The sequence below is a fragment of the Comamonas sp. E6 genome (genome assembly GCF_001010305.1).
GTDB classification, from domain to species: domain Bacteria; phylum Pseudomonadota; class Gammaproteobacteria; order Burkholderiales; family Burkholderiaceae_C; genus Comamonas; species Comamonas thiooxydans.
Window position 1 is genome coordinate 56065 of the sequence record NZ_BBXH01000008.1, and the last position, 57671, is coordinate 113735.

General features: G+C 62.1%; 42 protein-coding genes and 1 tRNA gene (1 of these 43 running past the window's edge). 13 read left to right on the forward strand and 30 right to left on the reverse strand.

The window, feature by feature from the left end:
• On the forward strand, positions 1-707 hold the 3' portion of the coding sequence (locus CSE6_RS07015) for a helix-turn-helix transcriptional regulator (RefSeq protein ID WP_034352107.1). It extends 109 nt beyond the left edge of the window; only the last 707 of its 816 coding nucleotides appear in the window; its start codon lies off the left edge, out of view; its stop codon occupies positions 705-707.
• A gap of 102 nt (positions 708-809) precedes the next feature.
• Here the strand turns inward: CSE6_RS07015 and argA are convergent, their stop codons facing one another.
• The 14 genes from argA to CSE6_RS07085 all read right to left on the reverse strand — a co-directional run bounded on the left by argA (position 810) and on the right by CSE6_RS07085 (position 15300).
• Positions 810-2156, reverse strand: coding sequence for an amino-acid N-acetyltransferase (argA, locus tag CSE6_RS07020; protein ID WP_003079639.1), 1347 nt, complete (start codon positions 2154-2156; stop codon positions 810-812).
• Between the two features lie 473 nt (positions 2157-2629).
• A complete protein-coding gene (locus CSE6_RS07025) occupies positions 2630-3541 on the reverse strand; it encodes a type II secretion system F family protein (protein ID WP_034352111.1) in 912 nt (303 codons plus the stop codon).
• Between the two features lie 27 nt (positions 3542-3568).
• The gene (locus CSE6_RS07030; RefSeq protein WP_034352115.1) at positions 3569-4558 is read right to left on the reverse strand and encodes a type II secretion system F family protein; all 990 of its coding nucleotides are present in this window, start codon (positions 4556-4558) and stop codon (positions 3569-3571) included.
• Positions 4559-4579: 21 nt separating this feature from the next.
• Positions 4580-5995 (reverse strand): CpaF family protein, encoded by a 1416-nt coding sequence (locus CSE6_RS07035; RefSeq protein WP_034352226.1) that lies wholly within the window; start codon positions 5993-5995, stop codon positions 4580-4582.
• A 27-nt stretch (positions 5996-6022) separates the two neighbouring features.
• Positions 6023-7183 carry an AAA family ATPase gene (locus CSE6_RS07040; protein WP_059440193.1) on the reverse strand — a complete coding sequence of 387 codons (1161 nt, stop codon included), beginning with the start codon at positions 7181-7183 and terminating at the stop codon, positions 6023-6025.
• Between the two features lie 15 nt (positions 7184-7198).
• Entirely contained in the window at positions 7199-7675 is a 477-nt protein-coding gene (locus CSE6_RS07045; protein ID WP_034352122.1) for a TadE/TadG family type IV pilus assembly protein, read from the reverse strand.
• A complete protein-coding gene (locus tag CSE6_RS07050; RefSeq protein ID WP_034352229.1) occupies positions 7672-8112 on the reverse strand; it encodes a TadE/TadG family type IV pilus assembly protein in 441 nt (146 codons plus the stop codon). The genes CSE6_RS07045 and CSE6_RS07050 overlap by 4 nt, the downstream gene beginning before the upstream one ends.
• A 5-nt stretch (positions 8113-8117) precedes the next feature.
• Positions 8118-9389, reverse strand: coding sequence for a pilus assembly protein TadG-related protein (locus CSE6_RS07055; protein WP_238585650.1), 1272 nt, complete (start codon positions 9387-9389; stop codon positions 8118-8120).
• Positions 9390-9424: 35 nt separating this feature from the next.
• On the reverse strand, positions 9425-9640 hold the full coding sequence (locus tag CSE6_RS07060; protein WP_034352125.1) for a Flp family type IVb pilin: 216 nt from the start codon (positions 9638-9640) through the stop codon (positions 9425-9427).
• A gap of 158 nt (positions 9641-9798) precedes the next feature.
• Complete coding sequence (locus tag CSE6_RS07065; protein ID WP_034352128.1) at positions 9799-10119, reverse strand: lipoprotein; 321 nt, start codon at positions 10117-10119, stop codon at positions 9799-9801.
• A gap of 14 nt (positions 10120-10133) precedes the next feature.
• The gene (locus CSE6_RS07070) at positions 10134-11699 is read right to left on the reverse strand and encodes a type II and III secretion system protein family protein (protein ID WP_034352132.1); all 1566 of its coding nucleotides are present in this window, start codon (positions 11697-11699) and stop codon (positions 10134-10136) included.
• 66 nt (positions 11700-11765) lie between these two features.
• Complete coding sequence (gene cpaB, locus CSE6_RS07075; protein ID WP_034352135.1) at positions 11766-12611, reverse strand: Flp pilus assembly protein CpaB; 846 nt, start codon at positions 12609-12611, stop codon at positions 11766-11768.
• A 32-nt stretch (positions 12612-12643) separates the two neighbouring features.
• Complete coding sequence (locus CSE6_RS07080; RefSeq protein WP_034352138.1) at positions 12644-13234, reverse strand: prepilin peptidase; 591 nt, start codon at positions 13232-13234, stop codon at positions 12644-12646.
• 872 nt (positions 13235-14106) lie between these two features.
• The gene (locus CSE6_RS07085; RefSeq protein WP_059440195.1) at positions 14107-15300 is read right to left on the reverse strand and encodes an MFS transporter; all 1194 of its coding nucleotides are present in this window, start codon (positions 15298-15300) and stop codon (positions 14107-14109) included.
• 133 nt (positions 15301-15433) lie between these two features.
• On the opposite strand from CSE6_RS07085, the gene CSE6_RS07090 reads away from it, so the two are divergent.
• From CSE6_RS07090 to CSE6_RS07100, 3 genes are all read left to right on the forward strand, one after another.
• Entirely contained in the window at positions 15434-16714 is a 1281-nt protein-coding gene (locus CSE6_RS07090; RefSeq protein ID WP_059440196.1) for a hypothetical protein, read from the forward strand.
• 154 nt (positions 16715-16868) lie between these two features.
• Positions 16869-19094 carry a TonB-dependent siderophore receptor gene (locus CSE6_RS07095; protein ID WP_059440197.1) on the forward strand — a complete coding sequence of 742 codons (2226 nt, stop codon included), beginning with the start codon at positions 16869-16871 and terminating at the stop codon, positions 19092-19094.
• 79 nt (positions 19095-19173) lie between these two features.
• The gene (locus CSE6_RS07100; protein ID WP_238585652.1) at positions 19174-20961 is read left to right on the forward strand and encodes an enterochelin esterase domain-containing protein; all 1788 of its coding nucleotides are present in this window, start codon (positions 19174-19176) and stop codon (positions 20959-20961) included.
• A gap of 96 nt (positions 20962-21057) precedes the next feature.
• On the opposite strand, the gene CSE6_RS07105 is transcribed toward CSE6_RS07100, so the two are convergent.
• The 4 genes from CSE6_RS07105 to CSE6_RS07120 all read right to left on the reverse strand — a co-directional run bounded on the left by CSE6_RS07105 (position 21058) and on the right by CSE6_RS07120 (position 25992).
• Complete coding sequence (locus CSE6_RS07105; RefSeq protein ID WP_059440199.1) at positions 21058-22788, reverse strand: zinc ribbon domain-containing protein; 1731 nt, start codon at positions 22786-22788, stop codon at positions 21058-21060.
• Positions 22789-22853: 65 nt separating this feature from the next.
• The gene (locus CSE6_RS07110) at positions 22854-23516 is read right to left on the reverse strand and encodes a hypothetical protein (protein WP_059440200.1); all 663 of its coding nucleotides are present in this window, start codon (positions 23514-23516) and stop codon (positions 22854-22856) included.
• 5 nt (positions 23517-23521) lie between these two features.
• Positions 23522-24346 carry a zinc ribbon domain-containing protein gene (locus tag CSE6_RS07115; RefSeq protein ID WP_059440201.1) on the reverse strand — a complete coding sequence of 275 codons (825 nt, stop codon included), beginning with the start codon at positions 24344-24346 and terminating at the stop codon, positions 23522-23524.
• Positions 24347-24813: 467 nt separating this feature from the next.
• The gene (locus tag CSE6_RS07120) at positions 24814-25992 is read right to left on the reverse strand and encodes a metallophosphoesterase (RefSeq protein ID WP_059440202.1); all 1179 of its coding nucleotides are present in this window, start codon (positions 25990-25992) and stop codon (positions 24814-24816) included.
• A gap of 175 nt (positions 25993-26167) precedes the next feature.
• On the opposite strand from CSE6_RS07120, the gene hrpA reads away from it, so the two are divergent.
• A complete protein-coding gene (gene hrpA, locus CSE6_RS07125) occupies positions 26168-30223 on the forward strand; it encodes an ATP-dependent RNA helicase HrpA (protein WP_059440203.1) in 4056 nt (1351 codons plus the stop codon).
• 38 nt (positions 30224-30261) lie between these two features.
• Here hrpA and CSE6_RS07130 read toward each other — a convergent pair whose 3' ends face one another.
• Positions 30262-31188: a LysR family transcriptional regulator gene (locus CSE6_RS07130; RefSeq protein WP_034352167.1), complete on the reverse strand. Its 927-nt coding sequence runs from the start codon at positions 31186-31188 to the stop codon at positions 30262-30264.
• A gap of 176 nt (positions 31189-31364) precedes the next feature.
• On the opposite strand from CSE6_RS07130, the gene CSE6_RS07135 reads away from it, so the two are divergent.
• From CSE6_RS07135 to CSE6_RS07150, 4 genes are all read left to right on the forward strand, one after another.
• Entirely contained in the window at positions 31365-32201 is an 837-nt protein-coding gene (locus tag CSE6_RS07135) for an alpha/beta hydrolase (RefSeq protein WP_059440204.1), read from the forward strand.
• A gap of 179 nt (positions 32202-32380) precedes the next feature.
• Positions 32381-33622, forward strand: coding sequence for an efflux RND transporter periplasmic adaptor subunit (locus CSE6_RS07140; protein WP_059440287.1), 1242 nt, complete (start codon positions 32381-32383; stop codon positions 33620-33622).
• A gap of 22 nt (positions 33623-33644) precedes the next feature.
• Entirely contained in the window at positions 33645-36875 is a 3231-nt protein-coding gene (locus tag CSE6_RS07145; RefSeq protein ID WP_059440205.1) for an efflux RND transporter permease subunit, read from the forward strand.
• Between the two features lie 13 nt (positions 36876-36888).
• Complete coding sequence (locus CSE6_RS07150) at positions 36889-38352, forward strand: efflux transporter outer membrane subunit (RefSeq protein WP_059440206.1); 1464 nt, start codon at positions 36889-36891, stop codon at positions 38350-38352.
• Positions 38353-38482: 130 nt separating this feature from the next.
• Here CSE6_RS07150 and CSE6_RS07155 read toward each other — a convergent pair whose 3' ends face one another.
• Together CSE6_RS07155 and zigA are read right to left on the reverse strand one after the other, a co-directional pair.
• Entirely contained in the window at positions 38483-38755 is a 273-nt protein-coding gene (locus CSE6_RS07155; RefSeq protein WP_034408091.1) for a hypothetical protein, read from the reverse strand.
• Between the two features lie 18 nt (positions 38756-38773).
• Complete coding sequence (gene zigA / locus CSE6_RS07160; RefSeq protein WP_059440207.1) at positions 38774-39964, reverse strand: zinc metallochaperone GTPase ZigA; 1191 nt, start codon at positions 39962-39964, stop codon at positions 38774-38776.
• Between the two features lie 446 nt (positions 39965-40410).
• Here zigA and CSE6_RS07165 point away from each other — a divergent pair, with 446 nt between their 5' ends.
• The 3 genes from CSE6_RS07165 to CSE6_RS07175 all read left to right on the forward strand — a co-directional run bounded on the left by CSE6_RS07165 (position 40411) and on the right by CSE6_RS07175 (position 44337).
• Complete coding sequence (locus tag CSE6_RS07165) at positions 40411-42087, forward strand: thiamine pyrophosphate-binding protein (RefSeq protein ID WP_059440208.1); 1677 nt, start codon at positions 40411-40413, stop codon at positions 42085-42087.
• Positions 42088-42340: 253 nt separating this feature from the next.
• On the forward strand, positions 42341-43741 hold the full coding sequence (locus CSE6_RS07170; RefSeq protein ID WP_059440209.1) for an MBL fold metallo-hydrolase RNA specificity domain-containing protein: 1401 nt from the start codon (positions 42341-42343) through the stop codon (positions 43739-43741).
• Between the two features lie 77 nt (positions 43742-43818).
• Entirely contained in the window at positions 43819-44337 is a 519-nt protein-coding gene (locus CSE6_RS07175; protein ID WP_193751106.1) for a hypothetical protein, read from the forward strand.
• On the opposite strand, the gene CSE6_RS07180 is transcribed toward CSE6_RS07175, so the two are convergent.
• On the reverse strand, positions 44334-44846 hold the full coding sequence (locus CSE6_RS07180) for a hypothetical protein (protein WP_059440211.1): 513 nt from the start codon (positions 44844-44846) through the stop codon (positions 44334-44336). The two genes, CSE6_RS07175 and CSE6_RS07180, sit on opposite strands and share 4 nt — an antisense overlap.
• A gap of 182 nt (positions 44847-45028) precedes the next feature.
• Between CSE6_RS07180 and CSE6_RS07185 the strand changes: the two genes are divergently transcribed.
• The gene (locus CSE6_RS07185; RefSeq protein ID WP_059440212.1) at positions 45029-46717 is read left to right on the forward strand and encodes a long-chain fatty acid--CoA ligase; all 1689 of its coding nucleotides are present in this window, start codon (positions 45029-45031) and stop codon (positions 46715-46717) included.
• 17 nt (positions 46718-46734) lie between these two features.
• Here the strand turns inward: CSE6_RS07185 and CSE6_RS07190 are convergent.
• The 8 genes from CSE6_RS07190 to CSE6_RS07225 all read right to left on the reverse strand — a co-directional run bounded on the left by CSE6_RS07190 (position 46735) and on the right by CSE6_RS07225 (position 57652).
• Positions 46735-46830 (reverse strand) — tRNA-Sec (locus tag CSE6_RS07190).
• Positions 46831-47014: 184 nt separating this feature from the next.
• A complete protein-coding gene (gene selB / locus CSE6_RS07195) occupies positions 47015-48940 on the reverse strand; it encodes a selenocysteine-specific translation elongation factor (protein ID WP_059440213.1) in 1926 nt (641 codons plus the stop codon).
• A 95-nt stretch (positions 48941-49035) separates the two neighbouring features.
• Entirely contained in the window at positions 49036-50475 is a 1440-nt protein-coding gene (gene selA, locus CSE6_RS07200) for an L-seryl-tRNA(Sec) selenium transferase (protein WP_059440288.1), read from the reverse strand.
• Between the two features lie 89 nt (positions 50476-50564).
• Positions 50565-51530, reverse strand: a complete 966-nt coding sequence (gene fdhE, locus CSE6_RS07205; protein WP_059440214.1) for a formate dehydrogenase accessory protein FdhE — start codon at positions 51528-51530, stop codon at positions 50565-50567.
• Positions 51531-51612: 82 nt separating this feature from the next.
• On the reverse strand, positions 51613-52239 hold the full coding sequence (locus tag CSE6_RS07210; protein ID WP_003066500.1) for a formate dehydrogenase subunit gamma: 627 nt from the start codon (positions 52237-52239) through the stop codon (positions 51613-51615).
• Entirely contained in the window at positions 52236-53165 is a 930-nt protein-coding gene (fdxH, locus tag CSE6_RS07215; RefSeq protein WP_003079546.1) for a formate dehydrogenase subunit beta, read from the reverse strand. The genes CSE6_RS07210 and fdxH overlap by 4 nt, the downstream gene beginning before the upstream one ends.
• Positions 53166-53177: 12 nt before the next feature.
• Positions 53178-56243 (reverse strand): formate dehydrogenase-N subunit alpha, encoded by a 3066-nt coding sequence (gene fdnG, locus CSE6_RS07220; RefSeq protein ID WP_139032061.1) that lies wholly within the window; start codon positions 56241-56243, stop codon positions 53178-53180.
• 233 nt (positions 56244-56476) lie between these two features.
• A complete protein-coding gene (locus CSE6_RS07225; protein WP_034379630.1) occupies positions 56477-57652 on the reverse strand; it encodes an AI-2E family transporter in 1176 nt (391 codons plus the stop codon).
• Positions 57653-57671: the final 19 nt, after the last annotated feature.

Genomic DNA, 57671 nt, shown 5'->3' on the forward strand with positions numbered 1-57671 from the left:
TGGTGCCCCAGCACAGCCACGCGCGCGGCCATCTCATCTATGCGTCTGAAGGTGTGTTGCTGGTCGAGTCCCCCAGCGGCCAATGGCTGGTTCCGCCGACCACGGCAGTGTGGCTACGCCCGGGCATGCTGCACCAGATCACGGCGACCACGGCGGTGCGGGCCTATGGCCTGTTCGTCGACGAGGCCTGGTCCGCACAGCTGCCGGCCCGGGACGGCGTGCTGCATGTCGCGCCGCTGGTGCGCGAGCTGATGACAGCTCTGGTGGCATTGCCCCACGAGGGGCCGCATAGGCCGCGCGATGCCTTGCTGGGCAGTTTGCTGCTGGAGGAACTCAGCGCCCTGGCCCCGCTGCCGTATTACCTGCCCTGGCCCCAGGATGCGCTGATGCGACGTATCTGCGAGAGCATGCTGAGTGCACCGGCGCAGCGCACCACGGTGGAAGCCCTGGCGCGGCAGCACGCGCTCACGCCCAAGACGCTGCATCGCCGCTTTCTGAAAAGCACCGGAATGAACTGGGGTAGGTGGTATCAGCAGATGCGCCTGATGGCTTCCATCCCCCAGTTGCTGCAGGGCATGGCCATCACGACCGTGGCACTGGAAAGCGGCTATGAAAGCCATAGCGCATACACGGCTGCGTTTCGCCGCCAGTTCGGCCGCTCGCCATCGGAGTTTGTTGCGTCGGCAGGCCGGGCTACGCGGCCTTAGCCGTTCTTGCAACGCCTGCCGCATCAAGATCTTTTGCTCCGAAAATAGCTTCCAACGCTTGTTTATCAAGCGCCGGAAGCTATTTTTAATAGTGAAGGTGGATTAGAGCTTCTTCACCAGCACCTGGCTCTTGCGGCCCCAGTTGTACTTGGCCTTGCGGGCCTCGGGCAGCCATTCGGGCTCGACAGGCTGAAAGCCGCGCTTGATGAACCAGTGCATGGTGCGCGTGGTCAGCACAAACATGGTTTCGCAACCCAGGGCGCGTGCGCGCTGTTCGATGCGCTTGAGCAGCTTCTCGCCATCGCCCGTACCCTGGCTCTTGGGAGAGACCGTGACGGCGGCCATCTCGGCGGTTTTGGCTTCCAGATAGGGATGCAGGGCGGCACAGCCGAAGATCACGCCGTCGTGTTCGATGACGGTGTAACTGGCGATATCGCGTTCGATCTCGGTGCGGTCGCGCTTGACCAGCGTGCCGTCGCGCTCGAAGGGTTCGATCAGCTGGATGATGCCGCCCACGTCGTCGATCGTGGCCTCGCGCAGTTCTTCGAGCTTTTCGTCGATAACCATGGTGCCGATGCCGTCGTGCACATAGATCTCCAGCAGCAGGGCTCCGTCGGTGGAGAAGGGCAGGATGTGGCTCCGTTCAACGCCATGCTCGCAGGCGCGCACGCAGTGCTGCAGATAAAAGCCCACATCGGTAGGCTGCTGCGCAGGCGGGAGCTGGGCCAGCAGGCGGCGCGCGGCGTCCAGCGGCAGCTCGGTATCGATGGGGTTGTTCTCGTCGGCCGGGCCGCTGGGGTCCATGCGCACTCCGGGCACCTCGGTGAGGAACAGCAGCTTGTCGGCCTTGAGCTCGATCGCCACGCGGGTGGCCACTTCTTCCATGCTGAGATTGAAGGCCTCGCCCGTGGGCGAGAAGCCGAAGGGCGAGACCAGCACCATGGCTTCTGAGTCTAGTGCGCTGCGAATGCCTTCCACGTCGACCTTGCGCACCAGGCCGGAGTGCATGAAGTCCACGCCGTCGACAATGCCCACAGGACGGGCCGTGAGGAAGTTGCCCGAAATCACGCGTACGCGCGCACCGGCCATGGGCGTGTTGGGCAGTCCCTGGCTGAAGGCGGCTTCGATCTCGTAACGCAGTTGGCCGGCCGCTTCCTGGGCACAGTCCAGCGCAATGGAGTCGGTGACTCGCATGCCGTTGTAATAACGCGGCTCCTGGCCCTTGAGGCGCAATTGCTCGTTGACCTGGGGGCGGAAGCCGTGCACCAGCACGATCTTCACGCCCATGGCCTGGATCATTGCCAGATCCTGGACGATGGAGCTGAGCTTGCCCGCATCAATGGCTTCACCGGTCAGGCCCACCACAAAGGTCTGGTGTCGGAACTTGTGGATATAAGGGGCCACAGACCTGAACCAGGGAACAAAGGTGAAATTGAAGACGGTGGACATGGCAGTGCGCGAAAACCTCGAAAGCGGGAAAAAAGGCCTGCGTCGGGTATTACGCAGGCCTGAGGCGCAAAGTGTAGCGGTTACTCGCTTGCCTTCGCTGGTTGCAGCAGGGTTTTGTGCGCGCTGATCGCACAGTTTGTGGTTTTTGTGGCGCGATGTTTTCAAAAAATGACGACTTGTATTTGAGCAGAGCTCCTGGTGGCAGTCAGCGTCGAAACCATGCGAGGCAAAGATAGACACTCGGTCAATCGTCCGGTTGCCGTTTGCGCAGGTCTATCCGTACGTTTCATTTCACGGCGCATTTCTCGACCACGTCGAGAGAGGGCCCCAGCTCAAGTTGTCAATCCAAGCGTTATAGAGTGAGCACGTGCCCTCTGCAGACCATTGCCGTCCCTGTGCATTAGATCAAAGTAGTTGGGATTGCTTTCAGGATATCTAGTCCGAGAGGCGAATCCGAACCACTGTTGAAGCCCTCACATGCTGCCGCCCAGCATGGGCAAGATCATGCGCGCGACTCGAATGATGGCCGGGCCCAGAACCACCATGATGATGGCCGGGAAGATGCAGGTCACCAGCGGAAACAGCATCTTGGTGGGAATCTTGGCAGCCAGCTCTTCGGCGCGCATTTGCCGTTTGTGGCGTAGGTCATCCGAGAAAACCCGGAGCGATTCGCCGATGCTGGTACCAAATCGGTCTGCCTGCGTCAGCATGGCCGTAAAAGTGTGAATCTCATCTACACCGGTGCGGGCGGCCAGATTTCGCAAGGCTTTTTCGCGAGTGCTGCCGGCACGCATTTCCAGGTTGGTCCAGTGGAGCTCCTCTGACAGAGCTTCACTTTTGATGCGAATCTCCTCAGTTACCTTGCCCAGCGCGGCATCCAGGCCCATGCCTGCTTCTACGCAGACCAGCATCAAATCGGCGGCATCGGGAAAATTTTCAAAGATCTCGCGCTTGCGGCGCGAGGCCATCCAGTGCAAAGCCAGATTGGGTAGGTAGCATGCCACAAGCGCTGCAACCGAGGGGTAGAACAATAACTGGGTGCTGTCTGCCTTGCTGGCTGCCCGCATGAGCGAGTACACCGCCAGTCCCAAAGCAAGAGGCAGCAGCGTTTTGACTCCAAAGTACAGCAGTGGTGCACTCTCGTGGCGGATGCCGGCATTCAGAAAGCGCAGCCGCAACGGCGTTGCATCAATGTCTTTGGTGGGTGACGACAGGTGTGCAAATGGGCCGACCAGTTTGACGACTGTTTCTGTCCAGCCCTTGTCCCGAGAGGTGGGTGTCAGTGACTGTAAACGCCGCGCGGCGACTGTTGGCGTTGCCCAGAAGAACAAGGCTCCAACAGCCAGCATGACGGCGGTGAAAGTGAGCAGGGCGACGATCAACATGGCGTACTCCTTGCGTTTCAGTTGGGCTCATACCCGGATACGGGCGATGCGGCGCAGCAGCAGCAGACCTATGACCATCAATGCGGCCAACCATTTCAGAATGGTGAGGCCAATAGGGTCAGTCCATAGCGGACGCATGAATTCCGGGTTCATTAGATTGAGCAGAGCGGCCAGTCCAAATGGCATCAAACCCAGGATCCAGGCCGACATTCGCCCGTCAGCGGACAGTACGCGGACCTTGGCGTGGAGCTTGAGCCGCTCGCGGATCAGGCGACTCAGGTTGCTGAGCATCTCGGTGAGGTTGCCGCCAGATTCGCGCTGTATGAGTACGGCGACAATGAAGTAGCGCAGATCTGTGATCGGCACCCGCTCACCCAAATTGGTCAAGGCCTGCTGTAACGATGTGCCATAGTTGATCTCGTCATGCACCAGGCGGAACTCGCCGGCGATAGGTTCGGTCAGTTCCTCTCCTGCCATTTGCAGGCTTGCGGAAAATGCATGGCCCGCGCGCAATGCTCGCGCTATAAGGTCCAGCGCTTCTGGAAGTTGGCGCTCCATAAGCTTCAGGCGCTGCAGTCGTTTGCGTTGCAGAAACAGCCATGGAAGGGAACCCAGCACCAAACCTAAAAGCACGCCCAAATCCATGGGCTGGCGAAGCATGATGGCCGTCAGCATACCTAGCGCAAACAGCATCGCACTGCCGAGCAGCAAGCCCGAAACCGTCCAGTCCAAGCCTGATTGAACAATGAAACGGTCTAGTTGGTGCGCGCGCGGCATGGTTTGCAGCACCCGCTGCATTCTGGGCATATCGCTAAGTGTGCGCTCCTTGACAAGCTTGGTCGGATTGCTGCGATCATCGGCTGCTGACAAGGCTCTGAGCCGGCGTTCAAGCCGCTTTGCCTCAGGACTCTTGTACTGCTTCCAGATCGTGTGCAGTGCTTCCAGTAGCAGGAGCACGGCTACAAACACCAGACCTATGATTACCAGGACCGAGTGGGAAGAGAAAAAGGACAGCATGGCAGCTCCTTTTTGCCGAGTTCATTGATAGTGACGCTCTGGAGCGAAGATGCTGTCGGGCAGCGCAATGCCGAAGCCTTTGAGCCGATCGGCGAACTTGGGTCTGACACCTGTGGCGTGGAAGTACCCCTGGACTTCGCCACTTGCGCCGACTCCGGTCTGGGTGAAGGCAAAGATCTCCTGCATGGTCACTACATCACCCTCCATGCCCGTGATCTCCTGGATGCTGGTGATCTTGCGTTTGCCATCCGTGAGCCGGAGTGCCTGCACGATTACCGTAATGGCAGAGGCAATCTGTTGGCGCGCGGCCTGGTGCGGCAGATTGAGGCCTGCCATGCCGACCATGTTCTCGAGTCGAGCCAAAGAGTCGCGTGGCGTATTGGCATGGATGGTCGTCAATGAGCCTTCGTGGCCGGTGTTCATGGCCTGCAGCATGTCTACCGCTTCGGCGCCCCGGACTTCGCCAATGATGATGCGATCAGGCCGCATGCGCAGTGCGTTGCGTACCAGCGAGCGCTGCGTGATTTCTCCACGTCCCTCTATATTGGGCGGTCGTGTTTCCATGCGAACCACATGCGGCTGCTGCAGTTGTAGCTCGGCTGCATCCTCGATGGTGACCACGCGTTCCGCTGCTGGAATATAGCTAGAAAGGATGTTGAGCAGCGTTGTCTTGCCGGCTCCGGTGCCGCCAGAGATGATCATGTTCACCTTGGCCTTGGCCAGAGCCTCAAGAACCAGGGCCATGCCAGGTGTCAGGCTTTTGAGATCGTTGATCAGATTCTCCATGCGCAGCGGGATATGGGCGAAGCGCCGGATCGACATCATTGGGCCATCAAGGGCCACGGGCGGGATGACCGCATTCACGCGCGAGCCATCTGGCAGGCGGGCATCGACCATGGGGCTGGATTCGTCGATGCGTCGGCCTATGCGTGAGACGATTTTGTCAATGATGCGCAGCAAATGCTTTTCATCGGTAAAGACAACGGGCGTCAATTCCAAGCGGCCCTGGCGTTCCACATAGATCCGGTCGTAGCGATTGACGAGGATGTCCGATACCGCAGGGTCGGCCATCAACAGCTCGAGTGGACCGAACCCCAGCATCTCGTGCTGGATATCTCGGATCAGCATTTTTCTTTCGAGATCGTTGATGGCTGCGGAGTCCTCGGACAGTAGTCGCTCGGTCATGGTCGCAATTTCTTGCTGCAGTGTCTGCACGGATACTGCATCCAGGGCAGCGAGATCAAACCGCTCCAGCAGCTTGGCATGAATGCGGCTTCTGAGCGCCAGATAGGCCGCAGAGTGACCATAGATGGGGGTGGACGGCGGAGGAGTCTCTGCTGCGGGCATGGCCGACATATCTGCGGACTCAGACACGACCTGCAGCAGAGGCTTGGGCGTGCGTGTCGATGGCGCGGTCAAGAAATCTCGTAGTGACATGACAGTCTCCTTCTGCAATACGGATGCCTACGCCCGGCGAAAGAGCCGGTTCAAGAAATTACCGTTTTCTTCATGAGCCCGAGGTGACAGTGCATCGGCCCAGGCCGTCAGCTCGCGCACCACGCTGCTGCTGCGAGCGGATTCGGCCAGCGGTGCTCCAGCATTGATGGCTGCTTGCACTTCCTGGGCAGAGTCGGGAATGCTGCGCCATTGCTCTTCCAGGCCCAGGGTCTTGCGCACTTCAGACAGCCCGATTTCGCTGCGCCTGTCCACCCTGTTCAGCACCGGATGCAGGCGGCTTTCCGGGTAGCCCAGATCATGGAACATGCGCAGCAGCTTTTGCGCATTGCGCACGGCGGGTACGTTGGGCAGCAGCACAGGAACAATGCACTGCGCTTTGTCGAGCACGCGTAGAGCCAATGGGTCCAGCACGCGCCCCATGTCCAGCAGCACAAAGTCGTAGTGCGTGGCAGCCAGTTGCACGATGGCCTCAATATGCCCGGGCTCCACCTCCATGGCATGCATGGCATCTTCGGGGGCCGCCAGCACATGCAGGCGCGGTGTGACCTTTACCGTACTGGCCGTGAGAAAAGAGGCGTCAAGGCGGTGAAGGTCGCGTGCCACATCCGCCAATGTCGAGCTTGGTTTGCCTTCATGCAGGTAGGGCAGCGCATCGCCAAACTGCAGATTCAGGTCGATCAACAGCACGGAGTGCTTTTGCGCCAACGCCCAGCCCAGATTGGTGGCCAGGAAGGTGGCGCCGGCACCGCCCTTGCAGGGCAGAAAGGCCATGACTTGCCCTTGTGCACGGTTGGGGGTGCTGTCCTGCAATTTGCTGGCAAGGCGCTGAACGGCATCGGCCAGTGCCTGCGGCGGCGGCGGCGATGGCAGAACCTCGCGTACGCCCGCCCGCATGGATTGCAGCAGAAACTCAGGTGTCTGCTGGGCGCACAGCAGGACCACGGCCATGCGCGGGTGATGGGTGGTCACCTGCTCCACCGGGGCCAGGTCTGCAGGGTCGCAGCACATACCGTCGACGATCATCAGATCCGGCAGCTCCTGCTCGGCAATCGTGGGCATGCGGGTCTTGCCACCCTCGAAGGTCTGCACCTGATGGGATTGCTCTTGCAGCACATGGGCCATCTCGCGGAGATGGGCGGTGTTGGGGGAGATGATGGCGATTTTCATGTTGGCTCTCCCTAGTTAGGATGCGCAGGCCGTACTGCTGTTGGGATCCTGGCGCAGGATTTCACGCGGCAGATAGGTGGAAAATTCCGGCATGGGAATTTGCTGTATCGCAGATCCCACGATGGGTGCAATCCATTGGAACTTCAGAGGGTTTTGGGGGTCAATGCGTACCCTCACGCCACCACAACTGGTTGAGTCGCACGTGGTGCTTTTGTTGCCTGCTGGGTCATACCAATCGATGGCGATATTGGAGGCAGTGAGTTGCGGCAGCCATGGCGTCATTTGACCCAGTACGAGATTTTTGGAGTTCGCGTATTGCGGGTCGGCGCACACCACCGCATAGCGTGCTCCGGCACGCGTGGCCTCGTTGGCTGCGGCCCAGCTATAGAGCAGGCGGCTGAAGTCCACCACGCCCAGCAGGAACATTAGAAAGATCAGCAGCCCCAGTGCAAATTCAATGAGGGTGGCGCCGCGCTGTGCAAGGTGTTTCATGTCGGCATCCTCATCGTGGCGGCGATATTGCCGAAGTTGATGCCGCCGTTTGCATCGGATAGCTGCAGGCCGAACACATTGGACACCATCGACTGGAAACGGTAGCTGCTCACGGTGACGGTCACGGTGCCGCTGGCCTGCCAGGTGCAACTGATCGCCGCATTGGCCAGGCCGGGCACCAGGGGCTTGTCGGCTGGCAGTGGATTGATGCTGCCGTACCGAACCAGCTTAGTGGCTGCCGACGGGCAGCTTGTGGGCGCAGGCGGCAATTGCACCGTCAGATAGCGCACGGCGTCGCGCACCGATTTGGTCACCGTGTTGTATTCATATAACGCGCGGCCAAACTCGATGACGATCATGCTTAGCATGATCATGAGGGGGATGCTTAGCGCCAGTTCAATTAGCGCTACTCCATATTGCAGGCGATGTTTGCGCATGATGTTCACCTCACCAGAACCGGTACTAGCGGGCCGGCCGTACCGCCTACCAGACCGCTGCCTTTGCAGGGGCTGCCGGGAGCTGTTGCCAGGCCCAGATATTCGAACGTCGATGTCATGGTGGATGGCTGCAGCGGCGTCAGCATCAGCATGCAGGCAAATTGATTATTGAAATAATTGCTCGAACCCGTAGTAATGGGTAGGGTCACGACGCGGCGGTCGGCACCATGGGCCATCAGGTCACCCTTCTGCGCTACGGTTTTGTAGCCACCGGTACTCACGCCGCAGGCGCCGGGATTGACACCGCAAGGCGTGAAGGCTAGGCGCTTGGCCAGAAAATCTTGATAGGCGTCATGTCCTGACGTCCAATTGGATGTGGTGTATATAAAGCTGGAGTAGTCAGGTGAGCCTGTGAGGGCAAAGTTGACTGCTGCCATGTTCTTGTCGGTGTAGATGCCAAAGCGGTAGTTCCAAACTTCGGCGATCTTGTTGGCTTGCGTACCTGGTGTGAAGATGGTTCCGGCTTTTGGGGAAACGCAATAGCCATTGAGCATATCGGCCTCGGTGCCCGAGGCGGATGTAGTGCCATTCAGATTGCCCCAGGTCATATTTCCAGATTTCGCTTGGCCGGGGTTAAAGGGAATCCATTGGCCGACGGTTGGCAAGCCGCTATCCCAGCGTAGCGCCACCGGAATGATGCAGGCCGATTGCGAAGGTGCGCGCGTGGCAACGGCGCGAGCCGCGACGGCGAGGTTATTTGCATAGGCGCTATTGCTGCTGAAGGCCGCCATGATCTGGAGCAACCAGGGTTTTAGCCCCGTCAGTGCATAGCTGCATTCGGCGTATTTGGCAGTGTTATCGGGAAAAACCGTGCTGTAGCTGCCGGTGAGCGTATCGCTGAAGTCGATATGAACCTGATTGGCTGAGCCGCTCTGAAATTGCACGCTGTTGCGGCCGCCCACCGCACTGCCGGCGCTGGTGGCGCGGGCCACGGCGCCGGGCTGCAGGTCCAACTCGCGTGCCGCTGCCAGCGCGCAGCTGTCGGCCGCGGTCTGTAGTTCGGTCTTAACGACAAAGAGCCGGCCAAAATCCAGCGCAATGCCCATAAAGCCCAGCAGGAACAGCATGAACAGCGCGAAGGTAATCAAAAAGGCACCACGCTGCCGTCGTAAAGCGGCGGCAGAACCACGCCGGGGTCGGGCTATGGGCCAGAAATATGGGTGGTTTTTCATGATGCATCGTAGAAATAGGGAGTTGACGGTTTGAGCAAAGGCCAAGACAACGCCATGGCTGTCGTGGCCTTTGCAGTGAGTTAAGGAGCAGCAGGAGCAGCGCAGTTGCCACCCAAGCAAGCATTAACCCTTTCAATCCATCCTGCAAAATCTAATCCACCGGTGCCCATCATCAAAAGAATCAGGCCCAAAGAAACCACTGCAACGATCAATGCGTATTCAATGATCTGCGCGCCTTCTTCGTCGCGGACAAAGGATTGCAGGGAATGGCCAAATTGCTGAGCGATCTTGTTCATGGTGATACCTCTAAAGTGAATAAAGAATGGAAACACATGAGATGCATGCCGACTTTTTGGAGCGGCGGTAAGTGGCGTGCAAGGCCGCGATGCGATCTGCTCTCCTTTCAAATTCAATGGTGTGGAACTGGTTAATCGGCTTCGGGAAATTCCGAGGATTAGGGGGTTCCGCCACCCCCTCCACCACTGGAGTTGCTGGTCAGCGAGCCGCCAATATTGATTACATTGACTGCTCGTGGCGGGGTTTTATAGCTTTGCTCGTAGCGGTCCATGGTGTGCGCCGTGGCACGGCCATCCATGCCGGTGGCGCTATCCACACCGACGCCAGGAGTCTTGCCGGCTTCAGGGTTGAGGGTCATCTGAATGCGCGCGGTGCGCACAGCCTCGCCAAAACGAGCATCGTAGTGAGGGGTCGTGCTGCTGCAGCCCGCCAGCAATGTAGCGGCGGCTAGGGGAAACAGGATTGAGCGTTTGAACATGGCTGGCCTCCGGTTCAGGTGGGCGGGTTCAGGGGGGCGGGACGGTCAACCGAGGGTTCGACCGGTGCTTGTGGTTGCAGCTCTTGTGGCGTTGCAGTCGGAACAGGTGCTTGCACAGGTGTCGCGGTGGTGGCTGGCATGGTCGCAGCGGGTGCAGTTTTCGCGGCAGGTGCGGGCTCGGAACTCTCCAGTGCACCGTTCAAGTAGCGCTCGGCGCGTGAGGGCGGCACATGGTTGTCGGTGGGCACTCTGGGTGCTTCTGCGAGTGCCTGCACCAGGCGCGGAGTGATGATGAACATCAACTCGGTCTGATCGGTCTGGAACTCGGTGCTGCGGGCCAGCGCGCCGAGTACAGGTATTTCACCCAGTCCCGGAAAGCGTTTGACGGCCTCGGTGATGTTGTTTTTGATAAGACCGGCAATGACCAGGCTTTGCCCGTCATTGAGCTGCACCGTGGTGTCTGCGCGCCGCACCGAAAGCGAGGGAATGACCGAGGTGGCGCCATTGATGGCGGTGAAGGGTGAGCCTGTCTGAGACAGATCGGACACCTCGGAAACCAGCTTGAGATTGACGCGCGAGCTACCCAGTACAGTGGGCGTGAACTTGACGCCAATGCCGAACTCTTTTTCCTCCAGTGTCATCACTGGCACGCCGTTGGCATTGCTCTGCGACACGGGAATAAAGATCTTGCCGCCCGAGAGAAAGCTGGCCTGTTGGCCGCTGATGGCCATGATGTTGGGCTCGGCCAGGATGCGGACCAGGCCATCGTCCTTCTGGCCGTCGATGTTGAGCGAGGCCTTGCCGATGCGCAGGGCACTCAACAGCGCGCTGCCGCCACTGAGGAAGTTGGAGGCGATGGTGTAGGTGTTCTGACCATTGATGGCCTGTTTGGCGAAGCTGGCGCCGAGCTTGTCGAGCAATGTCTTGCTGACTTCGGCAATCTTGACTTCCAGCATCACCTGATGCGGTGAGGTGGTGCGCAGCAGGTTGACGATTTTCTTGCTGTCGCTGTAGGCGCCGGCGAGCGTCACCACATCGTCCAGGCGTAGCGGATTGCTGATCTCTCCGCTGAGCACCAGGGCATTGTCGGCACCCTGGACGCGAATGCCGCGCTCCTCGGGCATGAGCTCGCTGAGCTTGGTTTGCAGCGGTCCCGGGTCCATGGTGACGATCACGTCCTTGATAAAGCAGGTGCCCTGGGCGTTTTGCAGGATGACGTTCATGGAGCCGGACTTGCGGCCGCGAAAGAACAGGTCTCGCGGGCTGAGCAATTGCACCTCGATATCACCCATGCCGTTCTGCATTTGCGGCTGGCTATTCGCGGCCATGGGTGCTGCTGCCTGGCCCGCTCCGGGCGTCTGGCCGCTGACCAGGATGCGCGCCATGGGCGAGCTCAGCGGAATGACCACGGATTTTCCCAGAGTGACCGTGGTCGGATCCTCCGTGCGGATGGCCGTGCAATTCCTGGCGGGCAGGGTGTTGCGGGGCGCTGCGGGAGCAGCCGTAGCTACAGGGCCGGGGGGCTGGGCAGGTGTGCCCGCAGATTGGGCCAGCACAGGCGTGGAGCTGGCGAGCAGCATGCTGGCTGCTATGTATAGGTGATGGTGTTGCACGGCCGACCTCTCTTAGTTGTTGCGAGTAGAAGATCAGAAGCAGTTGAGAGTGCGAGCACCGCCCTGGATGACCTCGACACAGGTGGCCGTCGAGGGCTGAGGTGCGGGCTTGGCTCGCTGCATCACGGGTTTGGCAGTCGCTGCGACCTTGACGGGTGCAGGGGTTGGCTCGGGTGTTCCAAACAGCTGGTGCTTGGTGATGCCAGCAGTGCTGGTGGGATCTTTGTCAATCTGGTTGCGCAGCACCAGTGAAAGAGTGCCCACGCTGCGTGCAAGATCGAGTTTCTCGGCATCTTCCGGGCTCAGCTCGAGGGTGACGGCGCTCACCACCTTGGGTTTGGTTTCGTCACGATCGGCTTCCTGGGCCACAGCCAGGACCAGCACGTTCTCCAGCACGGTTTTGCTGATCTGGCGCGACTCTTCTGTCTTGCCGTTCTGTTCCTGCTGGGCATTGACCACCACGTCTACGTAGTTGCCGGGCAGGGCGAAGCCCGCAACACCGACTACATCGTTGACGCGTACCGTCATGGCCCGCTTGCCCGGAGCGATGACGGCAGCCAGTCCGCCTTTGGTGCCTACGGGGGCCAGCTTGCCTTCGAGCACGGCTTCACCGCGCAGCACTCCGACCTTGACGACGCGATCCTGTAGCTGTTGCATATCATGGAAAGCGCCATCGGGTATGGAGCCCCGCGGCCAGTCCACCGTGTTCAGCATGTTCGGCAAAATCTTGCCGCCCAGTGGAATGTCGGTGGCAGCGACAACCACCTTGTCGGCGTCTATGCTGCCGCGCTGGGCCACCCAGTTGGCGGCGTAGACCGCTGCTGCCAGGCTGGCCAGTGCTGCGAGGATAAACAGAACCAAAGCTTTGAGGTTTTTCATGGAATGCTCCCGCTATGCCGTTGTGTAAGTGGCTATACCCAGGTGAACTGCCGAGCGACCAGGAACGCCAGGGTTCCCAGGGCGATGCTGACGCCGTAAGGCAGCTTGCCTATCGAGTGCGCCGAGCTGGAGCGGGCATCGGGACGGATCCCCGCAGCGACATTGACGTAGAGCAGCTGCACTGCCTCGGCCGAGTTGCGCATCAGCTTGCCGGCCATGCGATGCCAGAGTACGTAGGTGATAGCTACCAGGCCCCCGGTGATGAAGACAAAGAGCACGGTCTGCCAGGCGGCTGCTGGGCCGAGAAAGCTGCCGACCATGGCCATCAGCTTGACGTCGCCAGCTCCCAGGGCATGCATCAGATAGAGAGGCAGCATCAAGGCCAGACCTACTGCCATGCCGCCCAGTGCCCAGAAAAAGCCGCCGGTGTTGGGATGAGGGGCTAGCAGGCCGTAGAGCAGGGCCAGAGCGGCGCCGCCGAAGGTCAGGCGATTGGGAATGCGACGTGTGCGTAGGTCACAGATGCTGGCTGCTAGCAAAAGCAGCAACAGGATCAGCGAACGCGGCTCGGTGAAAACGGCGGCCACGAGTTCGGATGCTGCGCTGAGTTCGGAAGATGTCATGGTCAACCTCCAGTCCTGTGTTCAGCGAATCCTGTTCGGGCCTCAGAGTTGACGCTGGCTGTCTGCTGCGTTCAGCTCATCTGACTGGTGTTCACAGGATTCGGGCTATACGTGACTAAATACAATTTTTCTATCAACTTCATTCTTTTGTTTAATTTTGTGGAAATACTATTCCTATAGAAATCGCTTATCAATATGAGAGTTCGTAAGGATTTTTCTAATCCGCATGAGATGCAAATGTGACGCCGTTGTAGGTTGCGTAAGCATTGGTCTCATGCGCTGGCTGACGCAGATCGGTTCACGCCGCATGGTGGGTCTTGGGTTGTGAGCGAGAGACCTGTAAGGCGTGGGCTCGGGGCTCGGAGCCTGAGTGTCTGGGCTCTTTGATAGCTTCTGAGCAAGTCGCGCAGGCCTGCGAAGGCCTGCTTCCTGCCTGGCCGCTGCTCTCGGCGCAGGCTTGGGGGCGCGCTGAACTGTGCCCCGAGCGTTACCCATTTTTAGAAGCTTGCAGTGCCTATCGGTGTCTGGCCTGGCTGCTTCGGTATGTTGGGTCCGTGACTTTGGACAGGGTCGGAGCCAGGGTTGAGTAGCCGCTTTGAGGGATGGGGCTGAGGTAATCCTCGACAGCCCGCAGTCATGTGCCGAGGCAGTTTGTTCGCCAGGCGCCAAGGCGGCAGTCTGGCTGCCTGTCTGCTGTGGGGGCAGGCTCAATCCAGCCGATGCAGGATGAGCGCATTCGCATCGGATACGGGTTTATCAAAAAAATAGCTCCTTGCGACTGATATGCAATGACTTCGATGCGGAAAGACCCGGATGCGCTCATCCAGCAATCGCCAGTAGCTCTGATGTTGATAGCAATCGTCTTGCCGGCTTCAGGCGTTTGCCCTGCGCTGGCTGTGCAGGCCCAGCAGCACCAGCACGACGGCTACCAGGGGCAGCATGCCGATATTGATGCCGTTCCAGCCAGCGCTGTGCAGCAACTGCCCTGATCCGAACGAGGCCACGGCCACCGTGCCGAAGACCAGGAAATCGTTGAGTGCCTGCACCTTGGCGCGTTCCGAGGGGCGGTAGCACTCGGTCAGCAGCGCCGTGGCACCGATGAAGCCGAAGTTCCAGCCCACGCCCAGCAAAATCAGCGAGCCCCAGAAGTGGAAGATGTCCAGCCCCATCAAGGCCAGCACTCCGGCCGCGCCTATCATCAGCAGGCCCAGAGCGGTCACGGGCCGCTTGCCATAACGTGCAATCAGCTTGCCGGTAAAGAAGCTGGGCACGAACATGGCCAGCACATGCCATTGAATGCCCATGGCGGCTTCGCCCACGCTATGGCCACAGCCCACCATGGCCATGGGGGCGGCGGTCATCAGGAACGCCATCAGTCCGTAGCTGACCACACCGGCAGCGCAGGCCACGACGAACTGGGGCGTGCGGGCAATTTCGCCCAGAGGCCTGGCGTCGTCGACGACAGCCTTCTTGCTCTGAGGCGGCGGCAGACGCAGGCCCATGAGCAGAGGCAGGGCCAGCAGGGCCAGCACCGCCTGGCTGTAGAAGCTGCCGGCAAACGGTGTGGCGGGCAGGGCGTCGCGCGTCCAGATCACCACCTGCGGCCCGATGATGGCGGCAATCAGCCCCCCGATCATCACGCGCGAAATGGCCTTGGCCTGTTGCGCTGGCTCGCTCACCATATCGGTGGCGGCGAAGCGGTAGCTCTGCACGCAGGCCGCATAAAAGCCGGCCAGCGCCGTGCCGATGCAGAATGTGACGAAGTCGCTGTAGGCAATGCCTTGCGCGGCGACCACGCCGGAGATCACGCCCAGAACGGCGCCCAGCACATAGGCCGCGCGGCGGCCCATGCGGTTCATGATCCAGGCGGCCGGCAGTGTGGACAGCGCCAGCCCGAGCTGGTAGATGCTGACCGGCAAGGTGGACGCAGCGGGGTTGGACGACAGTTGCTGCCCGACCAGACCGCCCAGTGAGATGATGATGGGCGGAGAGGCACCTCCCAGGGACTGGGCTGCGACCAGCAGGCCCATATTGCGGCTTTGTTGTGTGTTGTTGTCTGATTGCATAAATCGCTTCGGCTGTCCATGCTTGTACGCAGATTTGTCACATCTTGCAGCATTCATATTGGCCGCACATTAAAAGGTTTGCTGTGGGCATGGTGCAGTCGCGAGCCTGGTGATCAAAGTGAATGGGAGTGATATGACGCTGAAATGCCTTATTGGCCGGGCTGCAGGCCTGAACATTGCTCTGGCGCTCATGAGCTGGGCGCGGATGGCGCATGCCGAGACGGCAGACGCCCCGCATGAAGCGGTGGTCTGGTCGGCGAGCTATCGCGGCGAGATCGCCGGCAAGGCGGTCAAGCTGGAGCTGTGGCGGCTCGACGGCGCCGTCGGAGGTAGCTATTGCTACGAGCCCTGCAATCGGCCCGGCGCAACACTTGATCTGGAAGGCTCGGCAAGCGGACAGCTGACCGAGACACCGATGGCGGGTGCAAGCGATCCCAAGCCTTCGGGCCGCTGGTCGCTAGCGGCCTTGCCGGGTATGGCGCCACCGCGTCTGCAGGGCCAGTGGCAGTCCGCGGATGGCAAAAAGCGCTGGCCGGTCAATCTGCTGCGCCAGTCCCCGGATTTCTCCCATGCAGTGCATTACGAGTTGCGTCTGCTGATGGATCAGAAGCTGCGCTCTCTGGCTGACTGCGGCGAACATACGGATCTCCTGGTTTCCGCCATTCAGGTCTATGAGCAGGGGCGTCTTAAGCAAAGCCTGCCGACCGCCGCCGTGGGCAGTTGCTGGCTGGTGCAGCCGCGCTGGGTGGATGCGAATTTTGATGGCTGGCCTGACCTGACCCAGCCGCTGGATCTGCCTGCGGGGCCGAATATTCAGCACCGCACCTGGCTTTACGACCCGGGCACGCAGAAGCAGGTGCTGGGGCCGCAGTCCCTGCAGGACATCAGCTCGCCCGCCTTCGATGGCAAGGCCAGGCGCATCTACAGCGAATGGCGTGCCAGCTGTTGCAGCCATGGTGTAAACATCTATGCCTGGAAGCCCGCAGGGCTGGAACTGGTCGAGCAGGCTGAAAGCTATATGCTGCCAGTGCGCAAGGGCGGCAAGCTCATGGCCTGCTATCAGGTGCCGGACTATGCGCAAGGCCATGTGCGCTGGCCTGCCGGCCTCTACCAGCGGGGCGGTGAGCTGAGTCTGGGACAGGAGCCCGCTGCCGACTGGTGCGATGCCGATCCTGCTGCGAGCATGGGCCAGAACCAGGTGCAGGTGCTGGCCGAGCCCAGACCTGGACAACCACCCCAGATCCTCAAGGCCTATGGCGCAAGCTACCGCAAGGTCGATACGCCCAAAGGTGCCCGTTACTGCCCCGATATCGCAGTCTTCGATGCCGATGCCCACAAGGTGGTGCGTGTGCTGATGAGTGAGAACGCCGAGCAGAACTGCGAAACGGAAAATCCCGCAGGGGGGCAGCCCTGAAAGCGGTTTATCGCTATGCATGGAAATCGCTTGCTGCTATCGTTTTGAGAAGGTTTGCTTGTTATACAATTTAAATAATTGAGATTCATTCTCAACAAGCCTTAGCCACGCACTTCGTTTTAGCCATAGGAGATCGATCAAAAACGAGGTCTACATGGCAACCCCAGTTCGTGGCGGCGCAGGCAAGGCGCCGTCGGCTTCAGCGCTCGCATCCACGCAGTTCGCTCCATTCGCGCATTGGCTATCTTCTGCTGTGTGCTGCAGCCCCCGTTCAGCCGTAGGGCTGGCTGTGTTGGTGGTTTTGAGTGCCGGCGCCCAGGCACAGACCCAGATACCGGACCAGCAGGAAAAACGCCTGAGCGAAGTCACGGTTTCCGGCAAGCAGGACGGCAACGCTCTGCCTGCGCTGGCCTCTGGTGCTCAGGTCGCCAAGGGCGCAGGCCTGGGGCTGCTAGGCAATGTGGATTTGATGGATGCCGCCTTCAACATCACGGCCTATTCCGAAGAGCTGATCCGCGACCAGAATGCGGCCACGGTGGCTGCCGTGCTGGAAAACGACTCTTCGGTGCGCTTCACCACCAATACCGGCCATGTCAACGAGAACTATGTGATTCGGGGCTTCGACGTCAACGCCAGCGAAGTGGCGTTCAATGGCCTGTATGGCCTGGCGCCTGACAGCCATGTACCGACCGAGATGACAGAGCGCGTGGAACTGCTCAAGGGCCCGGGTGCGCTGCTCGGCGGCATGGCTCCCAATGGAGCGGTGGGCGGCGTGGTGAATGTGGTCAGCAAGAAGCCGCTGGCCGATGATCTGACGCGGCTGACCACTACCTTCACCTCGGGTTCGCAGCTGCAGGAGCATGTGGATGTATCGCGGCGCTTCGGCCCCGAGCGCCGTCTGGGCATACGCTTTAACGGCGCGCTGTCCAGCGGGGAGACCGAGGTCGACGACCAGAAGCGCCGCCGCCGTCTGGGCGCCGTGGCGCTGGACTATCAGGGCGATCGCTTCACGCTGGGGCTGGATGCCTATCACTACAAGGTGAACCTGGACAACGGCAGCCCGGTGATGGTGAGCTTTGGCAAGATGAAGAATCTGATCGGCGCGCCGGATGCCAGCAACAATCTGTTCCGCGGCGTCAACACCGAAGTGGAGAACAAATCGGTGGCGCTGCGCGGCAGCTTCGAGCTCAGCGACAACTGGCAGCTCTACGGCAGCCTGGGCAAGGCCTGGCATGACTATGCAGGTCAGCCCACGGGCACGCGCGTGGTGCTCAATGCCGTGGGAGACGGCTCCGCCGTGGGCCAGACCTATAACCTGCAGGGCTATACCAATAGCACGGCGCTGGATGCGGGTTTGCGAGGCCGCTTCAAGATCGGCGATGTGGGCCATCAGCTGGTGTTCTCGTTCAACGAGCTGCAGCAGCAAAGCGGGCGCGCGCTGCCCATCGTGGTCAGCAGCAGCTACACCACCAATATCTACGACCCGATGCTGCCGGTTCTGGCAGGCCCGCGCAATGCCGTGCGCCAGGAAAACGACAATGTGATCCGCAGTTTCGCCGTGGCCGATACCCTGAGCCTGCTGCAGGACAGGCTGCAGCTGACGCTGGGAGTGCGCCACCAGCGCGTGAATCAGAAGATGAAGGGCTACGACGAGAGCGCCGTCACTCCCATGCTGGGCCTGGTGGCCAAGCCCTGGGGCGAGGATCTGTCCTTCTACGCCAACTACATCGAGGGGCTGAGCCCCGGTCTCGAGGTCGGCTCCACCTATGCCAATGCCGGCGAGACATTCGCTCCCTACAAATCCAAGCAGATGGAGGCGGGCGTGAAGTGGCGCCGCGCAGGCTGGACGAATACGCTGTCGCTGTTCCAGATCGAGAAGCCTTCGACCACCATCGATACGGCGGCCAATACCCTCAAGCTCAATGGCGAGCAGCGCAATCGCGGCGTGGAGTGGAATACCTTTGGTGCCGTGAGCCCCCGCTTGCGCGTATTGGGCGGCATCACCTATCTGCAGCCCAAGCTGACCAGCACCCAGGGCGGCAACAACGACGGCCATGATGCTTTCGGCGCGGCGCGCTGGGCGGCCAATCTGGCGGCAGACTGGGATGTGCCGGGCGTGGCCGGTCTGGCGCTGAACGCACGCCTGGTGCATACGGGCAAGCAGTGGGTCAACTCTGCCAACACCTTGCGTGCACCGAGCTGGACGCGCTTTGATGTCGGCGCCCGCTACACCACGCGCATTGCCGACAAGAAGGTGGTGTTGCGCGGTACGGTGGACAACGTCTTTGGTCGCACTTACTGGGCTGGAGCCTTTGCCGACAACTTCCTGACCGTGGGTGCACCGCGCACCGTGCGCATCAGCGCCGCCGTGGACTTCTGAGGCGAGGTACGCATCAATGCATGAAAATCTTCAAGGTTTGTGCTTGCCGGTGACGGGACACAGGCCATCCGGAAAAGGGGTGCGCTCCTTGCTTGTTCCTGGTCTGCTTGCGGCCAGCGTCGGCATCGGCGGCCAGGCCGGTGCGGCCCGGCCCTTGCCTGCCGACACCGTTCAGAGCGCGGGCAAGGCAGCCTCATTGCTTTCGGTGCGGGAGCTGCTCTCCGGCAGGCTGGCGTCGGGACAGAAGCTGAGCCTGCAGTTGGAGGCTCCGGCCGGCGCAGTGGTTCGCGGCAATCTGCAGGCGCTGGGCGTTGTGCTGGATGTGGAAACGCCTGACGGGCGCCATCTGCGGCGGCTGAGCCAGGGCGCAGGCGTCGATCACGCATTCACCTGGCAAAGCCGGGGCATGGCGAAGGAGCGTCTGGTGCTGCGCGCCGAGAAGGTCCAGTCCTATGCGTCGGCGGCAAACGGCGTGTCGGCGGCGCAGGGCGGGCACAGCGACGCTTCGACCTATGCTGCGCCCATTCCTGGTGCCTACGAGCTGACGATCACCCAGGTGCTGGCGCCGTTGGCGGCCGGCCATGTGCCTGCGGCAGAGATCGAACCAGAGCCGCTGCGCAGCCCCAGGCTAAAGGCCTTGCAGGCGCGGCTGGCGCAGGGCGGTGACAGCCGCAGCTTCTGGCAGGAAATGGAACGCCAGGGCACGCCGCTGATCGAGCCCTGGGATGCCGAGCACCAGCTGGTGAGCTTTGTCTGGCGCGGCGCCGGGCAGTCCGTGCGGCTGTTCGGAAGTCCATCGGGCAACCATGAGCCTCTGCAGCGCCTCGGAAGCAGCGATGTCTGGTGGGCCAGTTTCGTCATGCCCAGGGATGCGCGGCTCAGCTATGGCTTTGCTCCCGATGTGCCTCCGGTCTCGGCCGACGCCATGATTCAGCGTCGAGCCATTCTGTCCACTTTGCAGCGCGACCCTCTCAATCGCAAGAGCTGGGGGCGGTCTGCGGATTTGCAGGCAGCGCAGGATCGCTACGACGGACGCTCCGTGCTGACGCTGGCCAAGGCGCCGCCCCAGCCCTGGAGCCAGCCCCGTGCCGGCGTGGCTGCCGGCCAGTTGCAGCGTCACTGGCTGGACAGCCAGGCGCTGGGCAACGGGCGCGACATCTGGATCTACAAGCCGCAGAGCTGGCAGCAATCCGATGCGGCTCAGCGTTCCCTGCTGGTGCTGTTCGACGCCCAGGCCTATCTGCGCCAGGTTCCCACGCCCGCCATCATCGACAACCTCATGGCCGACGGCCTGCTGCCTGCAACAGCCGTCGTGCTGGTGGCCAACGGCGCAGGCGACGCGCGCAGCCGCGAGCTGCCGCCCAACCCGGTGTTTGCCGACTTCATGGGCAAGCAGCTCATGCCCTGGCTCAAGGCTCAGGGCATAGCGGCCGGGCCCGAGCGCACGGTGATTGCAGGATCGAGCTATGGCGGCCTGGCCTCAAGCTATGTGGCGCTGCGCTATCCGCAGTGGTTTGGCAATGTGCTCAGTCTTTCGGGCTCCTATTGGTGGGCCCCCAAGGGCGAGTCGCCCAATTGGCTGGCTCGCCAGTATGAGCAAGCACCGCAACTGCCCATTCGCTTTTACTTTGATGCCGGCCTATACGAAGGGGCTCGCGGTGGTCAGGCAGGCATACGCGAAACCAGCCAAGAGCTGGGTAATGTGCTGCGTGTCAAGGGCAACAAGGTCGTGCAACGTGTGCACAGCACCGGTCATGACTATGTGCATTGGCAGGGTTCGCTGGCCTGCGGGCTGCTGGCGCTGACGGGGCGCGAGCCATCGACCGAGGGGCTCAAGGAGCAGGTCGCACAGGCTTGCGGGCTCTGAGTCCGGGGAGCACAAAAAAAGGGGCTGCAAGCCCCTTTTTTGCTTTTGGCCTGCAGCGCTCGTTCGCAAGCGCTGCAGGCTTTTCCATGCCAGCTTCTACTTGAGCTTGTTGCCGCATTCGCCGCAGAACAGGTCATTGGCGGCTACCGGGGCGCTGCAGGCGGGGCAGCTCGGCGCAGTCTGAGCCTGGCGGGCTTTCTCGGCGGCCTCTGCTTCGGCGCGGGCGCGGGCTGCTTCACGCTCGGCAGCCTGCTGCCTGGCCAGTTGCTCGGCCTGGGCTTTCAAGCGCTCTGCTTCTGCTTGCTGACGTGCTTCTTCGGCAGCCTGGGCTGCGGCGTGCTCCTCAGCGGCCTTTTGTTGTGCAGCGCGCTCTGCGGCCTGGGCTTCGGCCCGCTGGCGTGCGGCCAGTTCCTGAGCTTCGGCAGCCGCACGTTCGCGTGTCGCACGTTCCCGTGCAGCTTGCTCGGCGGCCTCGGCTTCAGCCTTCAGACGGGCTGCTTCGGCCTCGGCACGCAGGCGTGCCGCCTCGGCTTCGCTACGTTGGCGGGCGGCTGCCTCTTCAGCGCTGTGATGTGCTTTTTCCACCGCATCGGCGGCAGCACGCTCGCGCGCCTGCTGCTCGGCAAACGCCTGCTCGGTGGATGCTGCTGTGGCTGCAGTCAGGCCCGCGGCAGCCGCTGCTGCGCCAGCCGTTGCTGCGGCAGCCGTTGCTGCGCCAGCGCTGGCATTGCTGTCGGTGCCGGGTGGGGTGTCGGTGGCGGAGGGCTTGGCTGTGGCCTCCTGCAGGCGCTCGCTGGCAGCCTGCTTGGCGCGCTCGGCCGCGGCCATGGTGCGTTCTGCGGCAGCCATGGTCTGGGCCTTGGCTTCCTCGGCTTTTTTGCGCACATCGCCAATCAGGCTGTCCAGCGCACCCTCGGCCTCGGCAGGGTCCACGCTTTCACGGGCCTGCAGATAGATCAGATTCATGCCCATGATGGCCACCTGGGCCAGCAGTGCGCCCACCACGCAATAGAGAACGCCCAGGCCGGCGATGAGGCCGGTGCTGCCGCCACCCATCATGCCCATGGGGTTGAAGCCACCACCGTAGCCACGGCCGTAGCCGCCGCCCATGAACATGCCGGCCATGGAGCCATCTCCGGTAATGCTCATGGCCATCCCGGTCAGGGAGACGGTTGCAGGCACCAGTCCGGCAAACAGCATGAAGCAGACCAGGCCCAAAATGACATAGAGCACGACTTCCATCAGCACCACTTCGACCAGGCGCTTGCGCGCGATGCTCAGCACATTGGCCAGCGCAGCCTTGACGGACAGGCCGCTCCACAGCGCAGGGCCCATCAGCGGGCCGACGACCCAAATCATGGCGATCAGCAAGGCTGCGGCGACCAGCACCAGAATCGGGTGGGCCACAAAGGCCAGAATGCCGCCGAGCACGGGAATCTTGCAGATGAAGTAAATGACGGCAGCCAGCAGGTAGTAGGCCAGCGTGGCAACAAATATCGCGAGTCCGACCAGCAGGAATTTGGGCAGGCACAGCAGACCGGCCGATGCCGCAGCCGAGAAGGAGCGTACGGGCTCGTTCCTGGCCTTGTCCATGAGCATGATGCCGACGCCCGAAGAGCCAGCCAGCAGCGCGACCACGGCCGCCAGCATGAAGATCAGGTACATGAAGAAGCCGGCCTTGACCAGCATCCAGGCTGCACCTGCTATCAGTGCACCGGTCAGCAGCAGTGTCAGAAAGCACAGCAGCAGCGGTCGCCACTGCGTCAGTCCTTCGGCGGCTCTGGCGAGGGTGGCAAAACGTATTTCTCCCAGGGGTTGCTCTCTCATTTTTCGTCCTGTCTGGTGGTTGAGGCTGGCTGGTGTGGCGCGATGAGCCGCTGGCTGGCCAGGGGTCAAAGCTTGCCGCGGATCTCGCCGGCTTCGATGGTGTAGCGCTCCACACCGGCGGGCAGACCAGTATCTATCTTCTTGATGACAGTCACGGGTTTGCCGCCTTTGGACTGGGTTGTGCCAGTGGCGGTATTCACACGCCCGGCCCTGACATCCTCGTCGGACTGATCGACAACGATGCTCGACGAGCCGCGGTTGTCGGCCAGTTCATTGGCCAGTTCCTTGAGCACATTCATGGCCTGGGTATATTCCCTGCGACCCTTGGCGGCCAGCGGCATCTCCACGGTCAGTGCTGAGAAACTGCGCATCTGGTGTGCCTGACCCGATTGGGCATCGGCAATGCTGACGGTCCTGGTCTGTACCGGCCCTGCCACTGCGCGTTGTTTGGCCGGCAGCTTCTGCATGGCTTGCACGGCCTGGGCCTGCATGCTCTGCGCATGCTGCGTTTCCTGATCCAGAGCGGCCTGCAAACGGGCAAAGCGCTCGTTCTGCCCGCCCGAAACAGCGGTTGCGGGCGCGCCGCCACCAGGGCCGCAGCTGGGGTCTGCGGAATTGGTGACGCGCGAGAGCATGCAGCTCAGCGATGTGGAGGCATCTTGCAAGCTGGCGCAGCCGCCGAGCAGGGTTGCGGCGCAGGCGAGCACAGTGAGTTTGAGTTTTTTCATGGCTTTCAATCCAGCAGGTCATCCAGGGATGGCGCGGCATTCTTCTTGACTGGAGGTGTTCTTGCAGGGGCCGGCACGGGCGGTTTGCCAGATGCCGGGGCTGAGGACGGCTCCGGGCTGGCCGCAGGCGCGGGTGCGTCGCTGGCAGTGTTTGCTGTCGTCGCTGCGGGGGTGACTGCAGTGGCGGGCGCGTTGTCAACGGCGCCGGCAATCGGGGCATTTTCGGCAGGTGTCGTTTGCGCTGCGGTACTGCCGCCCAGCGGGCCGACCAGGGCGTCGGCCTTGGCCTTGTCTTCGGGCGAAATACCATCCTTGCCGGCTTGGGAAGAACTGGATGCGCTATTGCCCGAGCTGGTCAGGCCCTTCATATTGCTTGCCATCATCACACCACCCGCAATGGCTGCGACCAGCAGTGCCAGCGCCACCCATTTGATCCAGGCATTGCTGCCGCGCACCGGTTCCTGGGGAAAGGCCGGCGTGCGGTCATTGCGCTGCGCAAAGCTTGCGGCAGGCTCCGACTGTGGCGGCCTTGGCGCGGGTGTATCCATGGGCTCGATCAGGGGAGGGGCCAGGCTTGCGCTGTCAATGGTCTGCGAGGCATCTAAAGGCATGTGCGGCGCAGTTGCCACTGCGGCATGGCTATCGCCGGGGCGCTCGAACACCAGGCCGCATCGTGTGCAGAAGCGGGCCTCGGGTTTGCAGACAGCCTGGCATTGGCTGCAGATTTTTTCAACAGCAGTGATTGCCGCTTCCGGTGCTTGTCTGGCGCCGCAGTTCTTGCAGAACTTGGCATTCGGAGAGAGCGGATTGCCGCATTGGGAACAATTCATGGTCTGGAATCGAGAAAAGAGTCCGCGGGAATGGCCGTTCGGCGGCATTGCTGCCTTGGCAATGCGTGGAATATGGGCCGGTTTTTGCGCATTGGCATGAACCGGTACGGACTCTGAAAAATGATTTGTATCTTAGCGGCGCATTTGCCGCAGCCTGTCGGATCGCTTTACGGGAATGTAAGCACGTTCGGTTTTGACAGCTTTTTGTCAGACATGGCGATCTATGAATGGGGTTTGGATTAATGGAGCTGCGCGGAGTTTCAAGGGACTTATGGCGTAAGTGACTGATTTGAAAAGAAGGCAGTAAATCAGGTGCTTTATGGAAGCCGGGATTGCCGGGAAAAGCTCGGATCTCGAAATCTGTTTGATTTTTGCAAATGCTTCAAATGGTTGAGAGTGTTTTGCGCTGTAAAGATTTCAACGAAATACAAGCCTTGCTGAACCCCGGGAGTCAGCAAGGCCGGTAATCACTGCTGCGCAACCAGCGTCAGCAGCTCGATTCGCGGCGCCACACCAAGGCGTATGGCAAAACCGGCCCACAGGCCTGCTCCGCTGCTGACCAGCAGCTTCATATTGCCGATCTCATATTCGCCGCGCACAAAACCGTTGTTGACGGGAGCCACCAGCCAGCGGTCCATGCCCAGGATCAGTCCGCCGTGGGTGTGGCCCGATATCTGCAGGTTCACGCCCTTGTCCGCGTTGTCGCGCGCGAATTTGGGCTGGTGCGCGAGCAGGATATGAAACTGTGCGCCGGCCTTGCGGGCCTGGGCGGCAACTGCGTCCACATCGGGGGGAACGCCTTCGGCGACCTCGGGGTCGGCGTTGTTGGGCGAGGTCCGGCCGAACACCGGGTCGCCGATGCCGGACAGGGCCAGCTTGCTGCCCTTGATGTTCAGCAGCTGCATGCGGTTTTCCAGCAGATTCAGGCCCAGGCGGCGGAAATCGGCCATCCAGGCGTTGTAGCCGCTGTAGTACTCGTGGTTGCCCGGCGCCGCCCAGACGCCGTAGCGCGCGCTCAAGGCGGCCAGCGGCGCCACATGGGCGCGGCTGGTGGCGACATCGCCGTCCACCATGTCGCCGGGCAGCACGATCAGGTCGGGCGTGGTGGCCAGGGTGCGCTGCACGATGGTCTGCACATAGCTTGCATCATTGACCGGGCTGGCGTGGATATCGGCCAGCACGGCAATGCGCAGGCCCTGCAGGGCGGTGGGCAGGTTTCTGACTGCGATCTGTTGCTCATGCACCCTGGGCGGCTGAAGGGCGTTGAAGACGCCGATGGCGCTCAGGCAGCCGGTCGTCACCACGGCGGCTGCGGTAAGTGCGGGAAGGTGCAGCAGCTGCGCCAGGCTGGTTCGCCCCATGAGTCGGGCGATCAGCCACAGCAGATCGCGCAGCAGCACGAACAGCGCCAGCATCAGCAGCATGGCCAGAATCCAGCCGCCGGGAACCTGCAGGCGCGCCACCACGGCGTAGGGCAGGGCATTCGTTTGCACGGCCTTGAGCAGCAAGGCTGGCGTAATGCCCAGCAAGGCCGTGATCAGCGCGGCCAGCAGGCGGGCAAGACGAGAAGTACCGTTGAGGCTGGAGACAGGCCACCAGAGCCAGAGAGCCAGAAGAGGAATGACGAAAGCAGCAGTCGAAACCATGGGGCGCAGAGAAACCGAAAATTGCCGCGAGCATAGCAAGCGTTGGTGTCCCCGCGATGAACGCCGCTGCTGCCGTCGTCGCCGGCGCGCCGCAGGGCGTTGAAGATGGCGCGGCACGGCTGCTTTTGTCATCACTGCGCAAGACCGGCCAAGGACGGAGATAATCCCAGCCCTTATGCCTTTGAAGATCAACTTCCCCGAGTCGCTCCCCGTATCCAGCCGTCGCCAGGAAATCATGGAGGCCATGGATCGCCATCAGGTCATCATCGTCTGCGGCGAGACCGGTTCGGGCAAGACCACGCAGCTGCCCAAGATCGCTCTGGCGCTGGGCCGGGGCAGGCTCAATGCCGCGCCCGATGCCAACGGCCAGGTGCGTGGCCATCTGATCGGCCACACCCAGCCGCGCCGCATTGCCGCCAGCTCGGTGGCCAAGCGCATTGCCGAGGAGCTGAACACGCCGCTGGGCGAAGTGGTGGGCTATAAGGTGCGTTTTCAGGACACGCTGCAGAAGAATGCCTCCGTCAAGCTGATGACCGACGGCATCTTGCTGGCCGAGACCCAGACCGATCCGCTGCTCAAGGCCTACGACACGTTGATCATCGACGAGGCGCATGAGCGCAGCCTGAACATCGACTTTCTGCTCGGCTATCTCAAGCAGATCCTGCCCAAGCGCCCAGACCTGAAAGTGGTGGTCACGTCAGCCACCATCGATGCCGACCGCTTTGCCAAGCACTTCGAATCGAAGAACGGTCCTGCGCCCGTGATCATGGTTTCGGGTCGTACCTATCCGGTGGAGATGCGCTATCGCCCGTTCGAGGGTGAAAAGGACAAGGATCTGAACGACGCCATCGCCGATGGCGTGGATGAACTCTGGGCCGGCGGCAAGGGGGGCGATATCCTGATCTTCCTGCCGGGCGAGCGCGAGATTCGCGAAGCCGCCGACCATCTGCGCAAGCATTTGCAGCACTCACCCACGCTGCGCAGTGCCGAAGTGCTACCGCTGTTCTCGCGCCTGTCCCAGGCCGAGCAGGACCGTATCTTTGACGGCCATACGGGCCGACGCATCGTGCTGGCCACCAATGTGGCCGAAACCTCGCTCACGGTTCCGGGCATTCGCTATGTGATCGACGCCGGTACGGCGCGCGTGAAGCGCTACTCCTTTCGCAGCAAGGTGGAGCAACTGCTGGTCGAGCCGATCTCGCAGGCCGCGGCCAACCAGCGCGCGGGCCGTTGCGGCCGTGTGGCCAACGGCATCTGCATTCGCCTGTACGACGAAGAGAGCTTTGTCAGCCGTGACCGCTTCACCGACCCCGAAATCCTGCGCTCCTCGCTGGCCGGCGTGATCCTGCGCATGAAGTCGCTGGGGCTGGGCGATGTGGTGCATTTCCCCTTCCTCGAAGCGCCTTCGGGCCGCGCCATTGCCGACGGCTATCAGCTGCTGGCCGAGCTGGGCGCGGTGGACGATCACGGCCATCTGCTGCCCATGGGCAAGGAGCTGTCGCGCCTGCCGCTGGACCCGCGCGTGGGCCGCATGATTCTGGAGGCGCGCGAGCGCCGCGCCCTGGCCGAGGTGCTGATCATTGCCTCGGCCCTCAGCGTGCAGGACGTGCGCGACCGGCCCATGGAAGCGCAGCAGCAGGCCGACCAGGCACATGCCAAGTTCGACGACGAGAAAAGCGAATTCAGCGGCTATCTGCGCCTGTGGAAGTGGTTGTCGGATGCGCGCGGCGGCAAGGTCGTTGCCAAGAGCCGCAAGGAGATGGCGGCCCAGCACGCGCCTGCGGCCAAGCCCAGTGCGCGCAACCAGGCCTTCCTGCCGGTCAGTCAGCGTGCCAGCGGCGCGCAGATCGAAGGCACGGTGGAGGAGCGGCTGGCGCTGTTCAACCCTGCCGATCAGGCCCAACATGCTGACGAGGCCACGCACAAGATCAGCAACCGCCAGTGGGAGCAGTTGCTGCGCCAGAACTTCATCAATATCCGCCGCGTGCGCGAGTGGCGCGACATCCACTCTCAGCTGCTGACCGTGGTCAAGGAGCAGAAATGGCTGCTCAACAACGAGGCTGCCGGCTATGAGGCCGTGCACCTGTCCATGCTGTCGGGGCTGCTCGGCAATATTGGCTATCGTGCAGAGGAAAGCGAGAGCTATCTGGGCGCGCACGGCATCAAGTTCCACCCGCATCCCGGCGCTCACCTGAGCAAGAAGCCCGGTCGCTGGATCGTGGCGGCCGAGCAGGTCGAGACCTCGCGGCTCTACGGCCGCGGCATTGCGGCCATAGAGCCGCAGTGGCTGGAGGAGGTGGGCGGCCATCTGCTCAAGAAGCAACTGCTGGACCCGCACTGGAGCAAGAAGCAGGCCGATGTGGTGGCGCTGGAGCGCGCCACGCTCTACGGTCTGGTGGTCTACAACGGCCGCCGCATCAGCTATGGCCGCGTCGATCCATACGAGGCGCGCAATCTCTTCATCCGCCAGGCGCTGGTGGAGGGCGAGTGGGAAACCAAGTGGCATTTCCTGCCCGCCAACCTCAAGCTCATGCGCAAGGTCGAGGAGCTGGAGCACAAGAGCCGTCGCCAGGACGTGCTGGTCGACGACGAGCTGATCTTTGCCTTCTACGACCAGCATCTGCCCAAGGATGTGTACAGCGGCGCGAGCTTCGACAAGTGGTTCCGCGCCGAGAGCAGGAACCAGCCCGAGCTGCTGCGCCTGTCCAAGGACGAGCTGATGCGGCACGAGGCCGCCGGCATCACCACGGACAAATTTCCCAAGACCGTGAAGCTGGGCGGTGCCGATTGCAGCGCCAGCTATCTGCACAGCCCCGGCGACGCGCGCGACGGCATCACGGTCACCGTGCCGCTGTTCGTGCTCAACCAGGTGTCGGAGGAGCGCGCCGAGTGGCTGGTGCCGGGCATGCTCAAGGACAAGATCCAGGCGCTCTTGAAGAGCCTGCCCCAGCGCCCGCGCAGCCGTTTCGTGCCGCTGCCCGAGAGCGCTGCGCGGCTGGCCGAGCTGTTCACCGAGAGCGAGCGCTGGGCCCAAGGGGGGCTGATCGACGCCTTGCTCAAGCAGGTTCGCGACGAGACTTCGCTGGATGTGAAGCGCGCAGACTTCAAGCTGGACATGCTGAGCCCGCATCTGTTCATGAACTTCCGCATCACGGACGAGCATGGCCGCCAACTGGGCCAGGGCCGCAATCTGGGCGCGCTCAAGGCCGAGTGGGGCGCCAAGGCTCGCGGCGCTTTTCAGGCGCTTGCTTCATTAAAGGTAGCTGCTGGCGCAAGTGATACAAGAATTTCAGAGTCAAAAGTATCTGAAAATGAGAAAGATAAGGCGCAAGCAGCTCCTAAAAAAGACAAGGCTGTGGCGGGCAAGCCGGCCCAGTCGCATGATGCGCGCTACAAGGACTGGAGCTTTGGCGAGCTGCCCGAGCTCATGGAGATCAAGAAGGGCGGCACCACGCTGATCGGCTTTCCGGCCCTGATCGATCATGGCGACGCCGTCGGCATCGAAGTCTTTGACGAACCCGAAGCCGCCGCCGCAAAGCACCGTGTGGGTTTGCGCCGCCTGTTCGCGCTGCAGATTCGCGATGCGCTCAAGTATCTGGAGAAGAACATTCCCGATCTGCAGAAGATGGCCGTGGCCTATATGCCGCTGGGCACGCAGGAAGAGCTGCGCGGCCAGATCATCGACGTGGCCATAGACCGCGCCTTTTTGCAGGAGCCGCTGCCGAGCAACGAGGCCGACTTCAAGCAGCGCGTGCAGGACGGCCGTGGGCGCCTTACGCTGATTGCCAACGAGGTGGCTCGCATGTCGGCCGTCATCCTCGCCGAGTACGCAGCCGCCGCGCGCAAGATCAAGGACACCAAGAACGCGCCCGAGGCCACCAAGGACGCGAGCGAACAGCTGCAAAAGCTGATGCCCAAGAACTTCATCGCCGTGGCCCCCTGGGCGCAGCTCGGCCATTACGCGCGCTACCTCAAGGCCATTACCTCGCGTCTGGACAAGTACCGGGCCGACCCGGCGCGCGATGCCGCCAAGCTCAAGGAGCTGCTGCCGCTGGAGCAGCGCTACTGGCGGCTGGTGGCCGAGCGCAAGGGGCAGATCGATGCCCGCATGCAGGAGTACCGCTGGATGCTGGAGGAGCTTCGCGTGAGCTTTTTTGCCCAGGAGCTGCGCACGCCGTATCCGGTCAGCGCCAAGCGGCTGGACAAGGTCTGGGCGCAGCTGCAGCAGTGATGCCGGGCTGATGGCCTGACGAATGGGGCCCTGCCTGACTAGGCGGGCCGGCTTTCGCCCTGCAGCAGCGGATTGCGCGAAAACAGCTCCACCACCCAGTCCACAAAAGCGCGCACCTTGGCGCTGAGGTGGGAGTTGGGCGGATAGACCACATAGATCGGCAGCAGAGGGTGCTTCCAGTCCTCCAGCACGCGTTGCAGCTGGCCGTTTTCCAGGTACTTGTGAATCTGGAAGCGGCTGAGCTGCCCTATGCCCTGGCCAGCGAGGATGGCGCTGATATAGGCATTGCCTTCGTTGATGCCCAGGTGGGCGGGACTGGCGATCTCTATCACTTCGCCGCCCTTGTGGAACTCCAGCGGATAGCGCCGCGCCGAGACCGGGGAGAAATAGATCACGTTGCGATGGCCGGACTCCAGGTCGCGCGGATGCTGTGGCACGCCGTGGCGCTGCAGATATTCGGGTGCGGCAACGGTGATGAATTCCAGATTGCCGATTCGGCGCGCCACCAGGGACTGGTCGGCCAGCTCGCCGCCGCGGATTACGCAGTCCACGTTGTCGCTGATCAGGTCCACGGTGCGGTCGCTCACGCCCAGATCGATCTGTATTTCGGGATAGCGAGACTGGAACTCGCTCAGATGGGGAATGATGAGTAGCCGCGCCACGGTGGTTCCCACATCCACGCGCAGGCGCCCGCGCGGCGTGGTGCGGGCCTGGCTGACGCTGGCCTCGAGATCGTCGAAGTCGGCGAGCAGGCGCACGGCGCGGTCGTAATAGGCCGCACCATCGGCGGTCACGGTGACACGGCGCGTGGTACGGTTGAGCAGCTTCACGCGCAGGCGCTCTTCCAGCGCCTGAACGTTCTTGGTCACACTGGCTTTTGGCATTTGCAGCGAATCGGCTGCACGCGTGAAAGTGCCGGCTTCCACGACCCGCGCGAAAATACGCATGGCCTGTATCTGATCCATGGGATCTCCTTGTCCTCGCGAAAACCCGGACTCGCCGAGGATGCGGGATTCTCACACACAGCTCACACCGTCATTGTTCGAGAATTGGAAACAGTGTGGCCGCGTTTGCGGGGTTTATACCGTCACTTGCTGTTGCTACATTTCTGTTCCATCACCCGGTCCTGTCCGGAAAATCCATGTCAAACACCAAAGCCACCGCATCGCAGCCGATTCCTCATACCGACACCACGATCTCCGTGGCCGACGGTGTGCAGGCCGATGTGCGCATATACGGCGGCAAGCGGCGCGGCGAAGTCGTCCCGCTGGTGCTGCATTTCCATGGTGGCGCCTTTGTGGCCGGCGATCTGGACAACGGCTGCACCGTCGGCAGCTCGCTGGCGGCGGCCGGGGCCTGCGTGGTGTCGCTGGCCTATCCGCTGGCACCCGAGCATCCGTTTCCGCGTCCGCTGGAGTTGGGCTACGAGGTGCTGCTGTGGGCCTACAAGCAACGCACCAAGCTGGCTGGAAAGGGCGCTCCGCTCTACCTGGCCGGTGAAGAGGCCGGAGCCAATCTGGCGGCAGGCGTCTGCATGATGGCGCGCGATCAGCAGCAGCCGCCGCTGGCCGGGCAGATTCTGATCTCTCCCATGCTGGACCCTTGCTCGGCCACGCCTTCGCAGCGTGCCGCCCAGGGCGAATCCGTCGAATGCAAATGGGCTTCGGGCTGGTGCCAGTACCTGGGCGAGCCGCATGATGCGGAGCACCCCTATGCGGTGCCGGCGCGAGCCCGCCGTCTCGCGGGTCTGCCGCCGACGCTGATTCTGGTCGGCGAGGCCGACCCCATGCGCGATGAGGCACTGAACTATGGCGCGCGGCTGGAAGCTGCCGGCCTGAGCGTGCATCGCCATGTGTTTGCCGAAGCCGGGCAATGGCCGCAGGCGCTGCTGGAGCAGCCGCCCGAGTCCTGCCCTTGCGCCGCGCAGCTGCAGGAGCAACTGCGCCAGTTTTTCGAAACCACCCGATGTCGGCTCTGAGCTGATTTTGCCCTGCTGAGACAGCTGACCTGATCCGGCCCCGCAGGCCGGACGCAGCACGGCTGCGCCTTTTTCTTCTCTTTCTCATTCGATTCCTGGCCTGAGCGCTGGAAGGGATGAGTCTTGCCTGCCGCCGAAAGAGCCGCTACCGCTTTCAACCCTTGAACAAAGACATTGCCATGAACGAGCACTCCAAACTCTCCAACCGCCGCCGGTGGGCCGCCGTCGGCGTCGCCGCTGCCGTGATCGCCACGACTGCCGCCATGCTGGGCCTGCAGGCGTCACACGCGGAGGCGCCCGCTGCGCAAGCCGCCGCGCCGGCCGTGCCGGTCTCGGCAGCCCAGGTCCTGCAGCAGGATGTGACGCTGTGGAATGAATTCTCCGGCCGCCTCGAAGCCGTGCAGCGCGTGGATGTGCAGCCGCGCGTCTCGGGAGCGGTGCAGGCCGTGCATTTCAAGGAAGGCGCGCTGGTCAGGGCCGGTGATCTGCTGTTCACCGTGGACCCGGCTCCCTATGTGGCAGAAGTCGATCGCGCCGAAGCCCAGGTCGTTGCCGCCAAGGCGCGCATGGCCTATACCCAGAGCGAGTCCGAGCGCGCCACGCGTCTGTGGGACGAGCGTGCGATCGCGCAAAAGGAATACGACGAGCGCGTGAATGCCCGGCGCGAAGCCGATGCGAATCTGCGCGCCGCCCAGGCTGCGCTGCAGACCGCCAAGCTGAACCTGGGCTACACCCAGGTCAAGGCTCCGGTGAGCGGGCGCGTGGGTCGCATCGAGGTCACGGTGGGCAATCTTGTGAGCTCGGGGGCCGGAGCGCCGGTGCTGACCACCCTGGTATCGGTGGACCCCATGTATGCCAGTTTCGACGCAGACGAGCAGATCGTGGCCCAGGCGCTGCAGGGTCTGCAGAGCGCAAGCCAGGGACGCAGCACGCGTGCGCTGATTGAAACCATTCCCGTTCAGATGGGGGTGGGTACCAGCGGCGGCACGCCTTATGCCGGTCATCTGCAGCTCATAGACAACCAGGTTGATGCCAAGAGCGGCACGGTGCGCGTGCGGGCCGTGTTCGGCAATGTGGACGGCACGCTCATGGCCGGCCAGTTCGCGCGCATCCGCATGGGCCAGCCCCAGACCACCCAGGCCGTGCTCATCAACGAGCGCGCTGTGGGCACGGACCAGAGCAAGAAATTCGTGCTGGTGATTGGCGCTGACAACAAGGCCGAGTACCGGGAGGTGCAACTGGGCGCACCGGTGGACGGCCTGCGCGTGGTCACTTCGGGCCTCAAGGTCGGCGAGCGCATCGTCGTCAACGGACTGCAGCGTGTGCGCCCCGGCGTGGTGGTCGCGCCCCAGGACGTGCCCATGGATGCCAAGGCCGAGCTGGCCGATGGCCGCGGCGCCGCCAAGCAACCCACGGTCTGAGAACCCTTAATCCTCCGACACCATGAACCTTTCCCGATTTTTCATCGACCGCCCGATCTTTGCGGGTGTGCTGTCGGTGCTTATTTTTCTCGCAGGCCTGATCGCCATGCGAACGCTGCCGATCTCGGAATACCCCGAGGTCGCTCCACCCTCGGTGGTGGTGCGCGCTCAGTACCCGGGCGCCAACCCCAAGGTGATTGCCGAAACCGTGGCCACGCCGCTGGAGGAATCCATCAACGGCGTGGAAGGCATGCTCTATATGGGCAGCCAGGCCACGACCGACGGCGTGATGACGCTGACCGTGACCTTCGCCCTGGGTACCGACCCCGACAAGGCTCAGCAGCTGGTGCAGAACCGCGTCTCCCAGGCCGAGCCGCGCCTGCCCGAGGAAGTACGCCGCCTGGGCATCACCACGGTCAAGAGCGCGCCCGACCTGACCATGGTCGTGCACATGGTCTCGCCCAACGGCCGCTATGACATCGACTATCTGCGCAACTATGCCGTGCTCAATGTGAAGGACCGTCTGGCGCGCATCCAGGGCGTGGGCCAGGTGCAGATCTTCGGCGGCGGCGACTATTCCATGCGCGCCTGGCTGGACCCGCAGAAGGTGGCGCAGCGCGGTCTCTCTGCCGCCGATGTGGTGGCAGCCATCCGCGGCCAGAACGTGCAGGCCGCGGCCGGAGTGGTCGGCGCTTCGCCCGGCCTGCCCGGCGTTGACATGCAGCTGTCCATCAATGCGCAAGGCCGCTTGCAGACCGAGGAAGAGTTCGGCGACATCATCGTCAAGACAGGCTCCGACGGCGCCGTGACGCGCCTGCGTGACGTGGCGAGGCTGGAGCTGGGCGCGGCCGATTATTCGCTGCGCTCCCTGCTCAACAACGACCCCGCCGTGGGTATGGGCGTGTTCCAGGCTCCGGGCTCCAACGCCCTGGAGATCTCGGCCAATGTGCGCTCCACCATGGCCGAACTGCAAAAGCACATGCCTGAAGGTGTGGAGTTCCGTATTGCTTACGACCCCACCCAGTTCGTGCGGGCTTCCATTAAGTCCGTGATCCAGACCCTGCTGGAAGCCGTGGCCCTGGTCGTGGTGGTGGTGATCCTGTTCCTGCAGACCTGGCGCGCTTCCATCATTCCGCTGCTGGCCGTGCCGGTGTCGGCGGTGGGTACCTTCGCCGTGCTGCACCTGCTGGGCTTTTCGATCAATGCGCTGAGCCTGTTCGGCCTGGTGCTGGCCATCGGCATCGTGGTGGATGACGCCATCGTGGTGGTGGAGAACGTGGAGCGCAACATCGAGGCCGGCCTGTCGCCGCGCCAGGCCACCTACCGCGCCATGCAGGAGGTCAGCGGGCCCATCATCGCCATCGCCCTGGTGCTGGTGGCCGTGTTTGTGCCGCTGGCCTTCATCAGCGGCCTCACGGGCCAGTTCTATCGCCAGTTCGCGGTGACCATCGCCATCTCGACGGTGATCTCGGCCATCAACTCGCTGACTCTGTCGCCTGCGCTTTCCGCGCTGCTGTTGCGCGGCCACGATGCTCCCAAGGACGCGCTGACGCGCGGGATGGAACGCGTGCTGGGCGGCTTCTTCCGCCGCTTCAACGCCTTGTTCCGCCGCGGCTCTGAGGCCTATAGCGGCGGCGTGCAGCGCGTCATCGGCCGCAAGGCGCTGATGCTGGTGATCTACGCCGTGCTGGTGGGCGCGACCTGGGGGTTGTTCAAGCTGGTGCCCGGCGGCTTTGTGCCGGCCCAGGACAAGCAGTATCTGGTCGGCTTTGCCCAGCTGCCCGATGGTGCCACGCTGGACCGTACCGAAGACGTGATCCGCCGCATGGGCGAGATCGTCAAGAAAAATCCCAATGTGGAAGACGCCATAGCCTTCCCCGGCCTGTCCATCAACGGCTTCACCAATAGCTCCAACTCGGGCATTGTCTTTGTCACGCTCAAGCCTTTTGCCGAGCGCACGCATGCCGACCAGAGCGGCGGCGCCGTGGCGGGCCAGCTCAACCAGGCCTTTGGCAGCATCCAGGAAGCCTTTATCGCGATGTTCCCGCCACCGCCCGTGGCCGGCCTGGGCACGACCGGCGGCTTCAAGCTGCAGATCGAGGACCGTGCCTCGCTGGGCTACGACGCCATGGACGCGGCCGTGAAGGCCTTCATGGCCAAGGCCTATCAGACGCCAGAGCTGGCCGGCCTGTTCACCAGCTGGCAGGTCAACGTGCCCCAGCTCTATGCCGCCATCGACCGCACCAAGGCGCGCCAGCTCGGCGTGCCGGTGACGGATATCTTCGAGACGCTGCAGATCTACCTGGGCAGCCTGTATGCGAACGACTTCAACCAGTTCGGCCGCACCTACAGCGTGCGCGTGCAGGCTGACGCAGCCTACCGGGCGCGCGCCGAAGACGTGGGCCTGCTCAAGGTGCGTTCCACCACAGGCGAGATGGTGCCGCTGTCGGCGCTGATGAAGCTCGAACCCAGCTTCGGGCCCGAACGCGCCATGCGCTACAACGGCTTTCTGGCCGCCGACGTGAATGGCGGTCCTGCGCCCGGCTTCTCCTCGGGCCAGGCCCAGGCCGCCGTGGAGCGCATTGCCGCCGAAACCCTGCCGCCCGGCATAGGCTTCGAGTGGACCGAACTGACCTACCAGGAAATCCTGGCCGGCAATTCCGCCGTGCTGGTGTTCCCCATCGCCATCTTGCTGGTCTTTCTGGTGCTGGCGGCGCAGTACGAAAGCCTGACCCTGCCGATTGCCATCATCCTCATCGTGCCCATGGGCCTGCTGGCTGCCATGACGGGCGTGTGGCTGAGCGGTGGCGACAACAATGTGTTCACGCAGATCGGGCTCATTGTGCTTGTGGGGTTGTCGGCCAAGAACGCCATCCTGATCGTGGAGTTTGCCCGCGAGCTGGAATTTGCCGGCCGCACGCCCGTGCAAGCCGCCATCGAGGCCAGCCGCCTGCGTCTGCGTCCCATCCTCATGACCTCGCTGGCCTTTGTCATGGGCGTGCTGCCCCTGGTGCTGTCCACAGGAGCGGGAGCCGAGATGCGCAGCGCCATGGGCGTGGCGGTGTTCGCCGGCATGATCGGTGTGACGGCCTTCGGCCTGTTCCTCACGCCGGTGTTCTATGTGGTGCTGCGCCGTCTGGCCGGCAACCGTCCGCTGCAGCAGCATGGCAGTCATGTGGCGCCGATCAGCGAGCCGGGTCACGGCGCCTCGGCCCTGCCCATGCCTGCTGCGCCACGCGGCCATGACGAATAAGCCCCAATCAACCATGGATTCCGATATGAAAACGATGCAAGGCATTCGATCCCTGATGCCGTCTCTGAGCGCACTGACGGCAGCCCTGGTGCTGGCGGGTTGCGCCAGTGCACCGCCCACGGTGGCCGAGCATGCCGGCGTTGCCGTGCCTGCAAGCTTCAGCGCCCAGGCCGCAGCTGCGGGCTGGACGCAGGCCGCCCCGGCCGAGGCCCAGTCGCGCGGGGCCTGGTGGCTGGTATTTGCCGACGCCGAACTCAGCGCTCTCGTGGAGCGTGCGGGTGAAGCCAATACCGATGTGCAGACCGCTGCGGCACGTTTGGCCGAAGCCCGCGCGCTGCTGCGCTCGGCCGATGCCCAGCGGCAGCCGCAGATCGGGGCCTCGGGCGGCGCTGTGCGCCAGGCAGGTGCGAACACGGCGAACGGCATGCAGCCCGCCACCCTGGTCACGGCCGGCCTGAACTTCTCCTATGAAGCGGATCTGTTCGGCCGCCTGTCGCGGGCCAGCGATGCTGCGCGCGAGGATGCCAATGCACGTGAGGCCCTGCTGCAGAGCACGCGCCTGATGGTGCAGGCCGATGTGGCCCAGACCTATCTGCAACTGCGTTCGCTGCAGACCGAGCGCCAACTGGTCGAGCAGAGTCTGGTGGCCTATCGTGAGACTCTGACGCTGATCGAGAAGCGCTTCCGGGCCGGCGATGCCGCTGAGCTGGACGTGGCGCGCATGCAAACCGAGGTTTCGGCCACCGAGGCCGAGACGCTGGCGCTGGAGCGCCAGCAGGCAGCCCTCACGCATGCGCTGGCCGTGCTGGTCGGCGATATCGCCACTGGCTTCACGCTGGCTGCGCAGCCTGTGCTGGCAACGCTGCCCGTGATTCCGGCAGGCGTGCCCGCCACGGTGCTGGCACGCCGCCCCGATGTGTCGGCGGCCCAGGCATCGGTGCTGGCGGCCCAGGCGCGCGTGGGCGTGGCCCAGGCCGCATGGTTTCCAGCCATCACGCTCACGGGCAATGGCGGCTATGCCTCACCGGAGCTGGGCGATCTGTTCAAGTGGTCGGCGCGCTCCTGGGGCATAGGCGCCTTGCTGTCCCTGCCCATCTTCGACGGCGGCCAGCGCGCCGCGCAGGAAGAGGGCGCCCGTGCGCGCCTGGAGGCCGCCGTGGCAGCCCAGCGCGGTCAGGTGCTCGCGGCCTTTAGGGAGGTCGAGGATCAGCTCAGTGCCTTGCGCCTGCTCTCGGGCCAGGCCCATGTGCTGGGGCAGGCCGTGCAATCCTCGGAGCGTGCCACGCACCTCTCGGACGTGCGCTATCGCAACGGTCTGGTGAGCCAGCTGGAGCTGCTCGATGCGCGCCGCAACGAGCTGCGCAACCGGCGTCAGGCCTTGCAGGTGCGTACCGCGCAGTACACGGCCACGGTGGCGCTGATCCGTGCGTTGGGCGGTGGCTGGGACAGCGGAGAGCCTGTGGCGGTAAGCGGTTGAGGCCGAGCCGGTGCTGCTGCATTAAGCGGTTGCGGACAGGCCTGACCGGCCTGTGGTGAGTCGACTTTTTAGGCAACCGACCTCAGGCATAGCGCTCCCGCATCCATCGCCTTGCTTTCCTGGGCTAGCGCTAAGCCATACCGTCTTGAGTTGAAGTGCAGGTCTCTGGGGTGATGTCGAACTGGACATGACCCCCGTGAACAATGAGCTCGTCTGGGCCCAAGTGCAGGCCGTTGAAAGTGCCCGTAGCTGCCTCGGAGGCGCTGGGCATCACCATTGTCGATAACTCACCGAATGCGATTGGCTCCTTGAAGTGCAGCTTCATGCCTGTGCAAAAGGTCACGATGAAGGGCTCGCCAATGATTGCCTGGTAGGCACCGGTATGCATGCAATGTTTCGTCATGTTGTTTTGCTCCTTTGCTTATGCCCAGGTCGGGAAAGGGTCCTTGAAAGTTTTCCACGCCCGGGGGCCTAGAGCCATTTCCCGGTCTGTTAATAGGCATGCGTCGAACATGCGTCGGAGTGTTGCTTCGTCCATATCAATTCCGATGACGACCAACTCTTGGCGTGCGTCTCCAACCTCTTCGTCCCAGTTCTTCTTGATGGCAGCAATGGCCTCTGAATCCTTTGGCCAGTGCTCTTGAGGCACGGTGGCCCACCATCGACCAGCGAGGCCGTTCCGGCACACGGCACCTGCCTGAGACCAGTCGCCGACCTTGGCGGGGCGACTGGCCAGCCAGAAGAAGCTTTTGGAACGAATGACTCCGGGCCATTCGGTCTCTACCAGCCTGTGAAAGCGCTCGGGATGGAAGGGGCGGCGTGACCGATAGACAAAGCTGCCAATCCCATATTCATCGGTCTCAGGCTTGTGTTCACCACGAAGCTCCTTGAGCCAGCCAGGGGCCTTTGCCGCCTCTTCAAAGTTGAAGAGCTTGGTTGAAAGCACGGACGAGAGAGGGACCTTGCCGAAGGTCGCGTCAACGATTTTGGCGCGAGGGTTCAAGCTCGCCAGAATGGCCCGCAGACGCAATTGCTCGGCGTCGGAGATGAGGTCGGTCTTGTTCAGAACGAGCACATCGCAAAACTCAATTTGCTCGATGAGCAAGTCGACAACACACCGTTGGTCCTCTTGTCCAAGCGATTCGCCACGGCTCTTGAGGCTATCCCTGGATTCATAGTCCTTGAGGAAATTGAAGCCATCGACAACCGTGACCATGGTGTCCAGAGCCGCAATATCGGAAAGACTTGCTCCTGCTTCGTCGGTGAAGGTGAACGTTTCGGCCACAGGCAGTGGCTCCGAAATGCCGGTGGATTCGATGACGAGATGGTCGAAGCGCCGTTCTTTGGCGAGCCTGCGGACCTCCACCAAGAGGTCTTCGCGCAAGGTGCAGCAGATGCAGCCGTTGCTCATTTCAACCAGCTTCTCCTCGGTCCGGGAGAGCTTGCTGCCGCCATCACGCACCAGAGCAGCATCGATGTTCACCTCGGACATGTCATTGACTATGACTGCAACATGGCGGCCTTCGCGGTTGTTGAGTATGTGGTTCAGAAGGGTTGTTTTGCCCGCCCCCAGGAAGCCTGAGAGAACGGTCACTGGAAGCAGATTAGCCATCGTGGACCTCAATGTTTAATTGATAATGATAATGCGTTATCAATTGTGTGAGGAAAGCACTCCTGGGTAAATTGGTTGCATGGGTGTGTTGTTCGGCCCCAGGTTTGCCAGTAGGCGACTATCTCAAACAGTCGTTGTGTTGCAGAGCCCTAAGCGCTCCCAGAGAAACGGTAGAGGCCCGATTGGCGCGATGAAATTGTCGTCGTCGCAGCTTGTTGCGAAAGAGTCAGCGCTATGGTCGACTTAACGAAATGAGAGCCGTAGGTTCAGTCGATTTCTATGTACGGGGCCGACGTTGCTCTTTGACCAATACTGGAAGTGCCCCTACAGACGAGCAATGAAATAGTTACGTAGCTGCCATGTGAGATTTTGGGTACCTTAAGCATGGCTATTCATAAACTGCAAATGCTCCGAGAGCCCGATTCGCATCCTCAGATTCGCAACTTATGTCCACATCTCCAGCAACACCCCCTACAAAACAGACTGCAGGCCGTGTGCTTGTCGACTCTCTGCGCCAACATGGCGTTGACCGAGTCTTCTGTGTCCCTGGCGAGAGCTATCTTGAAGTGCTTGATGCCCTCCATGATGCTTCTGATGACATTGAACTCATTGTGGCCAAGCACGAGGGTGGCGCCGCCAATATGGCGGAGGCCGACGGCAAGATGACGGGCCGCCCAGGCATATGCATGGTTACACGCGGTCCTGGTGCGACCCACGCCAGTATTGGCGTGCATATCGCGCAGCAAGACTCGACGCCCATGATTTTGTTTGTCGGTCAGATTGCACGAAAGCAGGTGGGCAGAGACGCCTTCCAAGAGGTCGACTTCTATGCGATGTTCGGCAAACTGGCGAAGTGGGTTGTTGAAGTAACCGATGCATCGCGTATGGCTGAAATCGTAGCCAGGGCATTTCACACCGCAGTATCGGGACGACCTGGTCCAGTGGTCGTTTCGCTTCCTGAGGACATGCTCGTTGATGTTACCGATAAACTTGCATTTCGGACCTCTGCCATTGAGCCGAAAGTTCCTTCCGGTAGCGCCATCGCAAAGATTCGCGAGAAGCTAGCAAATGCACAGCGTCCCCTTGTCGTTGTTGGCGGCAGCGGCTGGTGCCAAGAGGCTTCGGCGCAACTGGCGATATTTGCGAAGGCATGGAATCTCCCTGTTGCATGCTCATTCCGTCGCCAGGATGTGTTGGACAACCGTAATCCGCAGTATGTTGGCCACATGAGCCTTGGGATGAATCCTGCGCTCAAAGATGCAGTTGTCAAAGCAGATGTAATACTTGCTCTGGGAACCCGCTTGGGTGACGTGGCTACAGGTGGCTATACGCTTCTCGAAGTTCCCGTCCCACAGCAGGACCTTGTTCACGTGCACGTCGACGCCACAGAGATAGGCCGTGTTTATCGCCCCTCGGTGGGAGTAAATGCCGATATCTTGGCAACAATTTCTGCCCTGGCTAACGTTGCTGCACCTGCTGAGATTGCATGGGCAGGCTGGACTAAGCGTGCGCGTGCCGCTCATGAAGCCTTCAGCTTGCCTCCAGCGAGGGTGCCTGAGGCAATAGGCGTCGACCTGGGAGTAGTAATCCAGCACGCAGCGGAAGTGCTTCCTGACGATGCCCTCGTAACGAATGGGGCAGGGAACTACGCTGTGTGGCTGCATCGGTTTTACAAGTACCGTAGTGCCCGAACCCAACTCGCAACGACCTGTGGAGCAATGGGCTATGGTGTTCCTGCGGCAGTTGCTGCAGCGCTTCGTTACCGTGACCGTGAAGTCCTCTGTGTAGCGGGCGACGGCTGCTTCCTGATGTATCCGCAGGAGCTGGCGACTGCTGCCGCACACAACGTGCGCCTCATCACCATTGTGGTCAACAACGGCATGTACGGAACCATCCGTATGCACCAGGAGAACCGCTACCCGGGACGTATTAGTGGCACTCAGCTTGCTGGTCCGAACTACGTCGCATTGGCGAACTCCTTGGGAGCAGCTCATGCGGAGCAAGTGCGCACGGCGGAAGAATTCCCTGCAGCGTTCGCGCGCGCTCGCGCCGCTAAGGGCTTTGCGCTCATTGAGTTAGTAACCGACCCGAAGCAAGTCACTCCTGTCATGCGCCTTAAGTAAATTGCTACTCAATCCTCCGCGAGGGTACAACTCCTGGGAGTCAGTTCAAAACCGGGGCGGTTCAGCCATGACCTTATGCCGAGACGCAGTAGGTCTTTTAATCTATGAATCCGCTTGGGATTGTCTGGCCGCACAAGAATTGCGGCAGGTCGTAGATACTCAGAGGGGACTTCGGGTAGTAACCCGCTTAAAACCTATTAACTATGTTTTTCACGGTGGGGTGAGGAACATATGGATCGTCAATGGATGCTTCATGAACATCACTTTTTACGGTGCGGCGCAGTCGGTCACGGGGTCCTGTTTTCTGGTCGAGGCGCATGGCTGCCGATTTCTGATCGACTGCGGCATGGCTCAGGGCGGCCGCGAGGCTGACGAGCACAACCAGCAAGCCTTTGCCTTTGATGCCGCAGGTCTGGATTTCGTCGTTCTGACCCACGCGCACATCGATCACAGCGGCCTGCTGCCCAAGCTCGTGGCCCAGGGCTTCAAGGGCCCTATCTATGCCACGCAGGCCACCAAGGACTTGCTCGAGGTCTTGCTCAAGGACAGCGCCCATATCCAGATGATGGATGCCGAACGGACGGCGCGGCGCCGGCGTGAAGGCCGGGGGCACGAGCGCGAGCCGACGGTTCCTCTGTATTCGCTGGCCCATGTGGCGAGCACGCTGGAGCAGGTCCAGGCCATGCCTTATGGCCACAGCTTCGAACCCCATCCTGCGGTGACGGTGCGTTTTCAGGATGCCGGGCATATTCTGGGATCGGCCATTGTGGAGCTGTGGCTGGCAGATGGCCATGGCGGCACGCGCAAGCTGGTGGCCAGCGGCGATCTGGGCCAGCCGGGGCGGGTGATTCTGCGCGATCCCACGCCGATCATGGAGGCCGATCTGCTGCTCATCGAGTCCACCTATGGCGACCGGCAGCACAAGAGCACAGGGGATACCCTGGAGGAGCTGGTCGAGGTGGTCGCGCGCACGGCTCCCCATGGCAATGTGGTCATCCCGGCATTTGCCGTGGGGCGCACGCAGGAGCTGCTCTATCACTTTCTGCAGCTGATCCAGCAGCAGCGCCTGCCGCCGGTAGAGATATTTGTGGATTCGCCGATGGCGGTGGCGGCCACCGATATCACGCTGCGGCACTTCGGCGTGTTCGACGAGGAGGCCAGGCAGTTGCTGGGCAGCGTCAGGAGACTCAAGGAGTCGCCGCACATTCACTTCATCAGCGATGTGGAGGACTCCATCAAGCTCAACCGCATCAAGAGCGGCGCTGTCATCATCTCGGCCAGCGGCATGTGCGATGCGGGACGGGTGCTGCATCATCTGAAGAACAATCTGCCCAGGCCCGAGTGTGCGGTGGTGATCTGCGGCTTTCAGGCTGAAGGTTCGCTGGGCCGCAGGCTGGTCGACGGTGCCAGGCAGGTGCGCCTGTTTGGAGATGACGTCGAGGTCCGTGCCGGCATCCATACCCTGGGCGGCTTTTCGGCCCATGCGGACCAGCAAGCCTTGCTGGACTGGGCGGCCGCTTTTAGCCGCGCGCCGCAGCAGACCTTTGTGGTGCATGGGGAGTCGCATGCCTCCCAGGCCCTGGCCACGCTGCTGCACGAGCGCCTGCATTTCACGGTGCAGGTTCCGCAGCCGGCTCAGGTCTTCGAGTTCTAGAGCGTGCCGGGAGTCTCCGAGATGCAGAATCCGTCTTGCGCACGGCCTGTTGCATGATGTTCTGGCGGCGAAGCATGATGCCGGTCGAGGCCGGTTTCGCGCAGCGGCTTTTCGGCACTACGCTGGATGAACTGCTGCCCGGCATGCGTCTGCATGTGCGGCGTCTGGGCGATACCAGGCGCGCGCTGTCCCTGGGCGGCGGGCGCATCTATCTGCCGCGCAGCTTTTTTGAGCACCAGGACCCGCATAAGCCGCTGCGGCTTGCCCACCCTGTGGTGGCTGGCGTCTTTGCCCATGAGCTGCTGCATCAGTGGCAGCGCCTGCAAGGCAGGGCGGTGACCTGGGAGGCGTTGGGCCTGCATTTGCGCGCGGCATGCCTGCGGCGCAATCCTTATCACTATCAGGCCTGTGCAGATCCGCAGCAGATGCTGCAGTGCTTTCTGGACGCAAACGTGGAGCAGCAGGGTCAGATCTGGCAGGACCATGTTCAGGCCCTGGTGCAGGGCCAGCCGCTGCCCTGCATGTGCCTGATTGCCGAGCATGTGCTCCAGGCTCAAGCTGGCCAATCCAGGTCGGGCCGAGCCAGCAAAGGCTAGGCAGCGGGGTTGAGTGCGGCGATGAGATCGTGCTCGTCCACATCGCGCGCCGCGCCGAAGCCTGCGACATGCCTGCCGCTTTGCGGTGTGATGCAGACAAAGCGAAAGTCTTCCAGCGCCGTCATGGGCTCGGCTTCGGGAAAGCGCGCCAGATAGCTGGCATGGGCGCCTTGCCACAGGCCGCTGTCGCGTGGGGGAGTGGAAGCCACGCCCTGAATGCTGATGCGCTCCAGCGCATGCACGGCTTCGCCAGCGGACTCTGGCCTGCTCATCAGCAGACTGACGGCAGGATGCAGCTCCATGGCCTGTGTGTGGCTGGCCAGCGCACTGACATGCAGTATCAGACAGCTGAATTCGCCGCTCCAGGCCCATGGCACCAGCGACAGGCCCGGGGCGGGGAGATAACCGGGCGCTGAAGAACCAGCCTGTGGCTGAACGGCCAGGGCGGCAGTACGCTGACTGGCGAGTAGCTGGCGCAGCGACTGCTGCAGGCGTGATTCATGAAGCATTTGCGCATGGTAAGCCAGAGTGCGGGGCCGGACCAGCTTGAGCCGCGCCAGGCCGCGTCGAGCGTCACCTGCGTGACCGACTGTTGGGGCCATCCCGGATGCCGGGCCGAGGTTGCAGGCCTAGTCTTGCGGACTGATTAGTCCACCCGGACTATGTATACGCTTTTCTGACTGCCTGACTCATGCCCGCTCACCACAAGTTTTGGCCCAATCGGCTGCCACATTCCATCACCGTTCCCGTGACCAGTGTCTGGGAAAACCTTGCTATCAATGCCAGGCGTTATCCGGACAAGGCCGCGCTGGTGTTTCTGGGGCGCACCACGACCTATCGGCAACTGTGCGAGGGAACGGAGCGCATGGCCGCCTATCTGCATGGCCTGGGCGTGCAAAAAGGCGACCGCGTCATCGTGCTGATGCAAAACAGCTCGCAACTGGTGCTGGCGCATTACGCTATCTTTCGAGCCAATGCGGTGGTGGTGCCGGTCAACCCCATGAATACGGCTGAGGAGCTCAAGCACTACATCACGGATTCGGGCGCCAAGGTGGCCATTACCACGGCTGATCTGGCGCAAGAGCTGGCCAAGGCCAGCAATGCCTTGCCGCAGTCCGAAGCATTGCAGCACTTGCTGGTCACCCGATTCACCGACGGTTTTGATGCCGATGTGCAGGGGCCGGATGCACCGCCCGAAGCCTGGCGCAACTGGCTGCTGGGCGAGCGCGAACCCGCAAGCCTGAGCCATGGCAAGGTCCATGCCTGGACGCAGGCACTGGCCTGCAGCGAGCTGCCGCCGCCGCATACCGCGGGTCGTGACGACCTGGCATTGCTGCCCTATACCAGTGGCACCACGGGCCAGCCCAAGGGCTGCATGCACCTGCACCGCAGCATCAACCACAACGCCGTTTCCGGCGCGATGTGGGGCACGGGCAGCAGCGAGAACGTGGTGCTCGCCGTCGTGCCCATGTTTCACATCACAGGCATGGTTTCCGTGCTGCACAGTGCCATCTACATGGGGGCGACGCTGATCATCATGCCGCGCTGGGAGCGCGAACTGGCAGGGCGCCTGATCTCGCTCTATCAGGTCACGAGCTGGACCAATATCCCGACCATGGTGATCGATCTGCTGGCCAGCCCCAACTTCGCGTCCTTTGATCTCTCCAGCCTTAAATACATCGGCGGCGGCGGCGCCGCCATGCCCCAGGCCGTGGCCCAGCGACTGCTGGAACAGTACGGGCTGCGTTTTTGCGAGGGCTATGGCCTGACCGAAACCGCCGCACCTTCACACAGCAATCCGCCCGACCATCCCAAGCAGCAATGTCTGGGCATCCCCTTCATGAGCACCGATGCGCGCGTGATCAGCCCCGACACGCTCGAAGAGGTGGCCCAGGGCGAACAGGGTGAGATCGTGGTCAACGGACCCGAGGTGTTTGAAGGCTACTGGCAACGCCCCGAAGCGACCGAGCAAAGCTTTATGGAGCTCGATGGCAAACGCTTTTTCCGCACCGGGGACCTGGGGCGCGTGGATGAGGATGGCTACTTTTTCATCACCGACCGGCTCAAGCGCATGATCAATGCCAGCGGCTTCAAGGTATGGCCCGCCGAGGTGGAGTCGCTGATGTTCCGCCATCCTGCGATTCAGGAGGCCTGCGTGATCTCCGCCAAAGATGCCTATCGCGGCGAGACCGTCAAGGCCGTGGTGGTGCTGCGTGCCGGCCATGAGGCGACGACGGCAGAGCAGATCATCCAGTGGTGCCACGACAATATGGCAGTCTACAAGGCCCCACGTCTGGTGCAGTTCGTGACGGCTTTGCCCAAGAGCGGCAGCGGCAAGGTGATGTGGCGAATGCTGCAGGAGCAGGAAGCCGTGGTCTGAAATGCAAAGAGGGGGAGTGGCGGAAAGCAGCTGGAGTCGAACCAACCCGGGAGCGGCTGACGCCCCCCACCGGGTTTGAAGCCCGGCCGCGCCACCGGGCACGATTGCCTTCCTTTGAGTCAAGGGTGGCAGCTGCCACTCTTGTAGAAGATAAGACGGTGATTGTAGCCAGCAATCCGGCAGCTGATGACAAACAGCACGTCAAGGCCGCATATCCGACTCTACTCTGATTTGATAGCTTGTTGCGTAAGTGGGATAAGGAATCTGGACTGATTTCCGCTGATTTTCCTTGCAGGCTCAGCGTGGCGTGCTATTCCAATGCACATCGGGGCGCAGCAGATGGGCGTCGCGCACGCGGCGCGTGTAGCCGGTGCGGTCGAAGAATTCGAGAATCTGGATGGCGCGCTTGCGGCCCAGACCCGTGGCGTCGCGGAATGCGCTGGCTTCCACTTCACCCCTGGCGTGCTGGCTGGCGATGTCGGCAACCAGGGCGGCGAGTTCGTCCATGCGCGACGGTGCATAGAACAAATCCTTGACGACCTGGAACAGCTTGCCCTGGCGCGAAAGCTTTTTGAGCAGCTGGCGCACCAGCTCTTCGCCTGCAGCATGGTCGCGCGCCAGATCGCGCACCCAGGGCGGGTCATAGCGGCCTGCAGCAATGGCGGGCAGCAGTTTTTCGGCCAGCGTCTGCTCGGCGCTGCTCAGCTGCACGCTGTGCTGCGGCAAATGCAGCCAGGCGCCGGTGCTGGCTAGCAACTGGCTGTTGAGCAGGGCATCGACCAGGCCCTGATAGAGCGCGTCGTAGCTGCCTTGCTGCAGGCCGGGCAAGGCCATGCGCCTCAGTCTGGCCGCGTTGACGCCGGGCTCGTCGGGCGATTTTTCATGAAAGCGCGCCAGGCTGTCGATGACCTGGGTCTGCAGCTGCTGCCAGCGCTGCAGGCCAAGCACCAGGGCATCGCCGCCGGCGATGGGCAACTGGATGGTGTCGGCAAGGCTGGCCTCGGGGAAGGCATGGCCGCCCAGACGCACCAGCTGCGAACGCGCAATGCCGTGCGGGGCCTGTGCGATCAGCGGTCTGAAGTCGTTGCGGGCTATGAGCTGCTCCATGGCGTCGAGGTAGGCCATGCGCTCTGCGCTGCGGCGCTTGCGGCTCGGGGCATAGGGGTCGAGCACCATGCCGCCGGCGATGGTACGGCTGGCCTGGGCGTTGCGCAGAATCAGGCGGTCGCCGGGCAGGGCAAAGACCGGCGCATCGAGCACCAGCTGCACGCGAGCCTCGGTGCCGGGCTCTATGGCCTGGTCCTGCAGCAGTGCCACATGGCCCGTGGTGCGCTTGGTGCCCAGGTGCACATGGACTGGCGTCCACTGGGCCAGCAAGGGCGCTTCGCTGAGCAGATGCAGATGAATGTCGAGGCGGTCCGTGGCCTGCAGCAGACGTTGGTCCATGATCCAGTCGCCGCGTTCGATCTCGTCCTTGCCTATGCCCGCCAGATTGAGTGCGCAGCGCTGGCCGGCGACGCCGCTGTCGCTGCTCTGGTTCTGTGCATGAATGCTGCGCACACGCACGGCCTGACCACTGGCCGAGTGCGCCAGCGTGTCGCCCACCCGCACCTGGCCATTGAAGACCGTGCCCGTGACCACCGTGCCCTGGCCCGGCAGCGTGAAGACGCGGTCCACGGCGAGCCGGAACAATCCGTCTCGGGGGCGCGCCTGCATCATCTGGGCCTGCACCTGCAGATGTTCGCGCAGGGCCTTTACACCGGCATTGCCGGGCTCTGCAGCATTGGTCTCGAAGATGGGACTGTCCGCCAGTGCAGTGACGCCGAGAATGGCGTTGATTTCGCGATGCACGTCGGCAATGCGCTGCGGCAGCACGCGATCGACCTTGGTCAGCGCCACGCTGCCACGCCTGACACCCAGCAGCTGCAGAATTTCCAGATGCTCCAGGGTCTGGGGCATGACGCCGTCGTCGGCAGCCACGACCAGCAGGGCGTGGTCAATGCCCACGGCTCCGGCGGCCATGGTGTGGACGAATTTCTCGTGGCCCGGCACGTCGATGATGCCCAGCACATCGCCGTTGGGCAACGGGCTGTAGGCATAACCTAGTTCTATGGAGATGCCGCGGGCTTTCTCTTCCTTGAGACGGTCGGTTTCCACGCCCGTGAGTGCACGCACCAGCGTGGTTTTGCCGTGGTCGATATGGCCTGCGGTTCCGATGATCATGGTGTGCTTGTAGTTTTGTTGGCTGCTGGCGCTTGTGTATCAAGCGATGCAAGGTGTTTTTGTTAAATTCCGGGGGCCGGGGCCATGGGACTGCTTCAGGCCAGCTGCGGCAGTTGCGCGGCAAACAGGGCCTGCGCCGGGTGTTCGAGGCAGCGCAGATCCAGCCACAGCGCATCGTCATGCAGCCGCCCGATCACGGGTCGGGGCAGGGCACGAAAGCGCGCTTCGAGCCGGGTCAGCTGGCGACCCGCCTGCTTGCCACTGGCCGGATAAATCCTGAGGCCGAAGCTGGGCAGATTTTCCACGGGCAGGGCGCCGCTGCCGATCTGGCTGTTCATGGCCGCCATCTCCACCACATAATCCTGGCCCAGTGCCTGCTGCAGCAGAGGCTGCAGCTGCCCGGCCTGGATCTGCATGTCGCTGGCCTGGCGCGTGAACAGGCGCAGCGTGGTCAACTCATGGGCGAGCTTTTCGGGGTTCAGATACAGGCGCAGCGTGGGCTCCAGTGCCGCCAGCGTGATCTTGCCCACGCGCAGCGCGCGCTTGAGCGGGTTCTTCTTGATCTGGGTGATCAGCTCCTTTTTGCCGACGATGATGCCGGCCTGCGGGCCGCCCAGGAGCTTGTCGCCGCTGAAGGTGACGATGTCGGCACCGGACTCGACCGTCTCGCGCACCGTGACTTCATAGGGCAGGCCCCAGTCGCGCATGTCGATCAGCGTGCCGCTGCCCAGGTCGACAATCATCGGCAGATTGCTGTCGTGCGCAATGCGGGCGACATCGGCATCGCTCACCGCCTTGGTAAAGCCGGTGATGGCGTAGTTGCTGCAGTGAACCTTCATGAGCGCGGCCGTGTTCTCGCCTATGGCCTCTGCATAGTCTTTCTCATGCGTGCGGTTGGTGGTGCCGACCTCGACGAGCCGGGCGCCGGCGCGGGTCATGACATCGGGAATGCGGAAGGCGCCGCCGATTTCCACCAGCTCGCCGCGCGAGACCAGAACTTCCTTGCCCGTGGCCATGGTGGACAGCACCAGCAGTACGGCTGCGGCGTTGTTGTTGACAACGGTGGCGGCCTCGGCACCGGTCAGCTCGCAGATCAGCGACTCGACCAGGTCGTCGCGATCGCCGCGGCCGCCGTCTTCAAGGTCATATTCCAGGTTGGCCGGGGAGTTCATGGCCTGTACCACGGCATCGATCGCGGCCTGCGGCAGCAATGCGCGGCCCAGGTTGGTGTGCAGCACCGTGCCGGTGAGATTGAAGACGGCTTGCAGGCGTGGCGCAAACCGGGTCTGAAGCTGGCGTTGTGCGGCCTGTACGATGCTGCCGATGTCGGCCTGCACGCTCTGGCCGGGCTGATCGGCAAAACCCAGTAGCTGCTGGCGCAGCCCCGTCAGCACATCGCGGACTGCCTTGGTGCAGGCATCGAGGCCATAGGACTCGCGCAGCACCTGCATCTCGTTCGCGAGCAAGACCTTGTCCACGGCGGGAAGCTGGGATGGGTGCGAAATTTCAGGGGCGGTCGCTGCGGTGTTGCTCATGGCCAAGGTGTGTCGGGTGGTCAAAAAAATGGAAAAGGCGGCAGGAGTTCCTGCCGCCTTCATTATGGTGGCGGTTGGAGCCGGCAGGTTTACGCAGCAGGGTCCACCAGTTCGTGATCGGCTTCGCCTTGCTGCTCTTCGGCCACGGCCACAAACAACAGAGGATTGGCGCTGGCGCGCTGGAACTGGGTCTCGCTCATCAGCAGATCCAGCATCAGGCTGGCCAGATCGTCGACGAGAGGTTCGACCATGGGGTTCTTTTCCTGATTCACGATCTTGCGATAGCTGCCGCATTCGTCGCAGGTCTCGGCCAGAACTTCTTCGCCCGAACCGTCAATGCCCTGGTAGTGGATGCCCTTGGTCGATTCGCAGTGCGTGCACTTGACGCGAACCATATGCCATTCGCAGGCGCAGGTGCCGCAATGAGCGTAACGGTGACCGGCCACTTTGCCGCCAATGCGGATGGCGCTGGCCACAGGCTCGCTGGCGCAGACGGGGCAGATGCTGGCGGGGTCGGTGTAGGGAACGTCGCGGGCACTGAGACTGGCCGAACGCTTGGCAAAGGTCACTTGCAGCGCAGCCATGATGAAGGGTGCCATGCCCACGTGGCGGGCGGCGACTTCCTTTTGCAGCAGCTTTTTGGCAATGTCTGCACGGGTCTCGGGAGTCAGTGCACGCAGCTCCTTGAGCAGGGGCTGCAGCGGTGCAGGCAGGCCTTCGCTGCCCTGCAGCGTGTCGAGCATATTGTCCAGTACGGCTTGCCAGGCGGGATCGATGGTGTCCACTGCGGGCAGCAGGGGCATGGAGTGCTCCTGAGCACGCGCCATGAGTTCGGCATCGGGTGCAGATATCTCGATAGTGGCGGCAGCCTTGTGCTGCGCATCCATGATCTGGGCCACAAACAGCAGATAGTCTGCAATGGGATTGCCGTTGGCCAGCTGGCGCAGGCGTGCAGCGCGTTCGGCGAACAGACTGCTTACCTGGGGCAGCAAGATGCGGGGAAAGCTGGTGTGATCCAGTGCTTCGATTTCACCGGGTTGAAGAATGCGTTGCATTGACAGGGTTTCCAAATGAATCAGCCGCCGAGCGCCGATAAACGCTTGGCGGCTGGGTTGTTAGGGGAGAGGACTAAAAACCTTAGTCGTTGTCACCCGTCATCTTGCGGTACCAGCCGCGGTGGTGTTGCTTGGCCCAGGCTCGCGTTACTGTGCCATAAAGCATGGCGCGAATGGTGCCGCGAGTCCAGATGGCTGCATACACGTGCATGATGATCAGACCGATCATCCACACGGCAGCGATGGCGTGAACCACCGAAGCCGCTCGCACCACGTTGACCGGCAATGTCCACCAAGCGCGCCACATCAGAAAGCCGGTGATCACGATCAGCAGCATGCCGATGACCAGGCCCCAGAACAACAGCTTCTGACCGCCGTTGTATTTGCCCTGTTCGGGCATGTCGTGGTCGTCGCCATCGATCATCTTGTTGACGTTCTTGAGCCATTCGATGTCGCGCGGCTCAACGATGTTGAGCTTGGCGAAACGGCAGGCCATGATGACGAAGAATGCGCCCATGACAACCCCGATGTAGGGGTGCAGGATGCGGGTCCAGGGACCGCCACCGAACAGATTGGTCAACCAGAAGAAGGCCGGGTGAAAGAACGCCAGACCGGACAGGGCCAGCAAGATGAAGCAAATGCCTACCACCCAGTGGTTGGCGCGCTCCGATGCGTTGTAGCGCACGAGGTCGCGAGGATTGCGTTTCATTTGCCGTTCTCCTTGTTCAGCGCTTCGGCGTCCTTGCGTTCCATTTCATCCTCAAGGTCCTTGGACACGTCGTTGGGTCCCTTGGTGATGTAGTGGAACAGGCTGCCGATTGCGGCTGCACCCAGTGCGGCCATGGCCAGAGGCTTGGCTACACCCTTCCACAGCGACACCATGGGGCTGATGGACGGATCGTCCGGCAGGCCCTTGTACAGCGAAGGTTTGTCCGCGTGATGCAGAACGTACATCACGTGCGTGCCGCCCACGCCTTGCGGGTCGTAGAGGCCTGCCTTTTCGTAGCCGCGTTCCTTGAGGTCCACGACACGGCGGGACGCTTGTTCCTGCATGGCTTCCTTGGTGCCAAACTGGATGGCGCCCGTGGGGCAGGTCTTGACGCAGGCGGGCTCCTGACCAACAGCCACGCGATCCGAACACAAGGTGCACTTGTACGCCTTGTTGTCCTTCTTGGAGATGCGCGGAATGTTGAACGGGCAGCCCGTGACGCAGTAGCCGCAGCCCACGCACTGGTCTTGCTGGAAGTCCACGATGCCGTTGGCATATTGGACGATGGCGCCAGGCGAGGGGCAGGCCTTCAGGCAGCCCGGGTCTTCGCAGTGCATGCAGCCGTCCTTGCGGATCAGCCATTCCAGGTTGCCTGTGGCTTCGTTTTCGTACTCGGCAAAGCGCATCACGGTCCAAGACTCCGACGTCAGATCCGTCGGGTTGTCGTAGACGCCTGCGGCAACCGTGCCGATTTCGTCGCGAAGGTCGTTCCACTCCATGCAGGCGGTCTGGCAAGCCTTGCAGCCAATGCATTTGGAGACGTCGATCAGCTTGGCGACCTCCCCCGCGTGCGCACCGCGTGCGCTGGGTGCGGGGGTTGTCGTGGCAGAACGGCGTTTGATATCGAGAGACATGGTTGAGGACATCAGCGTGGCTCCTTAGATCTTTTCCACCTTCACGAGGAAGGTCTTGGATTCAGGGGTCAAGCTGTTACCGTCACCCACGGAGGCTGTCAGGTTGTTCGCCAGATAGCCCTTGCGTCCCGTCGTGGAGAAGCCCCAGTGAATCGGCACACCCACGTGATGGATGGTCTTGCCATCGATCTTCATGGGCTTGATGCGCTTGGTCACCACGGCCACGGCCTTCACGAAACCGCGCTTGGACGAAACCTTGACCTTCTGGCCGGTCTCTATGCCCAGTTCCTTGCCCAGTGCCTCGCCGATTTCCACAAACTGTTCGGGCTGAACGATGTTGTTCAGCTGAACATGCTTGGTCCAGTAATGGAAGTGCTCGGTCAGGCGGTAGGTCGTGCCTACATGCGGGTAGTCCTTGGGGTCGCCCTGCGTGTCCTTGGCAGTTGCCAGGATGCGCATCACGGGGCTGATGACGGCCTGCTTGTTGTTGGGGTACATGGGGTTGTAGCCCAGCGGGTTGTCAAACGCCTCGTAGTGCGTGGGGAACGGACCTTCTGCCATGCCCTTGCGGGCAAACAGACGGGCCACCCCTTCGGGGTTCATGATGAAGGGGTTGATCACCTCGGGATCCAGGCCCACGGCCACGTCCGGCACGTCCGCTCCACCCCACTGCTTGCCGTTCCATTTGATCAGCACTCGTTCGGGGTTGAAGGGCTTGCCCTGGCGGTCGCAAGACGCGCGGTTGTAAAGCACGCGGCGATTCGCAGGCCAGGCCCAGGCCCAGTTCAGCGTGTTGCCGATGCCTGTTGGATCGCTGTTGTCACGACGAGCCATCTGGTTGCCGGAAGAGGTCCAGCTGCCAGCCCAGATCCAGCAGCCACCCAGGGTGGTGCCGTCATCGCGCATTTCGCCAAAGCCCGCCAACTGCTCGCCGGCCTTGCGGATGAGCTTGGTGGGGTCCTTGGGATCGAACAGATCCACCAGTGCACGGCCGTTGTATTCCTTGGCCACTTCCTCGGAAGAGGGGTGATCGGCTTCAGCGTAAGGCCAGTACAGGTTGGTGATGGGCTCGGAGAACTTGCCGCCTTCCTTCTGATAGAGAGCCTTCAGGCGCAGGTGCAGACCGGACATGATGGCAATGTCGGTCTTGGCCTCTCCTGGGGGCTCGGCAGCCTTCCAGTGCCACTGCAGCACGCGCGAGGAGCTGACCACGGCACCGTCTTCTTCGGCGAAGCAAGTGGTAGGCAGGCGGAACACCTCGGTTTGAATCGAAGCCGAGTCCACGTCGTTGAATTCGCCGTGGTTCTTCCAGAATTCCGAAGTTTCCGTAACCAGCGGATCCATGATGACCAGGAACTTCAGCTTCTTGAGACCTTCGCGCACGCTGTTGCTGTTGGCCAGAGCCGCCAAGGGGTTGAAGCCTTGAGCGATATAGCCGTTGACCTTGCCCTGCGTCATCATCTCGAAGATCTGCAGCATGTCGTACTGCTTGTCCAACTTGGGCAGATAGTCGAACGCCCAGTTGTTTTCAGCAGTTGCGGCCGCGCCCCACCACGCCTTCATCAGGCTGACATGGAACTTGGGCGTGTTCGACCAGTAATTCATCTGGCCGGGACGCAGCAGCTTGGGCGTGCGAGTGGCGATGTACTGGTTGTAGTCCTGTTCGGCTTCGTTTGGCAGCGTCAGGTACCCGGGAAGCGAAGCAGACAGGATGCCCAGGTCCGTCAGGCCCTGGATGTTGGAGTGGCCGCGCAGCGCGTTCATGCCGCCGCCAGCGATACCGATGTTGCCCAGCAGCAGCTGGATCATGGCGCCGGTACGCAGGATCTGCGCACCCGTGGTGTGCTGGGTCCAGCCCAGTGCGTACAGGATGGTGGCAACACGGCCGGCTTCGGCGGTCGAAGCAAGCTTCTCGCACACGTGCAGGAATTTTTCCTTGGGTGTACCGCAGATGGATTCCACCTTCTCGGGGGTATAGCCGGCGTAGTGCTTCTTGAGCCACTGATAGACGCAGCGAGGGTGTTCCAGAGTGGGATCGACCTTCACGAAGCCGTCTTCACCCAGTTCGTAGTCCCACGACGCCTTGTCATAGGTACGCTTTTCAGGGTTGTAGCCGGAGAAAATACCTTCGTCGAACGCAAAGTCCTCGCGCACGATGAATGAGAAGTCCGTGTAGTTCTTCACATACTCGTGGTGAATCCTGTCGTTTGTCAGCAGGTAATTGATCACGCCACCGAGGAAGACGATGTCCGAGCCGGAGCGGATCGGCGCATAGAAGTCAGCCACGGATGCCGAGCGGTTGAAGCGCGGATCGACCACCATGAAGTGAGCCTTGTTGTGCTCCTTCGCTTCGGTCACCCACTTGAAGCCGCAGGGGTGTGCTTCGGCGGCATTGCCGCCCATGATCAAAATAACGTCCGCGTTCTTGATGTCGACCCAATGGTTCGTCATCGCTCCACGGCCAAACGTCGGGGCAAGACCTGCCACCGTCGGGCCGTGTCAGACACGTGCTTGGTTATCGAGTGCAAGAAGGCCCCAGGAGCGGGCCACTTTGTGCGTGATGTAGCCGGCTTCGTTGCTGGAGGCCGAAGCGGCCAGCATGCCGGTGGTCAGCCAGCGGTTGACCTTCTGGCCTTTTTCGTTGGTTTCAACGAAATTGGCGTCGCGGTCTTCCTTGAGCAGCTTGGCGATGCGGTTCAGTGCCTCGTCCCAGGACATGCGCTTCCACTCGGACGAGCCGGGGGCGCGGTATTCGGGGTACTTGAGGCGGCTGGGGCTATGGACAAAGTCCAGCAGCGATGCGCCCTTGGGACACAGCGTGCCGCGATTGACCGGATGATCCGGGTCGCCTTCCACGTGCATCACGGACAGACGGGAGTTTTTCCCGCCGTCGCCCAGGGAGTACATGAGGATGCCGCAGCCTACGGAGCAGTAGGTGCAGGTTTGACGGGTTACGGTGGTGGCTGACAGTTTGTACTGTCGCACCTCAGCAAGGGCGGCTGTGGGTGAGAAGCCCATCAGCGCCAAGCTTGAACCCGCCAGAGTCGAACCAGTCACTTTCATGAACTGGCGTCTGGAGAATTGGTCCATTGTGGGGTACCTTTTCGTATGAACGCTTATGTGAAAGCAAATTTTACGACCCCCCCCATTTTTGATAGCAGTTACAAACCCTTAATTCTTGAGTAACGTTGAGCGACTTTGAGTTTTATGTTTCGTTTTTGTTTTTCTTAATGACGGCGATAGTTTTCAACCTGCACCTCTAAACCTATCAACTTTCTGCTCGAAAAGCCATCGGTCAGCAGGCCGGGTTGAACAGGAAATCCCTAATCTGTGTCGCTTTTGCGTGTTTCGGCAGGAAGGGGCGCGACGGTGGGGGCAGGGCCTTCTACAGGCTGTTGCGGATCGGCTGATGTGCGCTTTTGCGCGATTTCCTGGTTCAGCAGCTTCTCCTCCTGCTCCTGCATGGTGGCAAACAACTCCCAGGCCGCCATGAACAGGGCGGCGATGGCCGGACCGAGCACAAAGCCCGAAAGACCGAACAAGGCCATGCCCCCCAGGGTGGAGATCAGAACCACATAGTCGGGCATTTTGGTGTCCTTGCCGACCAGCAGGGGGCGCAACACGTTGTCCACCAGGCCGATGACCAGTACGCCATAAGCGGCAAGGATCAGGCCTTTGGTGACGGCGCCCGTTGCCAGAAAGTAGATGGCCACCGGCCCCCAGACCAGGCCTGCTCCCACTGCTGGCAGCAGCGACAGAAATGCCATGACCACGGCCCAGAGTACTGCACCCTGAATGCCCAGAATCCAGAAAATCAGCCCCCCCAGCGCGCCCTGGGCGGCTGCAACGGCCAGATTGCCCTTGACTGTGGCGCGGATGACGGTAATGAACTTGATGGCCAGTTCGCGCTTGTGTTCGGGTGCGAGCGGCGTGGCTGCCCAGATGCGTGCGACCAACTCCTTGCCGTCACGCAGCAGAAAAAAGATCAGGTAGAGCATGACGCCAAAGCCCACCACAAAGCCCAGGGTGTTCTGACCCAGCCCCACAGCTTTGGTGGCGGCGAGCTTGCTGGCCTGCAGGGCGATGTTGGAGAGCTTGGTCTGGATTTCCTCCAGAGTGCCCAGGTGCAGTTTTTCCATCCACGGCGTCAGCCAGGAGGGAAGGGCATTGAAGACTTGCTCCACGTAGCTGCCGGCGGACAGGTTGCCGCTGCTGATTCGATCGTAGATGGCGGCAGTCTCCTTGATGAGCGAGAGGCCTATCAGAGACAGCGGCAAAATGACCATTACCAGACTAATTAGCAAGGTTGCCAGCGCGGCCAGCGTGGGCTTGTTGGGCATGCGCATCAGCAGCTTGCGGTGCAGGGGGGCGAAGACGATGGCAAACACCACACCCCAGAAGATGGCTACGGCATATTCCTCTAGAACCAAGCCGAATCCTGCAGTTACTGCTATTAAAAGAAGAATGAATGCACGTTTGTGAAGCGGCAAAAGCGGCATGCGAATCCTTGTTTATGGA

Coding starts and splice junctions, on each gene's coding strand:
- fdhE (WP_059440214.1), bottom strand. CDS start 51,530: ATGCAACGCATTCTTCAACCCGGTGAAATCGAAGCACTGGATCACACC.
- CSE6_RS07090 (WP_059440196.1), top strand. CDS start 15,434: ATGACGCTGAAATGCCTTATTGGCCGGGCTGCAGGCCTGAACATTGCT.
- CSE6_RS07135 (WP_059440204.1), top strand. CDS start 31,365: ATGTCAAACACCAAAGCCACCGCATCGCAGCCGATTCCTCATACCGAC.
- CSE6_RS07175 (WP_193751106.1), top strand. CDS start 43,819: ATGCCGGTCGAGGCCGGTTTCGCGCAGCGGCTTTTCGGCACTACGCTG.
- CSE6_RS07145 (WP_059440205.1), top strand. CDS start 33,645: ATGAACCTTTCCCGATTTTTCATCGACCGCCCGATCTTTGCGGGTGTG.
- cpaB (WP_034352135.1), bottom strand. CDS start 12,611: ATGAAAAACCTCAAAGCTTTGGTTCTGTTTATCCTCGCAGCACTGGCC.
- CSE6_RS07050 (WP_034352229.1), bottom strand. CDS start 8,112: ATGCGCAAACATCGCCTGCAATATGGAGTAGCGCTAATTGAACTGGCG.
- CSE6_RS07030 (WP_034352115.1), bottom strand. CDS start 4,558: ATGCTGTCCTTTTTCTCTTCCCACTCGGTCCTGGTAATCATAGGTCTG.
- CSE6_RS07070 (WP_034352132.1), bottom strand. CDS start 11,699: ATGCTGCTCGCCAGCTCCACGCCTGTGCTGGCCCAATCTGCGGGCACA.
- CSE6_RS07165 (WP_059440208.1), top strand. CDS start 40,411: ATGTCCACATCTCCAGCAACACCCCCTACAAAACAGACTGCAGGCCGT.
- CSE6_RS07210 (WP_003066500.1), bottom strand. CDS start 52,239: ATGAAACGCAATCCTCGCGACCTCGTGCGCTACAACGCATCGGAGCGC.
- hrpA (WP_059440203.1), top strand. CDS start 26,168: ATGCCTTTGAAGATCAACTTCCCCGAGTCGCTCCCCGTATCCAGCCGT.
- CSE6_RS07080 (WP_034352138.1), bottom strand. CDS start 13,234: ATGACATCTTCCGAACTCAGCGCAGCATCCGAACTCGTGGCCGCCGTT.
- CSE6_RS07185 (WP_059440212.1), top strand. CDS start 45,029: ATGCCCGCTCACCACAAGTTTTGGCCCAATCGGCTGCCACATTCCATC.
- CSE6_RS07040 (WP_059440193.1), bottom strand. CDS start 7,183: ATGAAAATCGCCATCATCTCCCCCAACACCGCCCATCTCCGCGAGATG.
- CSE6_RS07085 (WP_059440195.1), bottom strand. CDS start 15,300: ATGCAATCAGACAACAACACACAACAAAGCCGCAATATGGGCCTGCTG.
- CSE6_RS07170 (WP_059440209.1), top strand. CDS start 42,341: ATGAACATCACTTTTTACGGTGCGGCGCAGTCGGTCACGGGGTCCTGT.
- selA (WP_059440288.1), bottom strand. CDS start 50,475: ATGAGCAACACCGCAGCGACCGCCCCTGAAATTTCGCACCCATCCCAG.
- CSE6_RS07065 (WP_034352128.1), bottom strand. CDS start 10,119: ATGTTCAAACGCTCAATCCTGTTTCCCCTAGCCGCCGCTACATTGCTG.
- CSE6_RS07110 (WP_059440200.1), bottom strand. CDS start 23,516: ATGAAAAAACTCAAACTCACTGTGCTCGCCTGCGCCGCAACCCTGCTC.
- CSE6_RS07060 (WP_034352125.1), bottom strand. CDS start 9,640: ATGAACAAGATCGCTCAGCAATTTGGCCATTCCCTGCAATCCTTTGTC.
- CSE6_RS07140 (WP_059440287.1), top strand. CDS start 32,381: ATGAACGAGCACTCCAAACTCTCCAACCGCCGCCGGTGGGCCGCCGTC.
- CSE6_RS07150 (WP_059440206.1), top strand. CDS start 36,889: ATGGATTCCGATATGAAAACGATGCAAGGCATTCGATCCCTGATGCCG.
- CSE6_RS07130 (WP_034352167.1), bottom strand. CDS start 31,188: ATGGATCAGATACAGGCCATGCGTATTTTCGCGCGGGTCGTGGAAGCC.
- CSE6_RS07180 (WP_059440211.1), bottom strand. CDS start 44,846: ATGCTTCATGAATCACGCCTGCAGCAGTCGCTGCGCCAGCTACTCGCC.
- selB (WP_059440213.1), bottom strand. CDS start 48,940: ATGATCATCGGAACCGCAGGCCATATCGACCACGGCAAAACCACGCTG.
- CSE6_RS07105 (WP_059440199.1), bottom strand. CDS start 22,788: ATGAGAGAGCAACCCCTGGGAGAAATACGTTTTGCCACCCTCGCCAGA.
- CSE6_RS07155 (WP_034408091.1), bottom strand. CDS start 38,755: ATGACGAAACATTGCATGCATACCGGTGCCTACCAGGCAATCATTGGC.
- zigA (WP_059440207.1), bottom strand. CDS start 39,964: ATGGCTAATCTGCTTCCAGTGACCGTTCTCTCAGGCTTCCTGGGGGCG.
- CSE6_RS07095 (WP_059440197.1), top strand. CDS start 16,869: ATGGCAACCCCAGTTCGTGGCGGCGCAGGCAAGGCGCCGTCGGCTTCA.
- CSE6_RS07115 (WP_059440201.1), bottom strand. CDS start 24,346: ATGAATTGTTCCCAATGCGGCAATCCGCTCTCTCCGAATGCCAAGTTC.
- CSE6_RS07225 (WP_034379630.1), bottom strand. CDS start 57,652: ATGCCGCTTTTGCCGCTTCACAAACGTGCATTCATTCTTCTTTTAATA.
- CSE6_RS07035 (WP_034352226.1), bottom strand. CDS start 5,995: ATGTCACTACGAGATTTCTTGACCGCGCCATCGACACGCACGCCCAAG.
- CSE6_RS07025 (WP_034352111.1), bottom strand. CDS start 3,541: ATGTTGATCGTCGCCCTGCTCACTTTCACCGCCGTCATGCTGGCTGTT.
- CSE6_RS07045 (WP_034352122.1), bottom strand. CDS start 7,675: ATGAAACACCTTGCACAGCGCGGCGCCACCCTCATTGAATTTGCACTG.
- fdxH (WP_003079546.1), bottom strand. CDS start 53,165: ATGTCCTCAACCATGTCTCTCGATATCAAACGCCGTTCTGCCACGACA.
- CSE6_RS07120 (WP_059440202.1), bottom strand. CDS start 25,992: ATGGTTTCGACTGCTGCTTTCGTCATTCCTCTTCTGGCTCTCTGGCTC.
- argA (WP_003079639.1), bottom strand. CDS start 2,156: ATGTCCACCGTCTTCAATTTCACCTTTGTTCCCTGGTTCAGGTCTGTG.